Annotated in this window: 47 protein-coding genes and 1 riboswitch; of the genes, 37 read left to right on the top strand and 10 right to left on the bottom strand. The window is 64.9% G+C overall.

All coding sequences use genetic code 11. From position 1 onward, the window contains the following. Positions 1 to 163: 163 nt before the first annotated feature. From ACFY9W_RS20120 to ACFY9W_RS20110, 3 genes are all read right to left on the bottom strand, one after another. A complete protein-coding gene (locus ACFY9W_RS20120) occupies positions 164 to 1183 on the bottom strand; it encodes a branched-chain amino acid aminotransferase (protein ID WP_027916771.1) in 1020 nt (339 codons plus the stop codon). Between the two features lie 491 nt (positions 1184 to 1674). After that, a complete protein-coding gene (locus tag ACFY9W_RS20115; protein ID WP_391133623.1) occupies positions 1675 to 2034 on the bottom strand; it encodes a hypothetical protein in 360 nt (119 codons plus the stop codon). After that, positions 2031 to 2408 (bottom strand): glyoxalase superfamily protein, encoded by a 378-nt coding sequence (locus tag ACFY9W_RS20110; RefSeq protein ID WP_391133620.1) that lies wholly within the window; start codon positions 2406 to 2408, stop codon positions 2031 to 2033. Before ACFY9W_RS20110 ends, ACFY9W_RS20115 begins: the two co-directional genes overlap by 4 nt. Positions 2409 to 2509: 101 nt before the next feature. Next, a riboswitch (cobalamin riboswitch) is annotated at positions 2510 to 2724 on the top strand. Between the two features lie 99 nt (positions 2725 to 2823). Here ACFY9W_RS20110 and cobW point away from each other — a divergent pair. From cobW to ACFY9W_RS20090, 4 genes are all read left to right on the top strand, one after another. Next, positions 2824 to 3891 carry a cobalamin biosynthesis protein CobW gene (cobW, locus tag ACFY9W_RS20105; RefSeq protein WP_391133617.1) on the top strand — a complete coding sequence of 356 codons (1068 nt, stop codon included), beginning with the start codon at positions 2824 to 2826 and terminating at the stop codon, positions 3889 to 3891. Positions 3892 to 3894: 3 nt separating this feature from the next. After that, the gene (cobN, locus tag ACFY9W_RS20100) at positions 3895 to 7656 is read left to right on the top strand and encodes a cobaltochelatase subunit CobN (protein ID WP_391133614.1); all 3762 of its coding nucleotides are present in this window, start codon (positions 3895 to 3897) and stop codon (positions 7654 to 7656) included. A 1-nt stretch (position 7657) separates the two neighbouring features. Further along, positions 7658 to 8668 (top strand): AAA family ATPase, encoded by a 1011-nt coding sequence (locus tag ACFY9W_RS20095; protein WP_391133611.1) that lies wholly within the window; start codon positions 7658 to 7660, stop codon positions 8666 to 8668. A 101-nt stretch (positions 8669 to 8769) separates the two neighbouring features. Beyond that, entirely contained in the window at positions 8770 to 9336 is a 567-nt protein-coding gene (locus ACFY9W_RS20090) for a VWA domain-containing protein (protein ID WP_391133608.1), read from the top strand. 106 nt (positions 9337 to 9442) lie between these two features. Here the strand turns inward: ACFY9W_RS20090 and ACFY9W_RS20085 are convergent, their stop codons facing one another. Then, positions 9443 to 9709 carry a hypothetical protein gene (locus ACFY9W_RS20085; protein ID WP_013972506.1) on the bottom strand — a complete coding sequence of 89 codons (267 nt, stop codon included), beginning with the start codon at positions 9707 to 9709 and terminating at the stop codon, positions 9443 to 9445. Positions 9710 to 10051: 342 nt separating this feature from the next. On the opposite strand from ACFY9W_RS20085, the gene ACFY9W_RS20080 reads away from it, so the two are divergent. The 3 genes from ACFY9W_RS20080 to ACFY9W_RS20070 all read left to right on the top strand — a co-directional run bounded on the left by ACFY9W_RS20080 (position 10052) and on the right by ACFY9W_RS20070 (position 15801). Continuing rightward, positions 10052 to 11377 carry a sigma 54-interacting transcriptional regulator gene (locus tag ACFY9W_RS20080; RefSeq protein WP_391133605.1) on the top strand — a complete coding sequence of 442 codons (1326 nt, stop codon included), beginning with the start codon at positions 10052 to 10054 and terminating at the stop codon, positions 11375 to 11377. Positions 11378 to 11514: 137 nt separating this feature from the next. Beyond that, the gene (locus ACFY9W_RS20075; protein WP_391133602.1) at positions 11515 to 12657 is read left to right on the top strand and encodes a MexC family multidrug efflux RND transporter periplasmic adaptor subunit; all 1143 of its coding nucleotides are present in this window, start codon (positions 11515 to 11517) and stop codon (positions 12655 to 12657) included. 15 nt (positions 12658 to 12672) lie between these two features. Beyond that, positions 12673 to 15801, top strand: a complete 3129-nt coding sequence (locus ACFY9W_RS20070; protein WP_391133599.1) for a multidrug efflux RND transporter permease subunit — start codon at positions 12673 to 12675, stop codon at positions 15799 to 15801. Positions 15802 to 15848: 47 nt separating this feature from the next. Here ACFY9W_RS20070 and ACFY9W_RS20065 read toward each other — a convergent pair whose 3' ends face one another. From ACFY9W_RS20065 to ACFY9W_RS20055, 3 genes are all read right to left on the bottom strand, one after another. Continuing rightward, positions 15849 to 16412 (bottom strand): TetR/AcrR family transcriptional regulator, encoded by a 564-nt coding sequence (locus ACFY9W_RS20065; protein ID WP_391133596.1) that lies wholly within the window; start codon positions 16410 to 16412, stop codon positions 15849 to 15851. A 208-nt stretch (positions 16413 to 16620) separates the two neighbouring features. Further along, complete coding sequence (locus ACFY9W_RS20060) at positions 16621 to 18621, bottom strand: DUF3656 domain-containing protein (RefSeq protein ID WP_391133594.1); 2001 nt, start codon at positions 18619 to 18621, stop codon at positions 16621 to 16623. A gap of 205 nt (positions 18622 to 18826) precedes the next feature. Beyond that, positions 18827 to 19207: a Rid family hydrolase gene (locus ACFY9W_RS20055; RefSeq protein WP_391133590.1), complete on the bottom strand. Its 381-nt coding sequence runs from the start codon at positions 19205 to 19207 to the stop codon at positions 18827 to 18829. 137 nt (positions 19208 to 19344) lie between these two features. On the opposite strand from ACFY9W_RS20055, the gene ACFY9W_RS20050 reads away from it, so the two are divergent. Next, positions 19345 to 20037 (top strand): tRNA (adenine(22)-N(1))-methyltransferase TrmK, encoded by a 693-nt coding sequence (locus ACFY9W_RS20050; RefSeq protein WP_391133587.1) that lies wholly within the window; start codon positions 19345 to 19347, stop codon positions 20035 to 20037. 1 nt (position 20038) lies between these two features. Here ACFY9W_RS20050 and ACFY9W_RS20045 read toward each other — a convergent pair whose 3' ends face one another. Next, positions 20039 to 20305 (bottom strand): DUF2790 domain-containing protein, encoded by a 267-nt coding sequence (locus tag ACFY9W_RS20045; protein ID WP_391133584.1) that lies wholly within the window; start codon positions 20303 to 20305, stop codon positions 20039 to 20041. Between the two features lie 126 nt (positions 20306 to 20431). Between ACFY9W_RS20045 and ACFY9W_RS20040 the strand changes: the two genes are divergently transcribed. Continuing rightward, positions 20432 to 21364: a LysR substrate-binding domain-containing protein gene (locus ACFY9W_RS20040; protein ID WP_391133581.1), complete on the top strand. Its 933-nt coding sequence runs from the start codon at positions 20432 to 20434 to the stop codon at positions 21362 to 21364. A 229-nt stretch (positions 21365 to 21593) separates the two neighbouring features. Here ACFY9W_RS20040 and ACFY9W_RS20035 read toward each other — a convergent pair whose 3' ends face one another. Both ACFY9W_RS20035 and ACFY9W_RS20030 read right to left on the bottom strand, forming a co-directional pair. Further along, entirely contained in the window at positions 21594 to 22745 is a 1152-nt protein-coding gene (locus ACFY9W_RS20035) for an acyl-CoA dehydrogenase family protein (protein ID WP_056801144.1), read from the bottom strand. Positions 22746 to 22761: 16 nt separating this feature from the next. Further along, positions 22762 to 23832 carry a 3-hydroxyisobutyryl-CoA hydrolase gene (locus ACFY9W_RS20030; protein ID WP_391133578.1) on the bottom strand — a complete coding sequence of 357 codons (1071 nt, stop codon included), beginning with the start codon at positions 23830 to 23832 and terminating at the stop codon, positions 22762 to 22764. 255 nt (positions 23833 to 24087) lie between these two features. Between ACFY9W_RS20030 and mdcA the strand changes: the two genes are divergently transcribed. From mdcA to ACFY9W_RS19890, 28 genes are all read left to right on the top strand, one after another. Then, a complete protein-coding gene (gene mdcA / locus ACFY9W_RS20025; RefSeq protein ID WP_391133575.1) occupies positions 24088 to 25749 on the top strand; it encodes a malonate decarboxylase subunit alpha in 1662 nt (553 codons plus the stop codon). Positions 25750 to 25853: 104 nt separating this feature from the next. Beyond that, a complete protein-coding gene (locus ACFY9W_RS20020) occupies positions 25854 to 26705 on the top strand; it encodes a triphosphoribosyl-dephospho-CoA synthase (protein WP_391133572.1) in 852 nt (283 codons plus the stop codon). A gap of 1 nt (position 26706) precedes the next feature. Next, entirely contained in the window at positions 26707 to 27006 is a 300-nt protein-coding gene (locus ACFY9W_RS20015) for a malonate decarboxylase subunit delta (RefSeq protein WP_391133569.1), read from the top strand. Further along, on the top strand, positions 26999 to 27847 hold the full coding sequence (locus ACFY9W_RS20010; protein WP_391133566.1) for a biotin-independent malonate decarboxylase subunit beta: 849 nt from the start codon (positions 26999 to 27001) through the stop codon (positions 27845 to 27847). The genes ACFY9W_RS20015 and ACFY9W_RS20010 overlap by 8 nt, the downstream gene beginning before the upstream one ends. Beyond that, complete coding sequence (gene mdcE, locus ACFY9W_RS20005; RefSeq protein WP_391133563.1) at positions 27844 to 28635, top strand: biotin-independent malonate decarboxylase subunit gamma; 792 nt, start codon at positions 27844 to 27846, stop codon at positions 28633 to 28635. The genes ACFY9W_RS20010 and mdcE overlap by 4 nt, the downstream gene beginning before the upstream one ends. Position 28636: 1 nt before the next feature. Then, positions 28637 to 29251, top strand: coding sequence for a malonate decarboxylase holo-ACP synthase (locus ACFY9W_RS20000; protein ID WP_391133560.1), 615 nt, complete (start codon positions 28637 to 28639; stop codon positions 29249 to 29251). Continuing rightward, positions 29248 to 30168 (top strand): malonate decarboxylase subunit epsilon, encoded by a 921-nt coding sequence (gene mdcH, locus ACFY9W_RS19995; RefSeq protein ID WP_391133557.1) that lies wholly within the window; start codon positions 29248 to 29250, stop codon positions 30166 to 30168. Before ACFY9W_RS20000 ends, mdcH begins: the two co-directional genes overlap by 4 nt. Positions 30169 to 30354: 186 nt before the next feature. Then, positions 30355 to 30777, top strand: coding sequence for a malonate transporter subunit MadL (gene madL, locus ACFY9W_RS19990; protein WP_391133554.1), 423 nt, complete (start codon positions 30355 to 30357; stop codon positions 30775 to 30777). Positions 30778 to 30779: 2 nt separating this feature from the next. Continuing rightward, positions 30780 to 31544, top strand: a complete 765-nt coding sequence (gene madM, locus ACFY9W_RS19985) for a malonate transporter subunit MadM (RefSeq protein ID WP_105947567.1) — start codon at positions 30780 to 30782, stop codon at positions 31542 to 31544. A gap of 291 nt (positions 31545 to 31835) precedes the next feature. Further along, the gene (gene mnxG / locus ACFY9W_RS19980) at positions 31836 to 37688 is read left to right on the top strand and encodes a manganese-oxidizing multicopper oxidase MnxG (RefSeq protein WP_391133549.1); all 5853 of its coding nucleotides are present in this window, start codon (positions 31836 to 31838) and stop codon (positions 37686 to 37688) included. An 18-nt stretch (positions 37689 to 37706) separates the two neighbouring features. Continuing rightward, positions 37707 to 39686, top strand: coding sequence for a cytochrome D1 domain-containing protein (locus tag ACFY9W_RS19975; RefSeq protein ID WP_391133546.1), 1980 nt, complete (start codon positions 37707 to 37709; stop codon positions 39684 to 39686). After that, on the top strand, positions 39683 to 40339 hold the full coding sequence (locus ACFY9W_RS19970) for an SCO family protein (RefSeq protein ID WP_391133543.1): 657 nt from the start codon (positions 39683 to 39685) through the stop codon (positions 40337 to 40339). Before ACFY9W_RS19975 ends, ACFY9W_RS19970 begins: the two co-directional genes overlap by 4 nt. Next, positions 40336 to 41001 (top strand): SCO family protein, encoded by a 666-nt coding sequence (locus ACFY9W_RS19965; protein ID WP_391133540.1) that lies wholly within the window; start codon positions 40336 to 40338, stop codon positions 40999 to 41001. Before ACFY9W_RS19970 ends, ACFY9W_RS19965 begins: the two co-directional genes overlap by 4 nt. A gap of 182 nt (positions 41002 to 41183) precedes the next feature. After that, positions 41184 to 42674, top strand: a complete 1491-nt coding sequence (locus ACFY9W_RS19960) for an ABC transporter substrate-binding protein (RefSeq protein ID WP_391133537.1) — start codon at positions 41184 to 41186, stop codon at positions 42672 to 42674. Between the two features lie 12 nt (positions 42675 to 42686). Next, positions 42687 to 43328: a SurA N-terminal domain-containing protein gene (locus ACFY9W_RS19955; protein ID WP_391133534.1), complete on the top strand. Its 642-nt coding sequence runs from the start codon at positions 42687 to 42689 to the stop codon at positions 43326 to 43328. A 249-nt stretch (positions 43329 to 43577) separates the two neighbouring features. Continuing rightward, positions 43578 to 44111, top strand: coding sequence for a response regulator (locus ACFY9W_RS19950; RefSeq protein ID WP_391133531.1), 534 nt, complete (start codon positions 43578 to 43580; stop codon positions 44109 to 44111). Between the two features lie 183 nt (positions 44112 to 44294). Continuing rightward, positions 44295 to 45968: an ATPase, T2SS/T4P/T4SS family gene (locus ACFY9W_RS19945; protein ID WP_391133528.1), complete on the top strand. Its 1674-nt coding sequence runs from the start codon at positions 44295 to 44297 to the stop codon at positions 45966 to 45968. Beyond that, on the top strand, positions 45952 to 46731 hold the full coding sequence (locus ACFY9W_RS19940; protein ID WP_391133525.1) for a hypothetical protein: 780 nt from the start codon (positions 45952 to 45954) through the stop codon (positions 46729 to 46731). The genes ACFY9W_RS19945 and ACFY9W_RS19940 overlap by 17 nt, the downstream gene beginning before the upstream one ends. Before the next feature lies 1 nt (position 46732). Continuing rightward, positions 46733 to 47275 (top strand): PilN domain-containing protein, encoded by a 543-nt coding sequence (locus ACFY9W_RS19935; protein ID WP_391133522.1) that lies wholly within the window; start codon positions 46733 to 46735, stop codon positions 47273 to 47275. Then, entirely contained in the window at positions 47262 to 47822 is a 561-nt protein-coding gene (pilO, locus tag ACFY9W_RS19930) for a type 4a pilus biogenesis protein PilO (protein ID WP_391133519.1), read from the top strand. The genes ACFY9W_RS19935 and pilO overlap by 14 nt, the downstream gene beginning before the upstream one ends. Beyond that, positions 47822 to 48331, top strand: a complete 510-nt coding sequence (locus ACFY9W_RS19925) for a hypothetical protein (RefSeq protein WP_391133516.1) — start codon at positions 47822 to 47824, stop codon at positions 48329 to 48331. Before pilO ends, ACFY9W_RS19925 begins: the two co-directional genes overlap by 1 nt. After that, positions 48328 to 50193: a secretin N-terminal domain-containing protein gene (locus tag ACFY9W_RS19920; protein ID WP_391133513.1), complete on the top strand. Its 1866-nt coding sequence runs from the start codon at positions 48328 to 48330 to the stop codon at positions 50191 to 50193. Before ACFY9W_RS19925 ends, ACFY9W_RS19920 begins: the two co-directional genes overlap by 4 nt. Then, positions 50190 to 50669 carry a prepilin-type N-terminal cleavage/methylation domain-containing protein gene (locus ACFY9W_RS19915; protein WP_391133510.1) on the top strand — a complete coding sequence of 160 codons (480 nt, stop codon included), beginning with the start codon at positions 50190 to 50192 and terminating at the stop codon, positions 50667 to 50669. The genes ACFY9W_RS19920 and ACFY9W_RS19915 overlap by 4 nt, the downstream gene beginning before the upstream one ends. A 5-nt stretch (positions 50670 to 50674) precedes the next feature. Then, a complete protein-coding gene (locus tag ACFY9W_RS19910) occupies positions 50675 to 51049 on the top strand; it encodes a prepilin-type N-terminal cleavage/methylation domain-containing protein (protein ID WP_391133507.1) in 375 nt (124 codons plus the stop codon). After that, positions 51024 to 51551 carry a type II secretion system protein gene (locus ACFY9W_RS19905; RefSeq protein ID WP_391133504.1) on the top strand — a complete coding sequence of 176 codons (528 nt, stop codon included), beginning with the start codon at positions 51024 to 51026 and terminating at the stop codon, positions 51549 to 51551. Before ACFY9W_RS19910 ends, ACFY9W_RS19905 begins: the two co-directional genes overlap by 26 nt. Next, positions 51548 to 51943, top strand: a complete 396-nt coding sequence (gene csgE, locus ACFY9W_RS19900) for a curli production assembly/transport protein CsgE (protein WP_391133501.1) — start codon at positions 51548 to 51550, stop codon at positions 51941 to 51943. Before ACFY9W_RS19905 ends, csgE begins: the two co-directional genes overlap by 4 nt. Then, positions 51940 to 52353 (top strand): curli assembly protein CsgF, encoded by a 414-nt coding sequence (locus ACFY9W_RS19895; RefSeq protein WP_300021022.1) that lies wholly within the window; start codon positions 51940 to 51942, stop codon positions 52351 to 52353. The genes csgE and ACFY9W_RS19895 overlap by 4 nt, the downstream gene beginning before the upstream one ends. Positions 52354 to 52387: 34 nt before the next feature. Then, a complete protein-coding gene (locus tag ACFY9W_RS19890; protein WP_391133496.1) occupies positions 52388 to 53239 on the top strand; it encodes a CsgG/HfaB family protein in 852 nt (283 codons plus the stop codon). Positions 53240 to 53715 lie beyond the last annotated feature (476 nt).

Genomic DNA, 53715 nt, shown 5'->3' with positions numbered 1-53715 from the left:
TCTCTGGCAGGCTGATTCGTGCCTGGATGTTGCTGAGAGAGGCCGTGGGCTTTTCTACTGAAAATTTGCCTCCGGCCATAGAATCTCCCACAGGGCCGCGAATGTCAAAAAAAACGGGGCATGCCATTGCTGGCATGCCCCGCTTTCATTGCGCCAAGGCGCCTCAGGCGACCTTGACGATCCAGCCTGCCGGTGCTTCGACATCGCCGCTCTGGATACCGGTCAGCTCGTTATAGAGCTTCTGGGTAACCGGGCCGACCTTTTCCAGGTCGTGGAACACGTGCAGCTTGCCGTTGTACTCGATACCGCCGATCGGGGTGATCACCGCCGCGGTACCGCAAGCGCCTGCTTCAATGAAGCGGTCCAGCTTGTTGATTTCCACGTCGCCTTCGATCACGGTCAGGCCCAGGCGCGATTGCGCCAGTTCCATCAGCGACAGGCGGGTGATGCCTGGCAGTACCGAGGCCGATTTCGGGGTGACGAACTCGTTGTTGGCGGTAATGCCGAAGAAGTTGGCCGAGCCGACTTCTTCGATCTTGGTGTGGGTCAGCGGGTCGAGGTAGATGGCGTCGGCGAAGTTGGCTTTCTTCGCTTCAGCGCCCGGTTGCAGGCTGGCGGCGTAGTTGCCACCGACCTTGGCCGCGCCGGTGCCTTGTGGGGCGGCACGGTCGAAGCTGGAGATCTGGAAGTTGTGCGGCTTCATGCCGCCCTTGAAGTACGAGCCAACCGGGATGGCGAATACCGAGAAGATGAACTCGGGGGCGGTGCGCACGCCAATGTTGTCACCGGTGCCGATCACGAACGGGCGCAGGTAGAGGGCGCCTTTGCCGTGCGGTGGCACGAACTTTTCGTTGGCCTTGACCACTTGCTTGCACGCTTCGATGAACACATCGGTCGGCACCTGCGGCATCAGCAGGCGGGCGCAGCTGCGTGCCATGCGGGCAGCGTTCTGGTCCGGGCGGAACAGGTTGATCGAGCCGTCCTTGCAGCGGTAGGCCTTCAGGCCCTCGAAGCACTGCTGGCCATAGTGCAGGGCAGTGGAGCCTTCACTGATGTGCAGGACGTTGTCTTCGGTCAGGGTGCCCTTGTCCCACTCGCCATTGCGCCATACGGACAGGTAGCGTTTGTCGGTCTTGATGTAGTCGAAACCCAGCTTGTCCCAGTTAATGCTTTCGTTGCTCATGACACCCTCATTGTCTTGCAAGTGCCCGATCGCTCGGGCTGCTGTTATATGCGCACCACGCCACCATAATACATCCGTGGCAGATCGGGAACGGCCAGTCACGAATTGATAGCCTGCAATGCATTTCTTGCGTGTTCGGCGCAACATTTTCAGCGCCTGTAAGATCGAGCACCGCCCGTGCGGCGCTTCGCGGGGCACGCCCTGATGCCAGTCAGTCAAGCAATCTGGGGCCGCGTTGCGGCCCATCGCCGGCAAGCCAGCTCCCACAGGTACGGCGCATGGCTTGAGTTCAGTGCAATCGGTGTCGGAGCAACTGTCTTGCTTCAATTTCTAAAAGCTGGCGCGAATCCCTGTGGGAGCGGGCTTGCCCGCGAACACCGGCAAAGCCGGTGCCATCCACCGCGCAGGATCCTTCGCGGGCATGCCCGCTCCCACAGGGACCGCGCGGGCGGCGCTCGATCTCATGGGCGCAGCAAACTTTCGCCCTACGCTCAGCGCCCCTTCAAGCGTTTGGCCCAGTCCCCGCCGTGGCTCTGCTGGCAGGCTTCTTCACTGTCAAACCGCACATGCCACGCTGGATGGTCCAGCTGTATGCCAGCCTGCTCCAGCGCCAGCCCGGTCAGTGCCAGCATGCGCACCTTGGCGTCACCCGCCACGGCAGCCGCCTTGTCGGCTTCTTGCTCGAACACCCAGGTGATGCGCAGGCTGGCCGGAAAATCCTCAGGATCAAGCCGATGGGTCAGCCAACTGAAACCGACGATTTCCGCCTTGGCGGTTTCGCAGGCTTCGGTCAGGCATGCGACCAGCTCTCGCTCCAGCCTGGCCATTTCACGTTTGCCCATGGCCTTCAAGGGTTGGCCTCGTCATCGATCTGCTGGCAAAAGCGCAAGCGGTTGCCGAACGGGTCGTACACCTGCATCTGCAATCCCCAGTCCAGGCGCTCGGCCTCGGGCCGGGCATAGCCGTACTGTTTATCCTGCAGCTCACGTTCCAGCGCGCGCAGGTCGTCGATGCGGGCGAACACGGTGGAGCCGGGGCAGGCATCACCGTGGTGCTCGGAAAGGTGCAGTATCAGCCCGTCGCGATGAATCTGCACGTACAGGGGCAGGTCCGGGCTGAAGCGGTGCTCCCAGTCCAGGCTGAAACCGAGGAAATCAAGGTAGAACTCCTTGGCCTTGTCGACCGAGAAGATGCGCAATACCGGTATGGCAGGGGCGAGGTGCATGGGGGCGTCCGTGGCCGTGGGTGAGGGTGCCACTGTAGCGCAGTTGCGCGCCTAGTGGTCAGCCAGCCAACCGCAACGGTTGACCACCCGCCAGCCACTGCGTAGCCTTGCCACTTCGAGGTTCTTCGGCCAGGCCGAAGCTAAGACGGGAACGCGGTACAAGCCGCGGCTGCCCCCGCAACTGTAAGCACCGACAACGGATCGACACAGCCACTGCGCACGCGCGCGGGAAGGCGTCATCCCGCCACAGCCTGCTTTATAAAGGGCAAATGGAACGGTGCAAGCCAGGAGACCTGCCTCGCAACGTTTTCGACTTTCAACCGGGCGGGGTGATCCGGTGGCGAACAAGCCCGGCCGGCCTGGCCCGCGGCTGTCGTCCTGCATGCCCGCGCCATACTGCCAAGGGCAATGCGACATGAAAACACTGGCCAAGCTACCCGTCACCATCGTCACCGGCTTCCTCGGCTCGGGCAAGACCACCTTGCTGCGCCACATGCTCGACAACGCCCAGGGCCGCCGCATTGCGGTCATCGTCAACGAATTCGGCGAACTGGGTATCGACGGCGAAATCCTCAAGCAGTGCAGCATCGGTTGCACAGAAGAAGAGGCCAGTGGCCGCGTCTACGAGCTGGCCAATGGCTGCCTGTGCTGCACCGTGCAGGAAGAGTTCTTCCCGGTCATGCGTGAGTTGGTGGCACGCCGTGGCGACCTGGACCACATCCTGATCGAAACCAGCGGCCTGGCGCTGCCCAAGCCACTGGTGCAAGCCTTCCAGTGGCCGGAAATCCGCAACGCCTGCACCGTCGACGCAGTGATCACCGTGGTCGACAGCCCGGCCGTGGCCGCTGGCACCTTTGCCGCCTACCCGGACCAGGTCGATGCCCAGCGCAAGCTGGACCCTAACCTGGACCATGAATCGCCACTGCACGAACTGTTCGCCGACCAACTGGCCAGCGCCGACCTGGTGGTGCTGAACAAGGCCGACCTGATCGACGCCGAAGGCCTGGCCAAGGTCCGCGCCGAAGTGGCCGAGGAACTGCCGCCGGCCGTGAAGGTGATCGAAGCCAGCAGCGGCAAGCTGCCACTGGAAGTGCTGCTGGGCGTGGGCGCCGAATCCGAGGCGCATATCGATGGCCGCCGTACCCATCACGACTCGCACCACGACGGCGACGACCACGACGACCATGACCACGACGCCTTCGATTCCATCTCCATCGACCTGCCAGAGGCCGACGAAAGCCTGCTGCTCGACGCCCTGACGCAGCTGGTGGTGGAGTTCGGCGTGCTGCGCGCCAAAGGTTTCGCCGCCATCCCGGGCAAGCCGATGCGCCTGCTGGTACAAGGCGTGGGTACCCGTTTCGACAAGCACTTCGACCGCGCCTGGCGCGCCGACGAGCCGCGCCTTACCCGCCTGGTACTGATCGGCCAGGACCTGGATGCTGCCCAGCTGGAAGCGCGCCTGCGCCAGGCCCTGGGCGCCTGACCCATGCACCTGCTGCGGACCCAGCCCGGCGGCTTCGTGCCGGATGACAGCATTGCCGACCTCGGCCAGACACCCGCCGAGCTGGTGATTCTCTGCAGCGGCGATTCACACCTGGCATTGCTCGCCGACACTGCCGAGCAATTGCCCGAAGGCTACCCCAGCCTGCGCCTGGCCAACCCGATGCAGGTGCAGAACCACGCCTCGGTCGACTTGTATGTCGACCAGGTGCTGCGCCATGCCAAGGTCATCCTGGTGTCGCTGCACGGTGGCGTTGGCTACTGGCGCTATGGCGTCGAGCAACTGGTCGAGCTGGCCGCCCGTGGCGTGCAACTGATTCTGGTGCCGGGTGATGACCGCCCGGACCCGGAGCTGACCTGCCTGGGCAGCGTCACCGGCGAGCAGGCCGAGCGCCTCTGGCATTACTTGCGCCAGGGCGGCAAGGCCAACGCCATCAACCTGTTCAACTGCCTGGCCAACCAGTGGCTGGGCCGCGACTATGCCTGGGACGAGCCGCAACCGCTGCCGCGCACCGCCGTGTATCACCCGGCCAAGGGCAGTGCCGTGCTGGAAGACTGGTACCCGCACTGGCACCCCGAACACCCGGTGGCGCCGTTGCTGTTCTACCGCTCGCACTTGCAGGCGGCCAATACCGCGTTCATCGATGTGTTTTGCCAGCGGCTCCAGGCTGCCGGGCTGAACCCGCTGCCGATTGCCGTGGCCAGCCTCAAGGAAAGCGCTTGCCTGGAGCAGGTCGAAGCCTGGCTGGACGAGGTCGGTGCCGAGGTGCTGGTCAATACCACCGGTTTTGCCTTGTCCAGCCCCGAGCGGCCCAACCTGCGCCCGTTCCGTCGTGACATCCCTGTGCTACAGGCCATTTGCGCGCAAGACAACCAGCCCGGCTGGGAAGCCAGCGAGCAGGGGCTGGGGGCTCGCGACCTGGCGATGCACATTGCCTTGCCTGAACTGGACGGGCGCATCATCACCCGGCCCGTCAGTTTCAAGGACATGGCCTGGCGCAGCGAACGCAGCCAGTCTGATGTGGTGTGCTACCGCGCCCACCCCGAACGCATGGACTTCGTTGCCGAACTGGCCCGCCGCTGGGTCGAGCTGGCGCGCCTGCCCAATGCCCAGAAACGTGTGGCCCTGGTGCTGGCCAACTACCCGACCCGCGATGGCCGCATTGGCAATGGCGTCGGCCTGGACACGCCCGCTGCCGCCCTGAACATCCTCAAGGCGCTTCAGGCCGAGGGCTATCCGCTGGCGAGTCTGCCGGGCAGTGGCACGCAACTGATCCACCAGTTGCTTGGTGGCGTTACCAACGACCTCGACCACCTCGACCTGCGCCCCTGCGCCCAGAGCCTGAGCCTGGCGGACTATCAGGCCGCGTTCGAGCGCCTGCCGCAGGCCAACCGCCAGGCCGTGCTGGAACGCTGGGGGCCACCCGAGCAGGACCCGATGTACCGCGGCGGCAGGCTGATGGTTGCCGGCCTGCGCTATGGCCTGACCTTCGTCGGCATACAGCCGGCCCGGGGTTATCAGGTAGACCCCAGCGCGGTGTACCACGACCCGGACCTGGTGCCGCCGCACGGCTACCTGGCGTTTCACTTCTGGTTGCGCCATGCCTTTGCCGCCGATGCGGTGATCCATGTGGGCAAGCACGGCAACCTCGAATGGCTGCCCGGCAAGGGTGTCGGCCTGTCGGCACAGTGCTGGCCGGACGCTTTGCTCGGCCCGCTGCCGAACATCTACCCGTTCATCGTCAACGACCCGGGCGAGGGCGCTCAGGCCAAGCGTCGCACCCAGGCAGTGATCATCGACCACCTGATGCCGCCCCTGACCCGCGCCGAAACCTATGGCCCGCTGCGTCACCTGGAACAGCTGGCCGACGAGTTCTACGAGGCGCAGATGCTCGACCCGCGGCGAGCCCGGGAGTTGCAACGCGACATCCTGGAGCTGGTCAAGGCCAACCACATCGACCGTGAACTGCAACTGGAAGGCCAACTGGACGATGCTGCCGTGTGGCTGCCGCGCCTGGACACCTACCTGTGCGACCTGAAGGAATCACAGATTCGCGACGGCCTGCACGTGTTCGGCCAGTCGCCTGAAGGCCGCTTGCGCCTGGATACCTTGCTGGCGCTGCTGCGGGTCGAGCGTGGCGACGGGCGCGGCGGCAATGCCAGCCTGCTGCGGGCCTTGGCCAAGGCGCTGGTGCCAGGTTTCGACCCGCTCGATTGTGAACTGGGGCAGCCGTGGCAGGGTGCATGCCCAGAGCAGTTGCAGGCCATGAGCAGCGACCCCTGGCGCACCTGTGGGGATACCCGTGAGCGCCTTGAGCTACTGGCGCTGCACGTGATCGGGCAGGCGCTGGAAGGCAACGCACAGCTACCTGCGCTGAGCGAATGGCAGCCGGTGCACGATGTGGTCAAGGCCTTGCGCGACGTGGTCGCTCCCAACCTAGACGCCTGCGGCACGGCCGAAATGAACGGCTTGCTGGCAGCGCTGGCCGGCCGCTTCGTACCGGCCGGCCCCAGCGGTGCGCCCAGCCGTGGGCGCCTCGACGTGCTGCCCACCGGGCGCAACTTCTATACCGTGGACGTGCGCAACCTGCCCACCACCACGGCGTGGCGCCTGGGCTTTGCCTCGGCCAACCTGATCCTCGAACGCCACCTGCAGGACCACGGCGACCACCTGCGCCAGCTCGGCCTGTCGGTGTGGGGCACGGCGACCATGCGCACCGGCGGCGACGACATCGCTCAGGCCATGGCGCTAATGGGCGTGCGGCCGGTGTGGGCCACCGGCAGCCAGCGCGTCGACGACTTTGAAATCCTGCCGCTGAGCCTGCTCGACCGCCCGCGGGTGGACGTGACCTTGCGTGTTTCCGGCTTTTTCCGCGACGCCTTCGGCAACCTTATCCGGCTGTTCGATGCAGCCGTGCAGGCAGTCGCAGCACTGGACGAACCCGACGACCTCAACCCCCTGGCCGCACGGGTACGCAGCGAACGTGCGGCGCTGCAAACCCAGGGTGTGGACGCCGAGCAGGCCGCGCGCCAAGCTGGCTGGCGGGTGTTCGGTGCCAAGCCCGGTGCTTACGGTGCCGGGGTACAGAATGCCATCGACGGGCGCCTGTGGCACAGCCGCGACGACCTGGCCGAGGTCTACCTCAACCATGGTGGTTACGCCTACGGCGCCAGTGACGAAGGCACCCCGGCCCGCGCACAGTTCGCCCAGCGCCTGGCCAAGGTGCAGGCGGTGCTGCAGAACCAGGACAACCACGAGCACGACCTGCTCGACTCCAATGACTACTACCAGTTCCAGGGCGGCATGCTGGCCGCGTCGGAAACCTTGTCCGGTGCAGCAGTGGCCAGTTACCACGGCGACCACAGCCAGGCCGACCGGCCACGCATCCGCACCCTCAAGGAGGAGCTGAACCGGGTGATCCGCGCCCGTGCGCTCAACCCCAAGTGGATCGACGGGGTCAAGCGCCATGGCTACAAGGGTGCTTTCGAGATGGCGGCGACGGTCGACAACCTGTTCGCCTTCGACGCCACCACGCACCTGATCGACGACCATCATTACCAGGGGCTGGCCGATGCCTATGTGCTCGACCCGGCTACCCGCGACTTCATGCGCGAGCACAACCCCGAGGCCCTGCGCGACCTTACCGAGCGCCTGCTGGAGGCCCAGCAGCGTGGCCTGTGGCAGGCGCCGGGCGACTACCGCGAGGCCCTTGAGGCACAACTGCTCGACGGCGAGGAACAGGCTTGAAATGAGTGAACCCGTACAATTCCCGCTGGCCGCAGTGGTCGGTGCCGACGACCTGAAACTGGCGCTATGCCTGACGGCCATCGACCCCAGGATCGGCGGCGTGCTGATCGAAGGGCCACGCGGCATGGCCAAGAGCACCCTGGCCCGTGGCCTGGCGGATCTGCTGGGTGAGGGCCCTTTCGTCACCTTGCCACTGGGCGCCAGTGAAGAGCGGCTGGTCGGCACCCTGGACCTGGATGCCGCGCTGGGGCAGGGCCAGGCACAGTTCTCACCTGGCGTGCTGGCCCAGGCCGACGGGGGCGTGTTGTATGTGGATGAGGTCAACCTGCTGCCCGATACCTTGGTCGACCTGTTGCTCGACGTGGCGGCCAGTGGCACCAACCGCATCGAACGCGATGGCATCTCGCATCGGCACAGCGCCCGCTTCGTGCTGATCGGCACCATGAACCCGGAAGAGGGCGAACTGCGCCCGCAGTTGCTTGACCGGTTTGGCCTGAACGTGGCCCTCGAAGGCCTGCCCGAGCCTGAAGCCCGCCAGCAGATCATACGCCGTCGGCTGGCCTTCGACAGCGACCCGCAAGCCTTCTGCGCGCAATGGGCTGCGGCCCAGGCGCAATTGCGCGAACGCTGCCAGGCGGCGCGCCATGCCTTGAATGGCATTGCCCTGGATGATCAGGCGCTGGCCTGGATCACCGAGCGCTGCTACGCCGCGGGTGTCGACGGCCTGCGCGCCGACCTGGTCTGGCTGCGGGCCGCGCGCGCCCATTGCGCCTGGCGCGGTGGTGCGGCCATCGAGGAAGCCGATGTCGATGCCGTGGCCGAGTTTGCCTTGCGCCATCGCCGGCGCGTCATGCCCCAGGCCAACCCGCCGTCGGCACCGCAACAGCCCGAACAGCAGGGTGCAAGCAACCCCGGCGAACAGGGCGGGCAGGGTGACTGGGGGGCATTGCCGGCACAGCCAGTCGCCAGCGGCGCGCGGCGTGAGGTGCCGAACTGGGCAAAAAAGCCCTGAGCATTCGCCAGCCACCTGCCAAAGGGGCGGATGCCAGACCAGGCGCGGGCAAGCAGGCCGGGGCCAGCCGTGGCCGGGCGCGCAGTGCAGCGGCCGGGCGAGTGGCCTGGCTGCCGACATTGCTCAAAGGGCGGCCACGCCTGCGCCAGGACTTATGCTGGCAACTGCGCCAGGCCAAACCCGCAGAGCTGTGGCTGGTGATTGTCGATGCTTCGGCCTCGACCCGTCGCCACCAGGCGCTGGCGCAGACCAAAGGGCTGCTGGCGGCCCTGTTCGACCAGGCCTATCGCCAGCGCGCCCGGCTGGCCCTGCTGACCGCCAGCGGGCGCACGCCACAATGGCAGCGCCACGGCCTGAAGGCCTCGGCGGCCCTGCAGCCCTGGCTGCAAGCCCTGGGGGCAGGTGGCGGTACGCCGCTGATCGCAGCACTGGAACAGGCACGGCACTGGCTGCAGGCACGCCAGCGTGCCCACCCGGATGAAGCGGTGCGTTGCCTGGTGTTTACCGATGGTCGCCTGCAGCATTGCAACGCCGTACAGCCCATGCCCTGCGCAACGTTATTGGTGGATATGGAACTGGCGCCCGTTCGCCTTGGGCGCGCACAGCGCCTGGCTGAGCAATTGCAGGCCGATTACCAGCACTTGCAGCAATTCAAAGTCCTGGACTGAATCGTATTGGCGCGACACTATGTCGCAATATAAAAAGTTGCCAGGGCAGCAACTTTGCATTCGAACAAGTGCGTGGCGTTGCACGCACTTGGTTTGCCGGGTGCTATTACTTCGGCATCGACCATGGTTGCAGGTCGTAACCTTTTTCGCACAGTTCGGCGCGCACTTCCTCAATCAGGCTGGCCCATTGGGCAGGGTCGGAATAGATACGCGAAGACACCTGCTTGCTGCCGATGCGGGTGCTGGTCCGGTCGATCACTGCCAGGCTCAGCTCACCAGTACCGTTGGGTGCATCCCAGGCTACGCACTGGAAAGGTTCGAAGGCGTGGTCGGCAATCAGCAGTGCTTCGTTGACACGGAGCGGGGCATTCATGGTTCGGTCTCTCTATGGTCCCAAACATCGAAGTTAAGTCCGCGTTGCTTCAAAGTCGCCTCATTCATCGCGAAGTGCAGCGCGGGGTTATGTGTACTGATGCTCGTTGTCCGGGGGCAAGTCACACATTAGGTGTAAAATTTTTTGTCAGGGTCGAATCCGTTGTTGTCTGCGCCGCCATGTGATGTCGATAAAACGCGAAAATTCCCGTGGCCCTTTGTAAAAAAATGCGTCGGCAGACAGACGGTACTGGGAACTGTCAACTTCGTTGCTACTGTTTAACAGGCGCCACAACTTGCTGTTTTACTTCATAAAACCAAAAACTGGCGCCAAGGATCGGTCATGCTACAGCTTGCCGCGCAACGCCGTCTGCTCATCGTCGACCCCTGCGACGACTGCCACCGTTTGTTGCCTGGCCTGCGAAACGCAGGTTGGGATGTAGACAGCTGCATGCTCGGCGCGGCGCTGGATCATCCTTGTGATGTGGGCTTGTTGCGCTTGCAGGCTTCGCACCTGAGGCAACCGGATGCGGTCAAGGACATGATCAAGCGCAGTAACACCGAATGGATCGCCGTGCTCAGCGCCGAACAGTTAAGGATGCCGGCATTCGGCGATTTCGTCTGTGAATGGTTCTTCGATTTCCACACCTTGCCGTTCGATGTCTCCCGTGTGCAGGTTACCCTGGGCCGGGCCTTCGGCATGGCGCGCCTGCGTGGCAAAGGGGCCGCCAAGGTGGATGAATCCACCCACGAACTGCTGGGCGAAAGCCGCCCCATTCGAGAGCTGCGCAAACTGCTGGGCAAGCTGGCGCCCACCGAGTCGCCCGTGCTGATCCGTGGTGAAAGCGGTACCGGCAAGGAACTGGTGGCCCGTACCCTGCACCGGCAGTCGCAACGCAGCGAGCAGCCGTTCATCGCCATCAACTGCGGCGCCATTCCCGAACACCTTATCCAGTCGGAACTGTTCGGCCATGAGAAAGGCGCCTTTACCGGGGCCCACCAACGCAAGACCGGGCGCATCGAGGCGGCCCATGGCGGCACCCTGTTTCTTGATGAAATCGGTGATCTGCCACTGGAGTTGCAAGCCAACCTGCTGCGCTTCTTGCAGGAGAAGCATATCGAGCGGGTGGGCGGCAGCCAGCCGATCCCGGTGGATGCACGCGTGCTGGCCGCGACCCATGTGGACCTGGAAAGGGCCATCGAGCAGGGGCGTTTTCGTGAAGACCTGTATTACCGCTTGAATGTGTTGCAAGTGGTGACCGCGCCGCTGCGTGACCGGCATGGTGACTTGTCGATGCTGGCCAGCCATTTTGCCCATTTCTACAGCCTGGAAACCGGGCGTCGGCCACGTTCGTTCAGCGACCATGCCCTGGCGGCCATGGGCAGGCATGACTGGCCGGGCAACGTGCGTGAACTGGCCAACCGCGTACGACGCGGCCTGGTGCTGGCCGAAGGCCGACAGATCGAGGCGCAGGACCTGGGCCTGCTGACGATTGACCAGGGGCAACAGCCGCTGGGTACGCTGGAAGAATACAAGCAACGGGCCGAGCGCCAGGCGTTGTGCGACGTGCTCAACCGGCACAGCGATAACATGAGCGTGGCGGCCAAGGTGCTGGGGATATCGCGGCCAACCTTTTACCGGTTGCTGCACAAGCACCAGATCCGCTGACCTGCGCGGTCCTGCAGGGATCGAGCAGGCTTCAGGCTTCACAATTATTAACAAAGTATCAAATGAGACAAAATTGACTCATTTTGCGCTCATGCCTATCATCCGGGCCGTTTTTCCATTTAAAGCCCGGGTGAATCATGAGCAACTTGCGTGCAATAGGAATGGCCAGTTGCCTGGCGGTGGCAGCCGTCCTGGCCGGCTGCGGCGAAGCTGAAGCGCCGCCGACCGAGGCGCAGAACGCCTTTCCAGTCCAGACCGTAACGGTCGCCAGCGAACCCCTGACCCTGGCGGCAACCCTGCCCGGCCGGGTCGAACCCATGCGCGTGGCCGAGGTGCGTGCCCGGGTGGCAGGCATCGTCCTGCACAAGGGGTTTGAAGAGGGCGCCGACGTCAAGGCCGGCGACGTGCTGTTCCAGATCGACCCGGCACCGTTCAAGGCTGCACTGGCCCGCGCCGAAGCCGACCTGGCCCGGGCCCAGTCGGTGGTGTTCGAAGCCCAGGCGCGGGTGCAGCGCTACCAGCCGTTGGTGAAGATACAGGCCGTCAGCCAGCAGGATTTCGACACTGCCAGCGCCAACCTGCGCAGTGGCCAGGCCGCCGTGCGTTCGGCCCAGGCTGATGTCGAGACTGCACGCCTGAACCTGGGCTACGCCACGGTCAAGGCGCCGATTTCCGGGCGTATTGGCCGGGCGCTGGTCACCGAAGGTGCGCTGGTGGGGCAGGGCGACGCCACGCTGATGGCGCGCGTGCAGCAACTGGACCCGATCTACGTCGATTTCACCCAGTCCGCCGCCGACGCCCTGCGCCTGCGCCAGGCGCTGAAGGACGGTGCACTGGCCGCCGGCGACCAGCAGGCCCTGACGGCCCGGGTAGAAGGCACTGACTACGAGCGCCAGGGCGCGCTGATGTTCACGGATATCGCGGTGGACCGCGGCACCGGCCAGGTCACCCTTCGCGGTCGCTTCGACAATGCTGATGGCATCTTGCTGCCGGGCATGTATGTGCGCGTGCGCACCCCCCAAGGCACCGACAACCAGGCCATCCTGGTACCGCAGCGCGCCATTCAGCGCGGCAGCGACGGCGAGGCCCGGGTAATGCTGGTGGGCATCGGCGGGGTTGCCGAGGCGCGCAGTGTGCGCACAGGTGTCATGCACGGCGCCCGCTGGCAGGTCACCGAAGGCCTGCGGCCAGGTGACCAGGTGATCGTCGGCAGCCCTGCCGGCCTGGCCCCGGGCATGCCGGTAACACCGGCCCCGGCGCAACAAGCCGCCGTGCGTTAAGGCGAGGGTAACGCAATGTCCAAGTTCTTCATCAAACGGCCGAATTTTGCCTGGGTCGTGGCGCTGTTCATTTCCCTGGCCGGGCTGCTGGTAATCCCCACCCTGCCGGTGGCCCAGTACCCCAACGTGGCGCCACCCCAGATCACTATCACCGCCACCTACCCGGGCGCTTCGGCCAAGGTACTGGTGGACTCGGTCACCAGCATCATCGAGGAGTCGCTCAACGGCGCCAAGAACCTGCTGTACTTCGAGTCCACCAACAACTCCAACGGCATGGCCGAAGTGGTGGTCACCTTCGAGCCGGGGACCGACCCGGAGCTGGCCCAGGTCGATGTGCAAAACCGCCTTAAAAAGGCCGAGGCACGCATGCCGCAGGCGGTGATCACCCAGGGTATCCAGGTTGAGCAGACCAGCGCCGGCTTCTTGCTGATCTACGCCCTCAGTTACAAGGAAGGCGCTGGCAACGCCGATACCACGGCGTTGGGCGACTACGCGGCGCGCAACATCAACAACGAACTGCGCCGGGTACCGGGCGTGGGCAAGTTGCAGTTTTTCTCGTCGGAAGCGGCCATGCGCGTCTGGGTCGACCCGCAGAAGCTGGTGGGCTACGGGCTGTCGATCGATGACGTGAGCAACGCCATTCGCGGGCAGAACGTGCAGGTGCCTGCCGGCAGCTTCGGCAGCGCGCCGGGCAGTAGCCAGCAGGAGCTGACCGCCACCCTGGCCGTGCAAGGCACCCTGGACGACCCACAGGCGTTTGGCCGTGTGGTGCTGCGTGCCAACCCGGACGGTTCGTTGGTGCGCCTGGCCGACGTCGCCCGCCTGGAAGTGGGCATGGAAAGCTACAACTTTGCTTCGCGCCTGAACGGCAAGCCCGCCGTGGCCGGCGCGGTGCAGCTGGCGCCGGGCGCCAATGCGTTGAAAACCGCCGAGCTGGTCAAGGATCGCCTGGCCGAGCTGAGCGCGTTCTTCCCCGAGGGGGTCGAATACTCGGTGCCGTATGACACCTCGCGCTTTGTCGACGTGGCCATTGAAAAGGTCATTCACACCCTGCTCGAAGCCATGGTCCTGGTGTTTCTGGTGATGTTCCTGTTCCTGCAGAACATCCGCTACACCTTGATCCCGTCCATCGTGGTGCCCGTGTGCCTGCTGGGTACGTTGATGGTGATGAAGCTGCTGGGCTTCTCGGTGAACATGATGACCATGTTCGGCATGGTGCTGGCCATCGGCATTCTGGTGGACGACGCCATCGTGGTGGTGGAGAACGTCGAACGGATCATGGCCGAGGAGGGGCTGTCGCCAGTCGATGCCACCGTCAAAGCCATGGGCCAGGTGTCGGGTGCGATCATCGGCATCACCCTGGTGCTGTCGGCGGTGTTCATGCCGCTGGCGTTCATGTCTGGCTCGGTGGGGGTGATCTACCAGCAGTTCTCGCTGTCGTTGGCGGTGTCGATCCTGTTCTCGGGCTTTCTGGCGCTCACCTTCACCCCGGCCCTGTGCGCTACGCTGCTCAAGCCGGTGGCCCCCGGGCACCATGAGAAGCGCGGTTTCTTCGGCGCCTTCAACCGTGGCTTCGCCCGGCTGACCGAGCGCTATTCGGTAATGAACACAACCCTGGTTCGGCGTGCCGGCCGCTACATGCTGGTATACGTCGGCATCCTGGCGATGCTCGGCTACTTCTACCTGCGTTTGCCGGAATCCTTCGTGCCGGTTGAAGACCAAGGCTACGCGATTGTCGACGTGCAGTTGCCGCCGGGGGCCAGCCGTGTGCGCACCGACGCGACCGGGCAGGCCCTGGAGCAGTTCCTGATGTCGCGTGAAGCACTGGCATCGGCGTTCATGGTCAGCGGCTTCAGCTTCTCGGGCATGGGCGAGAACGCCGCGCTGGCGTTCCCTACCTACAAAGACTGGTCGGTCCGTGGCGCCGGGCAATCGGTGGATGCCGAAACCCAGGCGATCAATGCGCAGTTTGCCGGTTACGGCGATGGCACGATCATGGCGGTCAACCCGCCACCGATCGATGGCCTGGGCAACGCCGGTGGTTTTGCCCTGCGCCTGCTCGACCGTGGCGGCCTGGGCCGTGAAGCGTTGCTGGCGGCCCGTGACAAGATCCTTGGCGAGGCCAACGGCAACCCGGTCATCTTGTACGCAATGATGGAAGGCCTGGCCGAGGCGCCGCAACTGCGCGTCGATATCGACCGGGAAAAGGCCCGCGCCCTGGGTGTGGCCTTCGAGACCATCAACGGCACCTTGGCCACAGCGTTTGGCTCGGCAGTCATCAATGATTTCACCAACGCCGGCCGGCAACAGCGGGTGGTGGTGCAGGCCGAACAGGGCGAGCGGATGACGCCAGAAAGCGTATTGCGCCTGTACGCCCCGAATGCCGATGGCCAGCAAGTGCCGTTCAGCAGCTTTGTCACCACCCGTTGGGAAGAGGGGCCGGTGCAGATCGTGCGTTACAACGGCTACCCGTCAATCCGCATTTCCGGGGATGCCGCACCGGGCTACAGCACCGGCCAAGCCATGGCCGAAATGGAGCGGCTGGTCAGCGAGTTGCCGCCGGGTATCGGCTATGCCTGGACTGGCCTGTCCTACCAGGAAAAGGTCTCCAGCGGCCAGGCCAGCAGCCTGTTCGCCCTGGCCATTGTGGTGGTGTTCCTGCTGCTGGTGGCGCTGTACGAAAGCTGGGCGATCCCGCTGACGGTGATGCTCATCGTACCGATCGGTGCGCTGGGGGCGGTGCTGGCGGTGATGGTTACCGGCATGCCCAACGATGTGTATTTCAAAGTTGGCCTGATCACCATCATCGGCCTGGCAGCGAAGAACGCCATCCTGATCGTCGAGTTCGCCAAGGAACTGTGGGAGAAGGGCTACAGCCTGCGTGACGCCGCCATCGAGGCTGCGCGCCTGCGCTTCCGGCCCATTGTGATGACCTCGATGGCCTTCATTCTTGGCGTGGTGCCGCTGGCTGTCGCCAGCGGTGCCGGTGCCGCCAGCCAGCGGGCGATTGGTACCGGGGTAATCGGCGGCATGCTTAGTGCCACCCTGCTGGGTGTGGTGTTCGTGCCAATCTGCTTTGTCTGGGTGCTGTCGCTGCTCAAGCGCAAACCGGCGCCGCAGGCCCAAGCTCCTTTGGTTGGATGATCCAGCCGTTTCGGCCCCTGGGACCCGTGCCCAGGGGCCTTTTTTTGTCAGGACCCTGGCCGGGCCTGTGCGCCTTGCAAGAACAGTTGCTCCAGCGCCAGCGCCGAATTGGCACTGGCCGCGCGGCCGCGCCGCTCGGCGTCGACCATGCCGTAGATCTGGGTGATGAACATTTCGGTGAATACGGCAGCGCTGATATCGATACGTAACACACCCATCTGCTGCGCCCGAAGGAAGAACGCATCCATCGCCTGGGTGTAGGCCAGCCAGCGGCGGTCTTCGCTGTCGCCCAGCAAGGTGTCGGGGCGGTACTGGAACATCAGGAACACCAGCATCTCGCGGTGCTTGAGGTGCTCGGCAATCAGGTGGCGCACTGCGGCCAGGGGCTCGGCCGTATCCAGGGCGGCATTGTCGATTACCTGGTTGAGCACCTGCTCGCCATGGTTCTCGAGCATGGCGACCAGGCTGTCGCGGGTGCCGCAGAAACGGTGCAGGGTGGCTTTGCTGACGCCAGCGGTTTCGGCCAGCTCCTTGAGGGTGGCGCGGGGGTGGACCACGATGGCGTGGGCCAGGGCCTTGAGCAGGCGTTCGTCGTGGGAAGTGGGGTGCATCGGCATGCCTCGCGTGAATCGCATGGCAATTATTGTGCAGGAACTGAGAGGGTGATCAAGTGCCGAAGTCTCATTTGAGACTTTTTTGTGTCTTGAATGGCCTCTTCGCGGGCATGCCCGCTCCCACAGGTGCTGCACAGCCATGGAGGCTGTGGATATTCCCTGTGGGAGCGGGCGAGCCCGCGAAAGGGCCCTTACAGGCTAACGATCAATGCATCCCCCGCGGAATGGTCTTCAGCAGGTCTTCCGGGCTGATATGCCCCACAACCTGGGCCACCGCGCTGCCTGGGGTCGGCAGGTCGATGATATGGCTCTTCATCTTACCTACCACATGCATTTCGCAGGGTTTGCAGTCGAATTTCAGGGTCAGCACTTCGTCACCCTGAATCAGCTGCATCGGTGCCACCTTGGTGCGCACGCCGGTTACGCCCTTGGCCTGCTTGGGGCACAGGTTGAAGGAGAAGCGCAGGCAGTGCTTGGTGATCATCACCGGCACTTCGCCGTGCTCTTCATGGGCCTCGTAGGCCGCGTCGATCAGTTGCACGCCATGACGGTGGTAGAAATCGCGGGCCTTCTGGTTGTACACGTTGGCCAGGAACGACAGGTGCGACTCGGGGTACACGGGCGGCGGCGTGGTCTCGGCCTTGCGCCCGCCACGCGGGTGCGCCTTGATACGCGCCTCGGTCAGCGCCTCGATGGCTTCACGGCGCAGCGCCTTGAGCTGCGAGTTGGGGATGAAGTACGCCTGCGGGGCATCCAGCTGGATGCTGTCGGCGTGGTACATCGTGGTGCCCAGCTGGCCGAGCAGGTCGTGCAACTGGTCCAGTGCCTGCTGCGGCTTGTTGGCTGCGCCGAACGGGCCATCCAGGGCCACCTGCACGCATACGCCTTCTTCACTGCTCAGCGTCAGCATCAGGCGCTGTTCGCGCAGCACGGCATGCCACTCCACGCCAACCCGGCGCTCGGACGAGGTGCGTTGCAAGGCCTGCTGCCAGTTGTGGTCGAGGTTACGCGACAGCGGGTGGTTGGGCCGCAGTTTGTGCAGGCCCTCGGGCATTTCGTTGGGCTCGACGCGGTAGCGGTAGCGCTTGTTGCCATCTTCCTCGAACTCGCCACGCGGTTCGGCGATGTTGGCGCGGAAGCCCACCACTTCACGCTTGACCAGTACATTGAGGCCGTCGCCGTTGGTCAGCGGGACATCGGTAACCACCTGCATGTCACGCTTGCCGACCTTTTCCACCACGCCCACGGGCAGGCCGGTGAAGGTTGGCGAGTCGAAGGCACCGATATCGACCTTGCGGTCGGTAACGAAGTAGTCGGTGCTGCCGCGGTGGAAGGTTTTGTCCGGGTCGGGCAGGAAGAAGTGCTCGGTACGGCCGCTGGATGCACGGGCATAGGCCGGGCGGCCTTCGAGGATGGCGTCGAGCTCTTTGCGGTAGTGGGCGGTGATGTTCTTCACGTAGCCCATGTCCTTGTAGCGGCCCTCGATCTTGAACGAGCGCACGCCGGCATCGACCAGGTCGGCCAGGTTGGCGGTCTGGTTGTTGTCCTTCATCGACAGCAGGTGCTTCTCGAACGCGACCACGCGGCCCTGGTCATCTTTCAGGGTGTAGGGCAGGCGGCAGGCCTGCGAGCAATCGCCCCGGTTGGCGCTGCGGCCGGTTTGCGCGTGGGAGATGTTGCACTGGCCGGAGAAGGCCACGCACAGCGCACCGTGGATGAAGAACTCGATGGCAGCGTCGGTTTCGCTGGCGATGGCGCGGATTTGCTGCAGGTTCAGCTCACGGGCCAGTACCAGTTGCGAGAAGCCGGCCTGGTCAAGGAACTTGGCCCGCTCCAGGGTACGGATATCGGTCTGGGTGCTGGCGTGCAGCTCGATCGGCGGGATATCCAGCTCCATCACCCCCAGGTCCTGCACGATCAGCGCGTCGACACCGGCGTCGTACAGCTGATGGATCAGCTTGCGCGCAGGCTCCAGCTCGTTGTCGTGCAGGATGGTGTTGATGGTGGTGAACACGCGTGCGTGATAGTGACGGGCGAACTCGACCAGTTCGGCGATATCGCTGACTTCGTTGCAGGCGTTATGGCGTGCGCCAAAGCTTGGGCCGCCGATGTAGATGGCGTCAGCGCCGTGCAGGATCGCTTCACGGGCGATGGCCACGTCACGGGCAGGGCTGAGCAGTTCCAGGTGATTCTTTGGAAGGGACATGTCGTTATATTTTCGGGCTGTCACGGTTTAGGCGGGCATTGTAGCGGTGAAACGGGCTGGCGGCATCATCGGGGTGCCGGGAGGTGTATTGCCTGGACGGGCCTCATCGCCGGCAAGCCAGCTCCCACAGGTACAGCGCAGCTTTCAAGGCCTGCGCTGTACCTGTGGGAGCTGGCTTGCCGGCGATGAGGCCTTGGCAGGTCAATCAGCGCTTGGCAGCCATCGCCGTCACTTCGACGCGCATGCCTTCGAACGCCAGGGAGGCCACACCCACGGCCGCCCGCACCGGCCAAGGCTTGCTGAAGAAGCGCTGGTACACCTCGTTGAACGCGGCGCGGTCGGCCATGTCGGTCAGGTAGATGGTCAGGTGCAGCACGCGGTCCATGCCGCTGCCGGCCTTTTCCAGCGCCACTTTCAGTGCCTGCAGGGTGCATTCGCTTTGCGCGACGATATCGCCCAGTTCCAGGCTGCCATCGGCGTGGGTCGGGATCTGCGTGGTAACCAGCACGCCGTTGTACTCGGCGACGTCGGACGAAATCGACTCGGCGTCCGGGTCGGGGGTGTAGATGATGTCTGCTTGTGCCATGGTGTGTTTTGCCTTGCAACGGAAGGAAAGCGGCAAGCCTACGCGAGCAGGGCGGGCGGGTCGAGGGCGCCCCGGTGTTTGAAATGCGCGGCGTTCGCCGTCAGAATCGCGCCCCATTGCAAAGCCGGGGGCACACTTTGAACGAACAGACTTTGTCCAGACGCCTGGAGCGCGTGGCTGCACATGTGCCGCAGGGCGCGCGCCTGGCTGACATCGGCTCGGACCATGGCTTTCTGCCAGTGGCGTTGATGCTGCGTGGCGTGATCGAGGCCGGGGTGGCAGGCGAGGTGGCGCAGACGCCGTTCGCTTCGGCTCAGCGCACGGTGGTGAGGAACGGCCTGGAGGCCGACATCACCGTGCGCCTGGCCGATGGCCTGGCTGCGGTCGAGCCGCAAGACCGTATCTCGGTGGTCAGCATCTGCGGCATGGGTGGCGAAACCATGTGCGAGATCCTGGAGGCCGGCAAGCAGCGCTTGCCTGGTGTTACGCGCCTGGTGCTGCAGCCCAATGGCGCTGAGTGCGAGCTGCGCCATTGGCTGGCGGGTAATGGCTACCAGATCGTCAGCGAAGAACTGCTGCGGGAAAACCGCTTCGACTACGAAATCATCGTCGCCGAGCCGGGCGGGGCAGCGTACACCGCTGAACAGCTGTACTTCGGCCCGGTGCTGATGCAGGAAAAAAGCGAGGCGTTTCTGGTGAAGTGGCGGCGCATGCTGAAGCAGAAGCAGCAAACCCTGGCCAACTTCGAACGTGCCCGCGATGCGGTGCCTCAGGTGAAGATTGACGCCTTCAACCAGCAGGTGGCATGGATCACCCAGGTGCTGGCGTGACTCACTGCTGCGAGCAGTTGCCCATTTCGCGGTAGTCTACTTCGCGTTTCTGGCCCTGGTGGTCCACATACACCATGTGCGCGGTGCCCACCTGGCAATCGGCGGCGTTGCTGGCCGGGGTGATCGAGATCACTTTGGCCACATCCAGCGGCATGCCGTACTCATAGTTGGCGCTGCTGCTGACCGGTTGGCTGTTACCTGCATCGGCAAAGGCGCCGAACGAGGCGAGGGCAGCGGCAACGGCAATGACAGCGATCGAACGTTTCATGGCAGGCTCCTTTTCTTCAATGTATGACTCATGATGTATTCATTGGTCATTCACAATAAATGGGCTAGTCCGTGATAGATTCCTGCCTGTAACGCAAGAATAAGACTGAACAAGGAGCACACCTTCATGGACATGCTGCATGCCATGCGTACCTTTGCCCGTGTGGTGGAATGTGGCAGCTTCGCTGCAGCCGCCAATGCCCTGGACATCTCCGCGGCGCAGGTTTCGCGCATAGTCGCGGAACTGGAAAACCAGCTCCAGACACGCCTGCTGCACCGCACCACGCGGCGCCTGCGCATGAGCGAGGCAGGCGAGCGGTTTCTCGAACGGGCGCGGCAGATCATGCTGCTGACCGAAGAGGCAGTCGGCGAAGCCCGTGGCGCGCACCTGACCCCGCGTGGCCACCTGCGTTTGCATTGCCCGCACGGGCTGGGGCTGTTACTGATGCCGCTGGTGGCCGGCTATAACGCGCTGTTTCCGGACGTGGTGATCGAACTGACCCTGTCGCAGCGCAACCCCGACCCGCTGGCCGAAGGGCATGACGTAGTGATCACCGTGGACGGTGCGCTGCCGGATTCGCAGCTGATCGCGGTGCCGCTGGGCAACATTTTCAGCATCCCCTGCGCGGCCCCCGCTTACCTGGAAACCCATGGTGTACCCGAGCGGCCTGAAGACTTGCACAGCCACCGCTGCCTGCGCATGGCCTACCCGATGTATGAAGGTGACTGGGTATTCCCGCAAGGGGTTGACCAGTGTGTGATCGCGCCGAACGACAGCTTCTCCACCAACGTTGCCGACGCCATGCTGGTGGCCAGCGAGCTGGGCATGGGCATCGGCCTGCTGCCGTTCTACACCGCCAGCCAGGCGATCGAACAGGGGCGCTTGTGCCGGCTGCTGGCACCGTACCGCCTGCGCGAAAGTGCGCTGTATGCGATGTATCCGTCACGGCACTACCTGGATGCCAAGGTGCGTACCTGGATCGACTACCTGAAGGAGCAACTGCCAGCGTTGTTCGAGGGGCATGCGAGGGTGGTGGATGACCCGCGGTATTGGCGCTGAAAGACGGATCTGCGTTGTTGTGGGAGCAACTGTCTTATTCAAAATCTTCAAGCTCGCACAATCTCTGTGGGAGCGGGCGTGTCGAGGCGTCGAACCGCCGCGAAGCAGGCAACGCGGTGGATGGCACCGGCTTTGCCGGTGTTCGCGGGCACGCCCGCTCCCACAGGGATTCGCGCCAGCTTTTAGAAATTGAGCAAGACAGTTGCTCCCACAGACTGCGGCCGCCTTACTACAGCGGGTAGTGCTTCAACTCCCGCGCAATCAGCATGCGCTGGATCTCGCTCGACCCTTCGTAAATCTGGGTGATTCGCGCATCACGGTAGTAGCGCTCCACCGGGTAATCCTCCAGGTAGCCATACCCGCCATGCACCTGGATCGCCATCGAGCACACCCGCTCGGCCATTTCCGAGGCGAACAGCTTGGCCTGTGACGCCTCCGACAGGCACGGCTTGCCGGCGCTGCGCAGGCGGGCGGCATGCAGGATCAGCAAGCGTGCGGCGTTCACCTGCACCTGCATGTCGGCCAGCAGGTTGGCGATGCTCTGGTGCTCGTTGATCGGCTTGCCGAACTGCACGCGGTCACGCGAGTACACCAGTGCCGCCTCGAACGCAGCGCGGGCGATGCCCAGCGCCTGGGCGGCGATGCCGATACGGCCACCTTCAAGGTTGGACAGGGCAATGGCCAGGCCCTTGCCACGCTCGCCCAGGATGTTGGCAGCGGGGATGCGGCAGTTATCGAAGGTGACTGCGCAGGTATCGGAGGCGCGAATGCCCATCTTGTGTTCGCTGCGGTCTACCTTGAACCCCGGGTTGTCGGTGGGCACGAGAAACGCCGACAAACCCTTCTTGCCCAGCTCTGGGTCGGTCACCGCGAAGACGATGGCCAGGCCGGCGCGACGGGCATTGCTGACGAACTGTTTGGCACCATTGATGACCCACTGGCCATCGACCAGCTCGGCGCGGGTGCGCAGGTTGTGCGCTTCGGAGCCGGCCTGTGGCTCGGTCAGGCAAAAGCAGCCGATCACCTCGCCGCTGGCCAGGCGCGGCAGCCATTGCTGTTGCTGCTCGGCAGTACCGTAGGCCAGCAGCGGGCCGCAGCCTACCGAGTTGTGGATGCTCATCATCGCCCCGGTGGCGCCGCAGCCGGCAGCGATTTCTTCCACGGCCAGGGCGTAGGCGACGTAGTCGGTGTAGCTGCCGCCGAAGTCCTCAGGCACCACCATGCCCAGCAGGCCCAGTTCGCCCATCTTGCGCACTACGCCATCATCAATCCAGCCGGCCTTTTCCCAGGCTTGTGCATGCGGGGCGATTTCGCCACGGGCAAAGTCCCGGGCCATGTCGCGGATCATGATCTGTTCTTCGCTCAGTTCCAGGTCTTGCATCGGTGTACTCCCGGGCTCACAGGCCTTCGAAGAATTGGTCAACCCGCTGCTGCTGCAGCGCGGCCAGGGTCGGCGGGTTCCAGCGGGGCTGCTTGTCCTTGTCGATGATCAGGGCGCGCACGCCTTCGATGATATCGCCGTGCCGGAACCACTGGCGGTCCAGGTGCAGCTCCATGGCAAAGCAGTCCTCCAGGCCCAGGTGGCGGCCACGGCGCAGCATCTCCAGCGTAACCGCCATGGCCAGGGGCGAGCGGCTTTCCAGCTGGTCGGCAGTGGCGACGGCCCAGGCATGGCTGTCGCCGATGCTCACCGCACGCAGCTGCTCGACGATGGCTTGCACGGTTGGCAGGGCGAAGAAGTGGTCGATGACCGGGCGCAGTTTTTCCAGCGGCGCATCGTCCAGCACCTGCGTGCCCAGCTTGGCCAGCAGGTTCTGCAGGTCTTTAAGCGGGTTGTCGCCAAAGCTCAGTTGGTCCAGGCCTTGGTCAAGGGCGGCGAGTTGGCCGCTGGCCAGGTACCAGTCGGCCAGGCCGCAGTACAGCGCGTCGGCCGCCTGGATCTGGGCGCCGCTGACACCGAGGTAGCTGCCCAGCTCGCCGGGGATGCGCGACAGGAAGTAGCTGCCGCCAACATCGGGGAAGTAGCCAATGCCGACCTCGGGCATGCCCAGCCGGCTGCGCTCGGTGACCACACGCAGGTCGCAGCCCTGGGCCAGGCCCATGCCGCCCCCCAGGGTAAAGCCGTCCATCAGCACCAGCACCGGTTTGCGGTAGCGGTGGATGACCAGGTCGAGGGCGTATTCCTCGACAAAGAAGGTTTCATGCAGCGTGTCGCCGGCTTTGAAGCTGTCGTGCAGCGAGCGGATATCGCCCCCGGCACAGAAGCCTTTGGGGCCCTCGCCGCGCAGTACCACGGCGCGCACGTGTGGGTCTTCGGCCCACTGGTCGAGGTGCTGGCGCAGGCTGCGGACCATGTCCAGGGTCAGTGCATTGAGGCCGGCGGGGCGGTTGAGTATCAGGTGGCCGACCTGGTTGCGAACCTCGGCCAGTACGTGCTCGGTCGCCGAGGCTTGAGCGTGCGCAGTCATTGCGTTCTCCCTGCTTTGTTATTGATTTTCCAAGTGAAGTCTGGAGTTCGCTGGAGGATCGCAGGATCCTGTCATGCGAATTTGCCTTGCACAATTGACAATTATGCAGGGGCATCGTGCATTTTTGCCGTGAGCCGGCCTGTGGGCTGGCACATTCATTAACCTTACCGTAATGAACGCGCCGCTAGCTTGATTGATCCGCCACGCGGCGCAGCCCTAAGGTGACCTCCACGACAGCGAACCTGTGGAGCCACCATGACAATAACTCAGAATCCACCGCCGCAATGGTCGCGACGGCGCGCAGAAAAGCAGCGCCGTCTCGACCGGGTCCGTCACCTCGCCGACGGCGTGGTGCTGCCCACCGAACGTATCGTCGAAGCCCTCGAACTGCTGCTGGCCCCCGGCGACCGGGTGGTGCTGGAAGGCAACAACCAGAAGCAGGCCGACTTCCTCTCGCGCTCGTTGGCCAAGGTCGACCCCGGGCGTTTGCACGACCTGCACATGATCATGCCCAGCGTCAGCCGCGCCGAGCACCTGGATTTGTTCGAGCGCGGCATTGCCCGCAAGCTCGACTTTTCCTTTGCCGGCCCGCAGAGCCTGCGCATCGGCCAGTTGCTGGAAGATGGCCTGCTCGAAGTCGGGGCCATCCACACCTACATCGAGCTTTACTCCCGGCTGCTGGTCGACCTGATTCCCAACGTCACCCTGGTGGCCGGCTTCATGGCCGACCGCGACGGCAACCTGTACACCGGCCCCAGTACCGAAGACACCCCGGCACTGGTTGAGCCGGCGGCGTTCAGTGACGGCATCGTCATTGCCCAGGTAAACCAGCTGGTGGACCGTGTAGATGACCTGCCACGGGTCGACATTCCGGCGTCCTGGGTCGATTTCGTGGTGGTCGCCGACCAGCCCTTCTACATAGAACCGTTGTTCACCCGCGACCCGCGCCATATCAAGCCGGTGCATGTACTGATGGCAATGATGGCCATTCGCGGTATCTACGAAAAACACCAGGTGCAGTCGCTGAACCATGGCATTGGCTTCAACACCGCCGCCATCGAACTGATCCTGCCCACCTACGGCGAGTCCCTGGGCCTGAAAGGCAAGATCTGCCGCAACTGGACGCTGAACCCGCACCCCACGCTGATCCCGGCCATCGAGACCGGCTGGGTGCAAAGCGTGCACTGCTTCGGCACCGAGTTGGGCATGGAGGACTACATCGCCCAGCGCCCGGACGTGTTCTTTACCGGGCGCGATGGCTCGCTGCGCTCCAACCGCATGATGTGCCAGCTGGCGGGGCAATATGCGGTCGACCTGTTCATCGGTGCCACGTTGCAAGTGGATGGCGATGGCCATTCTTCCACCGTTACCCGCGGCCGCCTGGCGGGCTTTGGCGGTGCGCCGAACATGGGCCACGACCCGCGTGGCCGGCGCCACGCAACCCCGGCCTGGCTCGACATGACCGTGCCGCAGACCCTGCTGGAGCGTGGGCGCAAGCTGGTGGTGCAAATGGTCGAGACCTACCAGGAAGGCGGCAAGCCCACTTTCGTGGAAACCCTCGATGCCGTGCAAGTGGCCAAAAAAGCGGGCATGCCGCTGGCGCCGGTGATGATCTACGGCGACGACGTCACCCACCTGTTGACCGAAGAGGGCATTGCCTACCTGTACAAGGCCCGCAGCCTGGAAGAACGCCAGCAGATGATCGCCGCCGTGGCCGGGGTTACCGCCATCGGCCTGCGCCATGACCCGAAAGACACCCTGCGCATGCGCCAACAGGGCCTGATCGCCTTGCCCGAAGACCTCGGCATCCGCCGCACTGACGCCAGCCGCGAGCTGCTGGCAGCGCGCAGCATCGCTGACCTGGTCGAGTGGTCCGGCGGCCTCTACAACCCGCCTGCACGGTTCAGGAGCTGGTGATGAGCGCACTCGACTTGCAACCGCATCGGCTTCTTCGCGGGCACGCCCGCTCCCACAGTGGCATTGCCGAACTTGATACGGGTGCTATCCCTGTGGGAGCGGGCATGCCCGCGAAGAGGCCAGCCCAGACAACCCAGATCCAACTGCCAGACCATTTGGCCGACCTGGCCGTAGAAGCCCTGATAGACGAAGCCGACCTGTCCCCCAAACCCGGCCTGGTCGACCGCCGCAGCAACGGCGCCCACCACGACATGTCGCTGTCCCTGATGCACGCTTCGGCGCTGTCACTGTGGCCCTGCCTGCGGCAAATGGCCGAAGCCGCGCAAACCTTCGGCGAAATCAGCCAACCCCTGCGTGCCTCACTCGGCCAACTCGGCCGCGAAGGCGAAGCCGCCATGCTCGCCACCACGGGCGGGGTAAACACCCACCGCGGCGCAATCTGGGCACTGGGCCTGCTGGTAGCGGCCACAGCCCTTGAGACCCAGGCCGACGCCAGCACCCTGGCCGCCCGCGCCGGGCGCATCGCCGTGCTGGACGACCCGGCCATGGCCCCGCAAGACAGCCACGGCCAGCAGGTGCGCCGCCGCTACGGCACAAGCGGCGCCCGCGAACAGGCGCAACAAGGCTTCCCCGCCGTCATCGGGCACGGCTTGCCACAACTGCAACGCAGCCGTGCCGCCGGTGCCAGCGAGCAGCACGCCCGGCTCGATGCACTGTTGGCGATCATGGCCGTGCTCAGCGACACCTGCGTGCTCTGGCGCAGCGGCCCAGCCGGCCTGGCCAGCGTGCAGCAAGGTGCGCTGGCCGTGCTGGCCGAAGGCGGTAGCGCCACCCTGGCCGGGCGCCGCCAACTGCGCCAGCTGGACCAGCACCTGCTGCACCTGAACGCCTCACCGGGCGGCGCCGCCGACTTGCTGGCCGCCTGCCTGTACCTCGACAAAGCCGGGAGCCTGTGACATGGAAACCCTGAATTTTCAATTCCCCGCCACCGAACCGGGCCGTGGCCGCACGCTGGTGGGCTGCGTCAGCTCTGGCGACCTGGAAGTGCTGATCGAGCCCGGTACTGCCGGCAGCCTGCATATCCAGGTGGTGACCTCGGTCAACGGCAGCGGTGCGCGCTGGGCACAGCTGTTCCAGCGCCTGTTCGAGGGCCGCGCCTGGCCGGCTGTGAACATCGACATCCATGACTTCGGCGCTACCCCGGGCGTGGTACGCCTGCGCCTTGAGCAAGGCTTCGAGGAGATAGCCCATGACTGACACCGCACGCTTGCTGCGCAGCCGCAGCTTTGTCGAACTGGGCGCCCGCCAACGGGCGCGTGCCTTGCTCGATCCGGGTACTTTCCGTGAACTGCTGGGCCCGTTCGATCGGCTGATGTCGCCGTGGCTGCCGCGCCAGGGCATCGTGCCCCAGTCCGATGATGGCGTGGTGATCGCCAAGGGCCTGCTGAATGGGCGCAACGCCGTGCTCGCCGCCATTGAAGGCGGTTTTCAGGGCGGCAGCATGGGCGAGGTGGGCGGTGCCAAGATCGCCGGCGCCCTGGAACTGGCCATTGAAGACAACCGCAACGGCATTCCCACGTGTGCGGTGTTGCTGCTGGAAACCGGTGGGGTGCGTTTGCAGGAGGCCAACCTGGGCCTGGCGGCGATTGCCGAGATCCAGGCAGCCATTGTCGAACTGCGTACCTTGCAACCCGTGGTTGGCCTGATCGCAGGCTCGGTCGGTTGCTTTGGTGGCATGTCCATCGCCGCAGGGCTGTGCAGCCACTTGCTGGTCACCCGTGAAGCGCGCCTGGGCCTCAACGGGCCACAAGTGATCGAACAGGAAGCGGGTATTGCCGAGTACGACGCCAAGGACCGCCCCTTTATCTGGAGCCTGAGCGGTGGCGAACAGCGCCATGCCAGCGGGCTGGTCGATGGCTATGTGGCCGACGACATCGATGCCCTGCGCGAACGCCTGGTGCAACTGCTCGACACGCCTTCGACGGAGCGCGCCAGCCAGCACGCCTGGTACCTCGAACGCCTGGCCCGGCTGGGGGCTGACTGCCCGCAACTGGATGCTGCCGCCGTGCGTAACCTTTACCAAGGAGAAGCCAAATGAACCGTGCCTTGAACTGGCTGCCGGGCCTGGCAGGCGGGCAAGCCTTGCCGGGCTACCCCGCATCGTTGCAGGTGATTGACGGCGAACTGGACAACCGCCTGGCGCGTTTCATCGCCGTGGTGCCTGATGTGCACAACCCATTCCCCCGCGCCCGCTCGGGCGAGGTCGGCCTGCTGGAAGGTTGGGGGCTGGCAAAGGCCGTGAGCGAGGCGGTGGAGGCTGATCGCAATGGGCAGAAGCGTGCGATTGTCGCGGTCATCGACGTGCCAAGCCAGGCCTATGGTCGTCGCGAGGAAGCGTTGGGCATTCACCAGGCATTGGCCGGTGCCGTGCAGGCGTATGCCCAGGCGCGGTTGGCCGGGCACCCGGTGATCGGCTTGCTGGTCGGCAAGGCCATGTCCGGTGCCTTCCTGGCGCATGGTTACCAGGCCCAGCGCCTGATCGCCCTGGACGATGCCGGGGTAATGGTGCACGCCATGGGCAAAGCGGCAGCAGCGCGGATCACCCTGCGCAGCGTCGAGCAACTGGAAGCGCTGGCTGCCGAGGTTCCACCCATGGCCTACGACCTCAACAGCTATGCCTCGCTTGGCTTGTTGTGGCGCCGCCTGACGGTGGAAAGCGCCGAGGCCCCGAGCGCTGCCGACATCGCGCAAGTGCGTGCTTGCCTGGCCGAGGCAGTGCACGACATAGGCAACTCGACTGACCTGTCGTCACGGCTGGCGGGGGAGAACCGCAGTGCCTCGCGCCAGGTACGTGAGCAGTTGCGCCGCCAGTGGCAGGGCGCTTGAGATGAACGCGCCAAGGCCGCACGACCTGCTGTGGGGGATGCCCGTGTCGGGCTTGCCCATGGACGCGCCGCAGTGGGCGCAGGCGGTTGTGGCAAGCGGTCAGCCGGTGGTGGTGCGGCGTGCCGCTTGTGACGACGGATGGGTGGCGGTAGGGCTGCGTGGCCAGGGCCGGGCTCAACGGTTGGGCGCGTTGATGCGCCTGGCTGATATCAAGCGTCAACAAAGCCCAGAAGCACTGCGCGTGGCGGTACAAAGCCCATGGCCCGCGTTGCAGGCTCTGGCCTCGGTCACCCCGGTTTTGCAGGCCAGCGGCCTGGCCTGGGGGCCGACGGGCGGGGTGGGCTATCAACTTGCGACCGGCATTGAAGTGGTCCATGCCGACAGTGACCTTGACCTGGTGTTGCGCGCACCACAACCGCTGGCCCGCGCCCAGGCGCGAGAGCTGCTGGATATCCTCGACTGCGCGCCGTGCCGTATCGATGTGCAACTGGAAACCCCGGCGGGTGCTGTTGCCCTGCGCGAGTGGGCTGGTTACGCCCGCCGCGTACTGCTCAAATCGCCCCATGGTCCGCGGCTGGTCAGCGCCCCTTGGGCGGTGATGGAAGGCGCCGCATGAGCAGCCTGTTCGCCTTCCCCGGCCAGGGGGCCCAGCAGGCGGGCATGCTGCACTGCCTGCCTGAAGGTTGCGGGCAACTGCTGGAAGAGGCCAGTGATGTGCTCGGCCAACCGGCGCTGACGCTGGACAGCCAGCAAGCCTTGCAATCTACCCGCGCCGTGCAGCTGTGCCTGCTGCTGAGCGGCGTGGCCTGGGCGCGCTGGCTGATGCAGCGCAGCCCTGCACCGGATTATGTAGCGGGGCTATCAATTGGTGCTTATCCCGCTGCAGTGGTGGCGGGTGCGTTGGACTTTGCCGATGCCGTGCGCCTGGTCGCCCTGCGTGGCGAGCTGATGCAGCGTGCCTGGCCGCAAGGCTATGGCATGACCGCACTCAGCGGGCTGGACCTGGCCAGTGTCGAGCGTTTGCTGAACGAGGCGGGTGGTGAGGTGTATGTCGCCAACCTCAACAGTGAAAACCAGATTGTCATTGCTGGTAGCGATGTGGCGATGGCTGCGGTCGCGGCCAGGGCGCGCAGCCTGGGCCGAGGTGTAGCGCGGCGGCTGGCGGTCAGTGTGCCATCGCATTGCCGGTTACTCGATGGCCCGGCAGCGGAGTTGGCCAGTGCGTTCGCCACGGTCGGGCTGCAACGGCCCCGTATCACTTACCTCAGTGGCAGTAGCGCGCGGCCGATCTTCGACCCGCAGCGCCTGCGTGACGACCTGGCTGGCAACATGGCGCGGGTAGTGGATTGGCGTGCTACGTTGCGCAACGCCTTTGAGCGCGGCGTGCGCCTGCACCTGGAAATGCCGCCGGGCAGCGTGCTCAGCGGGCTGGCCCGGCCCGTGTTCGAGCAGGGCAGGGTGGTGGCAGTGGAAGGCACCCGTTGGGACACCCTGGATGCGCTGCTGCGCCAGGAGGTGGCCCAGACCCGATGATTGCAGCCGGCTGGCGCGGTCCCTGTGGGAGCGGGCATGCCCGCGATCACGGGCGAAGCCCGTGCCGTACACCGAGGTGCCTGTTTCGCGGGCGCGCCCGCTCCCACAAAGACTGCAAACCCTGCACAAGTGTGTGTTTACAAGAACAACAACAAGCAACTTCGACACTACCTGAGGACAACAACAATGATCATCTATGGTGTGGCACTGCTGGCGGTATGCACGCTTGCCGGCGTCATCGTCGGCGACTTCCTGGGCGTGCTGCTGGGCGTCAAATCCAATGTGGGCGGGGTTGGCATCGCCATGATCCTGCTGATCTGCGCACGGCTGTACATGCACCGCAACGGCGGCATGAGCAAGGAGTGCGAGTTTGGTGTGGGCTTCTGGGGCGCGATGTACATCCCGGTCGTGGTGGCCATGGCGGCCCAGCAAAACGTGGTCACCGCCCTGCACGGCGGGCCAGTAGCGCTGCTGGCGGCAGTAGGTGCGGTGTTGGTGTGCGGGGCGACCATCGCCCTGATCAGCCGCAGCCATCGCGGCGAGCCTTTGCCTGCGCTTGAACCCACCCCCGAAACCAGCACGCACGTTGCCCCGGCAGGAGGTCGTTGAACATGTGGCCGATCATTGACAATGCCCTGGAACATAACGGCCTGATCACTGCCTTTGCAGTGGTGGGCGCCATCATGTGGTTGTCGGTTGTGCTGTCGAAATACCTCACGTTCGGCCGGGTGCACGGCTCGGCCATCGCCATCGTCATCGGCCTGGTGCTGGCCTGGGTAGGCGGCACCGTGACGGGCGGGCAGAAAGGCCTGGCCGACATGGCGCTGTTCTCCGGCATCGGCTTGATGGGTGGGGCCATGCTGCGGGACTTCGCCATTGTTGCCACGGCCTTTGAGGTGCAGGCCACCGAAGCGCGCAAAGCCGGCATGATTGGCGCGGTGGCGCTGTTGCTGGGCACGGTGTTGCCGTTCATTGTCGGCGCGGCGGTGGCCTATGCCTTCGGCTACCGCGATGCGGTGAGCATGACCACCATTGGCGCGGGCGCGGTGACGTATATCGTCGGGCCGGTGACCGGGGCGGCGCTGGGTGCCAGTTCGGATGTGATGGCCCTGTCGATTGCCACCGGGCTGATCAAGGCGATCCTGGTGATGGTGTTCACCCCGGTGTCGGCGCGCTTGCTGGCACTGGACAACCCGCGTTCGGCGATGGTGTTCGGTGGCTTGGCGGGCACGGTATCGGGCGTGACAGCAGGGCTGGCGGCGACGGATCGGCGGCTGGTGCCGTATGGCGCGTTGACGGCCACCTTCCATACCGGGTTGGGGTGCTTGATGGGGCCTTCGATTCTGTATTTCTGCGTACGGGGGTTGGTTGGCTAAAGGGAATCTGAAAGGAAATTCCACCCTGTGGGAGCGGGCTTGCACCGCGAAGCAGGCGACGCGGTGTATGGCACCGGCTTCGCCGGTGTTCGCGGCCACGGCCGCTCCCACATGGACTGCGTCACCTTCAAGTAAAGCAACCCGTTGCCCCCAAATCGGGGAAAAACGCCGGGTGATCCTCCCCAATCTGTTTCGGTTGCCTACGTAACCAGCTGAAAAAACAGAATATTTACTCCTGGCACACACCTTGCTCCATACCTCCGCAGAGTTCCCGTGTCCCGGAGGTGCAGCATGTCTACGCCACGCAAAGGCCCCCTTCTGTCATCACTCGTTCTGGCCCTGCTCGGCTGGGAAACGACCAGCGAGGCGGCCGTGCAGTGCCAGCGCACCTTGGTCGCCAATGTGGTGGCGCTGGACCAGCCATTGATGTTCAACCGCCTTGGCGCGCAAAACGCCAACGGCATGATGTTCGCCCTGCGTGAAGACGTGGTGGACGACAAGCAAGTCCCCCTCAGCAAGGGCGGGGCCGCTGTGCCGGGCAAGGTCACCCTGCGCCCGGACAAGCGCCCACGGCCAATCGTGCTGCGGGTTGCTGCCGGTGACTGCCTCACGGTCAACCTGACCAACCTGCTGGCCTACCAGGCCAACCCCAACAAGCACGGTATCGACCACGAAGAAAACGAGGTCGAAGGCGAGGAGGAGGGCCCGGAAACCGAGGTCGAAAACGAAGGGGGTGAAGATTTCGTTGCCGATGAGCAGGTCAATGACCGGCATGTCGGCTTCCAGGTGAACGGCATGCAGGCGGTCAACAGCATTGGCGACATCGCCGCCAACACCGGCCGCAACGGCAACTTCCTGGTGTCGCCGGGCAACACCCGCAGCTACACCTTGTACGCCGAGCGCGAGGGGGCCTTTGCGGCCACCAGCCAAGGCGCCACCTTTGGCGGCCAGGGTGGGGCGGGTAACGTTGCCAACGGCCTGTTCGGCCAGGTGGTGGTTGTCCCCAAAGGTGGGCGAACCTACCGCAATACCCTGACCGAAGAAGAAATGCGCCTGGCCACCACCGGCCGCACCGCCACCGGCCAACCGGTGATCGACTACCAGGCCCGCTACCCGCAGGCCGAACCGTGGGTTACCGAGGGCAAGGCCGGCAAGCCGATCATTGCCATGGTCGACGGCAATGAAATTCTCAACAGTGAAACCGACGCCATCGTCATGGGGCCGAACCCCGACGGCAGCTTCCCGCGCTCGACCTACCCGCTGGAAAGCGTCAACAAACGCAACCCGGCACTGCCCAACCGCCTGGAGGCGTTCCGCGACTTCGCCTCGCAGTTCGCCGATGAAGTGGCTGCCACCCAGGCCTTCCCAGGTTACTGGGCGGACCCGGTGATGGGCCACGTGCTGGAGCCGACCCGCGATTCGTTCATGATCAACTACGGCTCTGGCGGCATGGGCGCTGAAGTGGTCGCCAACCGCCTGGGCGTGGGGCCGATGCATGACTGCCTGTCGTGCGCCTACGAGGAGTTCTTCCTCAGTGCCCATACCGTGGGCGATATAGGCACCCTCGTGGACGTGCCAGCCAACGTCGGCCTGGAGAACATTCGCCCAGGCGAAACCCCGCCAGCCAGCGCTGTGGGCGTCAAGGCCAACATGGCCCTGTACCCGGCAGAGCCCGCCAACGTGCACCACAGCTACATTGGCGACTTCACCAAGTTCCGCAACACCCACAATGGCCATGAGCAGCACATCTTCCACCTGCATGGTCACCAGTGGCTGTTCAACCCCAACGACGACAACTCCGACTACATCGACGCCCAAGGCATCGGCCCGGGTATCGGCTACACCTACGAAATCGCCAACGGCGGTTCGGGTAACCGCAACCGCGTGGCGGGCGATGCCATTTACCACTGCCACTTCTACCCGCACTTCGCCCAAGGCATGTGGGCCATGTGGCGGGTACATGACGTGTTCGAGGAAGGCACCCGGCTTGAAGTGAGCGGGCAGGGCGCCAATGGCTTCCACAGCACGCCGTTCGCCCTGCGCAGCGGCAAGCCGGCCGTTGGCGCCCGGGCATTGCCTGATGGCGAGATTGTTGCCGGTACGCCGATCCCCGCCATTGTGCCGCTGCCTGGCAAGGCCATGGCGCCGATGCCGGGCAAGGTGGTGGTGGTACCCAAACTGTCCGAAGAACTCGTTGCCGCCAATGACGATGATGACGAGGAAGAGGACGACGATCACGCCAACGAAGCCCCTGCGCGCAAGGCAGTCGGTTCGCTGGCGCTGGTGGACCGTACCGATGCCAACCGCAACGCCGATGGCACCTTGAAAAACCCAGGCTACCCGTTCTGGATCGGCGGCATGGAAAGCAGTGTGGGTAACCGCCCGCCAACCCCGCCACTGGACATGCTCGACCCGGCACTGGCCCAGCAGTTGAAAGCCAGCGGCAAGGCCTTGTGGGCCAACCTCGACCCCAACCAGGTCGATGGCTGGGATGGCGGCCTGGGCCGGCATGCGCTGGACGGTGTGTCTGCCGGCGGCGAAGCGGTGACCACCACCACCAAGCTGGACTTCTCCAAGGTGGTGCACAAGGCCAAACCCATCTACCTGCCTGAAGAAGGCACCGATGTCGAGCAGGCCGCCATGCAGTTCCATGCCAAGGCCGAGCACGCCAGCTACGCCCTGATCCCTGGCAGCCAGCCGGTGGCCAAGGCATTCCGTACCAACGGTGCGTTGCCCACTGCCGGCGCGCCATTCTACGAACCTTGCATGGACGACCGCGGCAAGCGCCTGACGCAAACCTCGGGGGTGGGCGAGTTCGTGAGCGGCGAGAGCCTTACCGGCATGAACTTCCGGGGTTCGTCTACCTTCACCGCCGACCGCCCGCGTATCTACAAAGGCGCCAACATCCAGTTTGACGCGGTGTACAACAAGGTCGGCTACCACTTCCCGCAGGCGCGCATTCTGGCGCTGTGGGAAGACGCCTGGCCGGTGATCACCAAGCAGCGCCCGCCAGAGCCGCTGGTGATGCGCATGAACACCTTCGATTGCACCATGTACACCCACACCAACCTGATCCCGTCGTACTACGAAATGGACGACTACCAGGTGCGTACCCCCACCGACGTGATCGGCCAGCACATTCACCTGCCCAAGTGGGACCTGACCGCCGCTGACGGCTCGGCCAACGGCTGGAACTACGAAGACGGCATTCTCTCGCCCGGCAGCGTGGTGGAGCGCGTGCATGCCATTCGTGCCTACAACGGCTGCACCGAAGGCGACAGCCGCGACGGCACTGCCGCCTGCCCGAAAGCCAAGCAGCACCCGTACTTCGGCCGCTTTGGCCGGGCGGACTGGCTGGGCGCACGCACGGCCATGCAGCGCTGGTTTGCCGACCCGCTGGTGAACGTGAACAACGTCGACCGTGGCCTGGGCACCATCTTTACCCACGACCACCTCGGCCCATCGACCCACCAGCAACTCGGGCTGTATGCCACCGTGCTGGCCGAACCTGCCGGCTCCACCTGGTACCATGCCGAAACCGGCGAACAGCTGTACAACCCGGCTACACGCCAGGACGGCGGGCCGACTTCGTGGCAAGCGGTGATCAAGACTGGCGACCACGATGGCGATGGCAAGAACGACAGCTACCGTGAGTTCTTCCTGGAGTACAGCGACTTCCAGCATGCCTATGAAGCCGGTGTGTACGTGGGCGCAGGCCCGGACGGTGTGCCCAATGGCCAGTCCTACCCGGCAACGGCCGACAGCTTCCGCTACGCCATCAACCCGCCGGTACGGCAGAAGGCATCCAACCTGCTGGAATCGGTAGTCGAGTCGCGCGGTGGCCTGGCCCCTGGCTGCCCAAGCCGGCCTTGCCCGCAGGCGATTTCGGTGGATGACCCTGGCATGTTTGTCGTCAACTACCGCAACGAGCCGCTGGCCCTGCGCGTGTTCGACCCGAACAAGGTCGGCCCCGATGGCAAGCGCGGCATGCAGGCGGACGGCCTGGCCGGCGACCTCAGCTATGCCCTGCAAAGCCGCACCGACCGTGCGATCCCGGCCATGAACATGGCGCCGTCGGCGATCACCTCGGCCGTTGGCCCAACCGGTGGCACCACGCTGTTCCCGCCGCACATCAACAAGGCCGGCAGCGAGCCGGGCGACCCGTTCACGCCCATGCTGCGCACCTACTCTGGCGACAACGTGCGCCTGCGCCTGCATGCCGGTGGCCACGAAGAGGAACACAACGTCACCCTGCACGGTGTGAAGTGGCTGCAGAACGGCTCGGGCTTCGGCAACAGCTCCAACTCGGGCTGGAGGGCCTCGCAGATGATCGGTATTTCCGAGCAGATGGGCTTCATGGCACCGGTGTCGATGATTTCCAGTTCGGCCGCTACCAATGGGGATTACCTGTACTCCATGGACGCGGCGCTGGAAGGCTACTGGAACGGTATCTGGGGGGTGATGCGCAACTACACCGCACAACGCGCCGACCTGTTCCCGCTGCCGAACAACACCCAGCCGGTGGCCATGCGCAATACCGTGAACTTCGACGGTATCTGCCCGAAAACCACGGCCAACCCCAACGGCATCGGTACCCGCACCACGGTCAAGCGCAGCTACGAGATTGTCGCGGCGCTGGCCAACGACATCCTGGAGAACCGCAACGGTGTCAGCATCAACGACCCGGCCGGCGCGGGCCAGCATGTTGGCGGGCCACTGAAGGCCAATGGCGGCACCCTGGTGTTCAACAGCCGCAAGACCAGCATCCCGCAGGTCACGGTGGTGGACGAAGAAGACGGCACAACCTTCACCGTGGGCGGCCACAGCGCGCCACTGCATGACCCGACCGCTGTGTTGTATGTACGCAAGGCCGACCTGGACACCACCACGGGCAAGCTCAAGGCCGGTGTACCGGTGGAGCCGCTGGTGCTGCGCGCCAACGCCGGGGACTGCATCAGCATCACCCTGGAAAACCGCCTGCCACAGGTCATGCCAGACCTGCCAAGTACTGCAGTGATGCAGAACGTGGTCAAGCGTGACCGCTTCGACAGCGAAGGTTCCACCGCCTTCAACAACAACCTGATGCGCCCGTCCAGCCATGTGGGCCTGCATGCCCAGTTGCTGGCCTACGACATCACCAAGTCCGACGGCGCCAACGTGGGCGCCAACCCGGTGCAAACCGTGCCACCCCGGGTGGGCAACAGCGGTGCCTACCCAAGCCGGGTGTACCAGTACTACGCCGGGCACCTGGAACGTGAGGGCAAACCGGTGCTGCAACTGGGCCGCACAGTGGACAACATCAACACCACTGCCATCGAGTTCGGTGGCCTGAACCTGGCGCCGTCGGACTTCATCAAGCAGCCGCAGAAAGGCCTGGTGGGTGCCATGAGCATCCTGCCGCAAACCGCGACCTGGACCGAGGACACCGCCAGCCGGGCCCAGGCCACGGTCAAGGTCACCGGCCAGCCCGACTACCGCGACCTGGTCACGGTGTGGCAGCGCTCGATGAACATGCGCTGGGCTGATGGGCGCCCGGTCGAAGGCATCGCCACCGAAGGCAACGGCGTGCCCGGGGACCCGAAAGACAACGGCAACATGGCCATGAACTACAAGACCGAACCGCTGTGGCTGCGCTTTGGCCTGGCGCCGGATGCACCCTTTGGCCATGCCGATGGCTTCGGCTTTGCCGATGTGCCGAACGCACACATGGCGTACAGCAACGCCCTGGTCGGCGGCGACCCGCAAACCCCGGTGCTGTATGCCAAGCCCGGCCAGCCAGTGCGCAGCCATGTATTGATGCCCAGCGGTGGCAGCCGCGGCATCACCTACCAGCTGGACGGGCACCTGTGGCCGCTGCACAACTACCAGGCCGAGAAGAGCGACGCGGATGGCTACCCGATGAGCCTGCCTGGCATTGGTTCGGTGCGCTTCGGCTACAACCCGATGGCCATGTACATCGGGGCCCAGGAAAGCGTGCTGCCCGCGGCGCACTTCAGCTTCATGCTGCCAAGTGCCGGCGGTGCCAACGCGGTGGCGGGTGACTACCTGTTCCGCGACTACGCCGCCTACGGCAACCTTTCGGGGCTGTGGGGGATTCTGCGGGTGACCAACGAAGCGCCGCCGGCAACGGCCCCGGCGCAGTGATAGAAGGGGAGCGCGAGCATGAACAAAAAGACTCGCCCTGCTTACTTGGGGGTAGTGCTGGGAGTGGCGCTGATCGGCCTGGGCGTGGCGTATGAAAAGCTCTGGTGCGACCCGCGTGAGCTATTGCAGGAAGAAACGGCCGATGTGCAGGGCCCGCACCGGCTCAGCCGCGACGGCGTGACCGTGGAGTTCGAGGCCCGGCCGCTGGCCGGGGGCGAGCTGAAAGAAGGCGGTTTTGCCAACATCCGCTTCAAGCTCAGCGACCAGACCAGTGGCCAGCCGCTGTCAGGCATGGCGCCGGGGGCATGGATCGACCCGGCGCAGTCGGCCCCGGTGGGCGACCGCGACCAAAGCTGCAAGGCGCGGGTGGCGCTGTTTCTCAAGAGCAGCATCGGCGCCCGGCCCCTGCTCGACCTGAACAGCTACTTCCTGTTGATGCTGAACAACGACGCCAGCCTGACAGTGATCGACCCGACGGTCTCGGTGGGGGGCGTGACCAGTACCCTGGCCCGCATCGACCTGCCGGGGCGGCCCATGGACTGGGTGGCCACCAGCGACGACAAGCAGGTGTTCGTGTCGATCCCCGAGCGCGGCAAGGTGGCGGTAATCGATACCGAAACCTTCACCCGCGTGGCCGACCTGAACGCCGGCGACCAGCCGCTGCGGGTAGCCTTGCAACCGGACCAGCACCGGCTGTGGGTGGGTAACAACAGCAGTGACCCGGCCAAGGGTGGGGTGACGGTGATCGATGTGCCAGGGCGCACCACCCTGAAAAGCTTCAACACCGGCACCGGGCACCACGAAATAGCCTTCAGCGCCGACTCGCGTTTTGCCTTCGTCAGCAACCGCGACAGCGGCACCCTCAGCGTCATCGACATCCCGGAAATGCGCCTGGCCAAGACCCTTCAGGTTGGCCCACACCCGCTGTCGGTCAGCTACTCGGCGTTGTCCCAGGCCGTGTATGTGGTCGATGGTGAGGAAGGCAGCGTGCGGGTGTTCGACGCCCGCAGCCACCAACTGCGCCATACGGTCAAGGCCGAACAGGGCCTGGGGCCGATGCGCTTCAGCAGTGATGGCCGCTACGGCATCGTGCTCAACACCCTTGAGAGCCAGGCCCTGGTCATCGACGCCAGTACCGACAAACTGATCCATCAGATTCCGGTAGCGGCCGAACCGTACCAGCTGACCTTCACCAAGGGTTATGCCTATGTGCGCGGCCTGGCTTCCCCGAAAGTGACCATGATCAACCTGTCCAGCCTGGGCGAGGGCCGCTCACCCATCGTGCAGGGTTTTGAAGCCGGCCCGGCCGCACCGCGCCAGGCCGGTGACCTGCCGCTGGCGCAGGGGTTGTCGGTGTCGCGCGATGACAACTCGGTGTTCGTGGTCAACCCGGTGGACAACACTACCTACTTCTACGCCGAGGGCATGAACGCGCCGATGTCCGGCTATAACAACCGTGGGCACCAGGCCCGTGCCGTCATCGTCGTCGACCGCAGCCTGCGCGAAGTAGCGCCCGGGGTGTACGGCTCGACGGTGAAGCTGCCCGCCGCCGGCAAGTTCGACGTGGCTTTCCTGCTCAACCAGCCGCAGATCATCCACTGCTTCAGCACCGATGTGGCCGAGTCACCCAATGCCGGCAAGCGCAAGGGCGCGCATGCCGAGTTCATCGGGCTTGACCAGCCGATGCCCCAGCACGGCGCCATTACCGCACGGGTACGCATCGTCGGCGACGACGGTCAGCCTCGGTTGGGCCTTAACGATTTGAGCCTGCGTTACTTTTTGGCGCCGTCGTCGATGCCGCGCAACCTGCAACTGCAAGAAGTGGGCGAGGGTGTCTATCAGGCAGCCCTGACACTGCCTGAAGCGGGCGCCTGGTACCTGCATGTGCAGTCGCCCTCGCTGGGGCGCAAGTTTGCCGAAGAGAACTACACCAGCCTGCGTGTCCTGCCGGCCGCAGCGACCAACGCTTCCCAGACTGACGTGAGGAATGTGCGATGAACACCAGGCATGCTTTCACACTGTTGGCCCTGAGCCTGGCACTGGCCAGCAACCTGGCCCACGCCCACGCCGGTCACGATCACAAAGGCCACGCCGAGCAGCCCCCGGCGGCAAGCCAGGAAAAGACCAGCGTGCGTTTTGCCGACGTTTCACTGCTGAACCAGGACGGCATGCCGGTGCGGCTGGAGCCAGACCTGGTAGGTGACCACCTGGTGGTCATGGGTTTCATTTACACCAGTTGCACCACGGTGTGCCCGGTGGTGTCGTCGATCATGGGCAAGGTCCAGCAACAGCTGGGTGGCCGGGTAGGCGAGGAAATCCACATGGTGTCGATCAGCGTCGACCCGCAGCGTGACGACGCCAAGCGCCTTCAGGCATACGCCAAAGCCTTCCAGAAGGGGCCGGGCTGGAGCTGGCTGACCGGCACCCCGTACGCCATCACCGAAACCCTCAAGGGCCTTGGCAGCTTCAGCGCCGACCTCAGCCAGCATCCGCCGCTGATCCTGGTGGGCGACGGGCGCAGCGGGCACTGGACACGCTACTACGGCTTTACCGACCCGGCGGTACTGATCGAAGAAATCAACCGCCTCAGCGCCCGACGGGTGCATGCCAAGAGCACGGCCATTGCCGACCATCATGAGGTGCAACCATGAGCACTGTAATTTCCCGCCGCGCCGGCATGCGCCCTTTCGACTGGCTGGTACTGGGCGGCTGCCTGTGGATTCTCGCCTCGGTGGCGTTCGCCCACGAAGGCCATGCACCGCAAGCGCCAGCGCCACAGCCGGCACCGCAGGCGATGACCAGTGGCGGCGGCACCCGCGACGCCCAGGCCTGGTTCACCGACACCGTACTGAAGGACCAGAACGGCCGCGAGCTGCGCTTCTACAGCGACGTGCTCAAAGACAAGGTGGTGATGCTCAACGTGATCTTCACCCACTGCACCGACGCCTGCCCGCTGATTACCCGCAAGCTGCGCGAAGTGCGCGAGGCCATGGGGCCGCAGCTGGCCAGCCAGGTGACGTTCGTGTCGATCAGCAGCGACCCGCTTAACGATACCCCGCAGGCGCTCAAGGCGTTTGCACAGAAGCAAGGGGTGGACGGGCCGAACTGGCTGTTCCTGACCGGTGACAAGGCCAACGTCGACCTGGTGCTCGGCCGGATCGGCCAGTTCCTGCCCAGCCCTGAGCAGCACTCCACGCAGCTCATTGCCGGTGATGTGGCTGGCAAGCGCTGGAGCAAGATCCGCCCCGATGCGCCAGCCGTGGCCATTGCCCAGCGCATGCAGCTGCTGACCCAGCCTTTGGCTGGCCGGTGAGTATCATGAGCACTTGGGTGGCCTTGTGCTGGTGCTGCTGGCCTCGTCGCCGGCAAGCCAGCTCCCACAGAGAATGCACCGCCCGTAAATGCAGCGCTATCCCTGTGGGAGCTGGCTTGCCGGCGATGAGGCCAGAACAGGCTAAAGCAGGTATCAGCACAATACTGGTCCTGTTGATTGGCATGGTACTTGGCACTTCGGCGCTTGCGCTGGACCTCACCGACCACGAGCAAGCCGGCAAACGCCTCTATCGCGAGGGCGTCTCCAGCAGTGACGCCCAGCTGCTGGCCCGTGTCGGTGCCAGCAGCATGAGCGTGCCCGCCAGCGTACTGCCCTGCGCGAGCTGCCACGGCAACGATGGCCGTGGCCGTGCCGAAGGTGGCGTGCGCCCACCCAGCCTCGACTGGCAACGCCTGGCACTCGGCCCAGGCCCGCGCGAAACCAATGGCCGCCACTACCCGGCGTACACCGACGCCAGCCTGGCACGCGCTATCCAGCATGGCGTGGACCCGGCCGGCAACCGCCTGGACCCGGCCATGCCACGTTTCGAATTGACCCTGGCCGACCAGCGTAACCTCACGGCCTATCTCAAACGCCTGGCGCAGGAGCTCGACCCAGGTGTGGAGGAGGGCGTGCTGCGCTTGGGCACCTTGCTGCCGGCATCCGGCCCGCTGGCCGAAGCGGGGCAGGTGGTGCGTGCGGTGCTGGAGGACGGCGTGGCGCAACTCAACCAGCAAGGTGGCATTCACGGGCGGCGCCTGGAACTGGTGGTGCTTGACCCTGGTTTGGACCCCGCCAGCGCCGAACACGCCTTGCAACGGTTGCTGGAGCAGGAGCGCGTGTTCGCCCTGATCTCGCCCCTGGCGCCGATGCTCGACGCGCGCCTGGCAACCTTGCTGGCACCGCAGAATGTACCCCTGATCGGCAGTACCCCGCGCAGCGGCGGCAGCTCACAGATATTCGACCCGCTGCCCGGCTTGCCCGTGCAGTTGCTCAGCCTGGCAGGCCATGCCCGTACAGCGCTGGGCCTGGCCTCAGGCGACCTGCGCGTGGTGTATGCCGGCAGCGAGCAGGCAGCGTTGGCCCAGCAGGTGCGCGAACGGTTGCAGCAACAGGGCTGGGCGCCACCTGCCGTCCAGGCCTTCGACGGCCAGGCCGTGGACGGGCAGGGCATCGTCTTCCTTGGCCGCGCCCAGGCCTTCGCCGAGCTGGCCGCGAGCTTGCAGGCAGCTGGCCGCCAGCCCTACCTGTTCGCGGCCTCAAGCCAAGTGGCCGGCGCCGTGGCGCGCCTGCCCGTGCAGTGGTCGCAGCGGGTGTTCCTGGCCTACCCCTATGTGCCTGAAGACTGGACCGAGCAGGGCCTGGCGGCCCTTGCCGGGCTACAGCAGCGCCAGGGCCTTGACCCCCGCCAGGCATCGTTGCAGGTCAATACCCTGTGCGCTTTGCGCCTGCTGAGTGAAGCGCTGAAGCAGATCGGCCGGGACGCCAGCCGCGAGCAGCTGATTGCCGCGCTGGAAGGCCTGCACGATGTAACGACCGGCCTGACCCCGGCGCTGGGCTTCGGCCCCGGTCGCCGGCAGGGCATGGCCGGTGCCCATGTGGTGGCGGTGGCGCTGCCCGGGCCCCGCTTCACTTCGGTCACCCCATACCGGCCGGTGCCGGATACCCCTTGAACGGAGGCTGCCATGCGTAGCGTATTGCTGTGCCTGTTGCTGGTGCTGGCCGAGGCGAGCTGGGCCGATGTGCCGGCAGCGCGGGTGAATGGCGTGGAAATCAGTGTGACGCGCCTGGAGCGCTATTTCAGTGAATACCTGAGCGCCCAGGGGCGCGCGGTAACCAGCATCCGCAACCCAGGTTTGTACAAGCGCCTGCGCGACCAGGCCCTGGACGAGCTGATCGACAAAGAGTTGCTCTGGCAGGAGGCCAGGCGCCAGGGCATCGCCATCAGCGATGAGCAGGTGCGGGCGCATGTGGGCGAGGTCGAAACCGCGTTTGGCAGCCCGGCAATTTTCGAACGGCGGCTGGCGGAGGCGGGCTTTGATAGGGCACAGTACACTGAATACACCCGGCAAGACATGGCGGCCCAGCAGGTGTATGCCCAGCTCAGCGCAGTCGACACGCCGAGCCAGGCTGAGGTGGAGGCATTTTATGATGCCAACCAGCAAAGACTGCAAGGAGCGCAGAACCAAAGTGATAACCCTTCGGTCATACGTGAGCAGGGCCTGGTCTTGGCCAGGGCAGCGCTCATCACCACACGAGAAGCAGATGCGCGCCGTTCCGTGCGCCAACGTTTGCGTGACGCCGCTAACGTGGAGGTTGCTGACTGAGGCCCCTGATGGCGTTTCCCCCAAAGCTGGGGAATTAAGGTTTGGCCATGTGCCATCATTTTCCCCGCTTGTGGGGAACAGGGTGGGTGCGCCTGGCCGCCGCGATTCGGGAGTTGGCATGCGCGTTAGTAAAATCAATAACTTACAGCGGTGCAACATGACTATTCACGCCTGGCACGAAGCCTGCTCAAGCCTGTACAAGGGCGCACTTCGCAGACCGGGTAACCGGGCAGTACTTGGGAGTCGACCTTGGTGAACAGAGTATTGGTAGTCGATGACGAACAGACCCTTGCGCAGAACCTGCAGGCGTATTTGCAGGCGCAAGGCCTGGATGTTCATGTTGCCCACGACGGTGCCAGTGGTATCGAACAGGCTGCAAGCCTGGCACCGCAAGTGATCGTGCTGGATTACCGCTTGCCCGACATGGAGGGTTTTCAGGTTCTGGAGGCCGTACGCAAGAACAGGCAGTGCCATTTCGTGCTGATTACCGCCCACCCCACTGTTGAAGTGCGTGAGCGGGCCGCCGAACTCGGTGTGAGTCATGTCCTGTTCAAGCCGTTCCCGCTGGCGGAACTGGCACGTGCGATCTTCGACCTGATGGGCATCGAGCGCCGGCGCAGGGCCACGGACAACCCGGCTGAAGGGTTCGTCGAACGACGCCAGAACAGGAACGAATCGTTCCCCCTGCAGTTGTACGATGGAAGCTGGGTGTTGGCTGACCGCCGCCGTAATGGCGCCAAGCCCCCGGGGCCCGACGACGAACAACTGCTCACAGGGGAATAGCGGCGCCCGCACCCCTGGCCGAGCCAGCCTGCGATGCGCCCCTGAGCGGAGTCGCAGGCCATGCCAGAAGCATTCGATGCAACCCGGGATCTGCAACAGCCTGCACCGGCCTCTTCGCGGGCATGCCCGCTCCCACAGGATACGCGTGATCTTCAGGTTTGCAGTGAACCTGTGGGAGCGGGCATGCCCGCGAAGAACCCAGCACCACTTTCAGCCTACCCCCGCGACCTGTTGGCTCAGGCCCGACTGCAAGCCAGTGACGAGCGCGTGCTCACCTGCCTGGAACGCCTGGCCTGCGACACCCCCGACACCTTCACCCGCCGCCTGGGCCTGACCCTGCACTACCCGGTGCTGGACAGCCACAGCCTGCTGGCCAGCACCCCGCGCTTCGACAAGGTGACCCTGGCCCAATGCCTTAAACGCGAATTCGTGCTGATCGAGCAGGGCGGCCAACTGCTGGGCGTGTTCGCCGACCCGTTCGACCACGCCCGCCTGGCGTGGATCGACGATGTGCTGCAAGGCGCGCCGTTGTACCTGGCCCACGCCGCCGAGCTGGCCACCTTCCTGGCCCGCCACGAAGAAAGCTTCCACGCCGTCGATGCCCTTGACCACGACGCCGAGGCCAGCAGCGAAGGCGACCCGCTGCAACGCCTGTCGCTGGCCAGCATCAGCGAAGACCAGAGCCGCGTGGTCAAACTGGTCAACTCCACCCTGTACGACGCCCTCAAGCTGCATGCCAGCGACATCCACCTGGGCATGACCGGCCAGGGCCTGACCATCAAGTACCGCATCGACGGTGTGCTGAACGGTGCCGGCAAGGCCAGCGGCAGCGCCTTTGCCGACCAGGTAATCTCGCGCATCAAGGTCATGGCCGAGCTGGACATCGGCGAAAAACGCGTGCCCCAGGATGGCCGCTTCAAGGTGGCCGTGGGCGACCGCCAGATCGACTTCCGCGTATCGATCATGCCCAGCATCTTTGGCGAAGACGCCGTGCTGCGGGTGCTCGACAAGCAGGACTTGTCCGACCGGGTCAGCGGCGTGCAGTTGCAAGCGCTTGGCTTTGCCGACGAGACCCTGCGCGCGCTGCGCCGGCTGGCCGCCGAACCCTACGGCATGATCCTGGTCACCGGCCCCACCGGCAGCGGCAAGACCACCACCCTGTACGCCATGATCAGCGAGATCAACCACGGCGTGGACAAGATCATCACCATCGAAGACCCGGTCGAATACCAACTGCCCGGCGTGCTGCAGATCCCGGTGAACGAGAAGAAAGGCCTGACCTTTGCCCGTGGCCTGCGCTCAATCCTGCGCCACGACCCGGACAAGATTCTGGTCGGTGAGATCCGCGACCCGGACACTGCCCAGATCGCCGTGCAATCGGCGCTCACTGGCCACCTGGTGTTCACCACCATCCACGCCAACAACGTGTTCGATGTAATCGGCCGCTTCAGCCAGATGCAGGTCGACCCCTACAGCTTCGTTTCAGCGCTCAACGCGGTGCTGGCCCAGCGCCTGATCCGCCTGGCCTGCCCGCATTGCGCCACGCCCTGCGAGCACGACGACGACACCCTGTACGGCTCGGGCCTTACCCGTGAAGGCGTGGCCGGCTGGAAGTTTGTGCGCGTGCAGGGCTGCGGCCAGTGCCGTGGCAGCGGCTACCGCGGCCGCAGCGCCATCGCAGAGCTGCTGCACCTGGACGACGACCTGCGGCAAATGATTGTCGAGCGTCGCCCCCTGTCGCAAATCAAGACACACGCCTGCCAGCGTGGCCTGCGCCTGCTGCGCGCTTCGGCCCTGGACCTGGTCCGTGATGGCCGCACCACCCTTGAGGAGATCAACCGTGTCACATTCATCTGATCGTTTCTGTGCCGTACTCGGCGCCGAGGGTGTCGGCTTGGGTTGCTGGCACAAACACCAGCACCGGTGGCTGGGCAGCCGCGAGTTCAGCTGCGATGCCGCCCAACCGGTGTGGGCAGCCGCTGTGGACGCGCTCGCCGCGCTGCTGGCCGAGCATGCCGTGCGTGGCGCCCAGTTGCGGGTGCTGCTGTCGGCCCGCTACAGCCGCTTCTGCCTGGTGCCCTGGAGCGACGCAATCGGCAGCCCGCGTGAGCTGGACGCCTATGCCCGGGCCTGTTTCGAAAACCTCTACGGGCAGCCGCTGGACGACTGGCGCATCGTGCTGTCGCCCGAGCCTGCCGGCGCCCCCCGCATCGCCACGGCGCTGCCCGAAGCCCTGCTGCAACGGTTGCAGGGGCTGGGCCGGGAAAGCCGCCTGAGCCTGCGTTCGGTACAGCCGTACCTGATGGCTGCCTACAACCGTTGCTCGCCACAGCTGGAGCAGGGCGACTTCCTGTTCGTGCTGGCCGAACCACGCCGCAGCGTACTGCTGCTGGCGGCTGGCGGTGCCTGGCAGCAAGTGCTGGCGCAAGGCTGCGCCGACAGCGACCAGGCCCTGCAAGCGTTGATCGAGCGCACCTGCGAGCTGTACGGCGAGCAGATGCCCCGGGTGTACCTGCATGCCCCAGGCCGGGGCGACGTGCCGCAACTGGCGGCGGTGCAGCTGTGCCAGCCGGCCAGCGAAGCCGACCCGCTGTGCGCCATGTGGCGGGCGGTGGCCTGACATGCGCCGCCTCGAACTGGAATTCCAACCCCGGCGCAGCGGCCCGCTGGCCTGGTCGCTGCTGGCCCTGGGCAGCGCCTTGATCGCCGGCCTGGTGCTGCTGCAGCAAACCTTGCAGAGCGAGCAGGTGGACCTTGAAGCCAGCGTGCACAGCCTGGAGTTGCAACTGGGCCGCCGCCCGGCCACCGCCGCACCTTTGAGTAGTGCCGCCAGCCGCGAACAGGCCGAGCGCCTGGCGCAGATGCGCAGCGTATCCCAGCAACTGCAACGCCCTTGGCAGCAGCTGTTCGCCATGCTCGAAGCCATGCCACAGGACGATGTCGCGCTGCTTGGCCTGACCCCGGATGCGCGCAAGGGCCAGGTGCGCATCAGCGCTGAAGCACGCAGCCTGGAAGCGATGCTGCAGTACCACCAGCGCCTGGAAGCCAGCGATGAGCTCAGCGATGTGTCGCTGCTCAACCATGAAGTGATGGCCGCACAGCCTGAGCACCCGGTGCGCTTCACCCTTACCGCCACCTGGGAGACCGGCCATGCGCGCCCTTGAGCTGAACAGCCTGATTCTTCAGGAACGCCTGCGCCGCGTCGGCCCGGTCGGCCTGGCGGCGGTCGCGGTGGTTTTGCTGGCCGTGGGCGTGGCAGCTGCTGGCGTGCTGCCGCAGTGGCAGAACGTGCGCGAGCTGCGTGCCACCGAAGCGGACGCCAGTGTGCAGGTCGGGCGGGTCAAGCGTGGCGAGTTGAAGATCGCCACCAAGCCCGAGCAACAGGCGCTCGACAGCCTGCGCCAGCAACTACCGGGGCAACCCCAGGCCAGCGAGCTGATCGAACGCCTGTACCACCTGGCCAGTGCCGAGCACATCAGCCTGGCCCGTGGCGAGTACGCCCTGGGCATCGATCCCAAGACCCAACTGGCGCGTTACCAGATCGTGCTGCCAGTGCGCGGCAGCTACCCGCAGATTCGCGGCTTCCTCAAAGGGCTGCTGAAACAACTGCCGACCCTGGTGCTGGAAGACCTCGAACTGCAACGCAAACGTATCGGCGACAGCGAGCTGAATGCCCGCCTGCGCATGACCCTTTACCTGTCGAGGTCGTGATGAACACACAACGTGCAGTCATCTGGGCCGGCTTCCTCGGTTTGAGCGCGGCGTTGGCGTGGGCACCGGGGCACTGGTTCGGCCAGGAAGACGGCGTCGCGGCCTTCGCGGGCTCGCCCGCTCCCACAGGTTCGGCGGCGCCCACAAATCCTGTGGGAGCGGGCGAGCCCGCGAAAGGGCCGGAACAGGCTTCCCGCGATCTGTTCCCAACCCAGCGGTGGACCAAACCCCAGGCCCTGGCCACCGTCACCGAACAACCCGTGGTCGCCGCGCCGGTCGTGGCCGCCGCCCCGACTGCCCCTGAGCTGCCGTTCCAGTTCATCGGCCGCATGGGCAACAACGACGACCTGCAGATCTTTCTGCAGAGCGGCGAAAAACTCTACGTCGTGCGTCAGGGCGACATCATCGAAGACACCTATCGCCTCGATCGGGTATCGGCCGAAGAGCTGCGCCTGGTCTACCTGCCTTTGCATCAGTTGCAGACTTTGTCTGTAGGGAGCGCACCATGAAACCGTCCAAGCTATGCAAACCTGCCCCGTTCCTGCTGGTGGCGCTGTGTGTGGCCATTGCCGGTTGCGGTTCCACTGCCGTGCGCAAGGACAGCGACCAGCTGATGAAGGAAGGCCAGTACGAAGCCGGTATCGCCCGCCTGGAAGAAGCCCTGCGCGATGACCCGCGCGACACCGAGCTGAACATCGCCCTGGCGCACAGCCGCCAGGCGGCGGTCGAGGCGCTGCTGGGCCAGGCCGATGCCGACCGCATCCGCCATGACTTTGCCAATGCCCGCATGGGCTATGGCCGGGTGCTGACGCTGGAGCCGAACAACCGCCGCGCCCAGGAAGGTATCCGCCAGCTGGAGCTGATCCGTACGCTGGACGAGCGTGTGGCTCTTGGCCAGGCCGCACTGCGCCAGGGCGACCTGTTCGGTGCCGAGCGCTACATGCGCGAAGTGCTGCGCCTGGACCCACAGAACCAGAAGGGCATGGCCCTGCGCAGCGACATCGAGAACGTGCAGGCGCGCACTGCCCAGCCGTACCCACAGTTGCGCAGCAAGCTGGAGCGGCCGGTTACCCTGGAGTTTCGCGATGCCAACCTGAAGACCATCTTCGAGGTGCTGTCGCAGGTGGCGGGTATCAACTTCATCTTCGACAAGGACATGCGCCCGGACATGAAGGCCACCATCTTCGTGCGTGAAGTGCGCATCGAAGACGCCGTGGCGCTGTTGCTGGAGCAGAACCAGCTGCGCCAGAAGATCGTCAACGACAACACCCTGATGGTGTACCCCGACTCGCCGCAAAAGACCAAGGACTACCAGGAACTGGTCATGCGCACGTTCTACCTGACCAGCATCGATGCCAACACCGCGCTGAACATGGTCAAGACCATGCTCAAGACCCGCGACGTGTTCGTCGACGAGCGCCTCAACACCCTGACCATGCGCGACACCCCGGATGCCGTGCGCATGGCCGAGAAGCTGTTGCAGTCGCAGGACCAGTCCAACCCCGAGGTCGTGCTGGAAGTGGAGGTGATGGAAGTGGCCACCTCGCGCATCCTCGACCTTGGTTTGCAATGGCCCAACACCTTCGGCGTGCTCAGCAACGACGGCAAGCCGGTGAGCGTGCTCGACCAGCTGCGCGGCATCGACTCTAGCCGCATCAGTATCTCGCCAGCGCCGCAGGCCAAGATCAATGCCCAGGACAAGGACATCAACACCCTGGCCAGCCCGGTGATCCGCGTCAGCAACCGTGAGCAGGCGCGCATCCACATCGGCCAACGGGTACCGATTATCAGCGCAACCTCGGTGCCGTCTACCCAAGGCCCGGTGATTACCGAAAGCGTCACCTACCTGGACGTCGGTTTGAAACTTGAAGTGCAGCCCACCGTGCACCTGAACAACGAAGTGGCGATAAAGGTGGCCCTTGAGGTCAGTAACGCCACCCCGCTGGAGGCCACCCGCCAGGGCACCATCCCGGTCCAGGTCGACACCCGCAACGCCCAGACCAGCCTGCGCCTGCACGACGGCGAAACCCAGGTGCTGGCCGGCCTGGTGCGCAACGACCACAACGCCAGCGGCAACAAGATCCCCGGCCTTGGCGACATTCCCGGCCTGGGGCGGCTGTTCGGCAGCAACAAGGACGACATGAGCAAGAGCGAGCTGGTGCTGGCGATTACCCCGCGCATCGTGCGCAACCTGCCGTACCAGAGCCCGTCGGATATGGAGTTTTCCACCGGCACCGAGTCGGCCATGCAGGTACGCCAGATGGCACCGTTGCCGCCCACGGACGTACCCGGCAATGCGCCGACCACCGACGCGCCCGTGGTGGAAAGCCAGATGGCGGCCACCCCGGTAACTGTGAGCCCGCGGCCATGAAAGCGCAGCGCCGCATGCAGGGCTTCAGCCTGATCGAGGTGGTGCTGACCCTGGCACTGCTCGGGCTGCTGGCCAGCATGGCCGCGCCGCTGACCGAAACCGTGGTGCGCCGCGGCAAGGAGCAACAGCTGCGCGAGGCGCTGTACCAGATTCGCGACGCCATCGACGCCTACAAGCGGGCGTTCGATGCCGGCTACATCGAGAAGCGCCTGGACGCCAGCGGTTACCCGCCAAACCTGCAGGTGCTGGTGGAGGGCGTGCGCGATGTGCGCAGTGCCAAGGGCGCCAAGTTCTACTTCCTGCGGCGCATCCCACACGACCCGCTGGTGGCGGCCAAGGGTGAAGACGAAGGCGGCTGGGGCCTGCGCGCCTACGACAGCAGCCCCGACAACCCGCGCCAGGGCGAAGACGTGTTCGATGTTTATTCCAAGGCCCGTGGCAAAGGCCTGAACAACATCCCCTACGGGCAATGGTGACAGCCATGAAACGCAGCAAAGGCTTCACCCTGATCGAACTGCTGGTGGTCATGGCGATTATCGCCACGCTGTTGACCATCGCCATGCCGCGCTACTTCAACAGCCTGGAAAGTTCCCGCGAAGCCACCCTGCGCCAGAGCCTGTCGGTGCTGCGCGAGGCGCTGGACCACTACTACGGTGACACCGGTCACTACCCGGATTCGCTGGAGCAACTGGTGGATCAGCGCTACCTGCGCAACACCCCGGTCGACCCGATCACCGAGCGCAGCGATGCCTGGCAGCTGGTGCCGCCCCCTGAAGGCGTGGCCGGCGGCGTGGCCGATATCAAGAGCGGTGCCACAGGGAGGGCGCGTGATGGCAGCCTCTTCGCTGAATGGTAAGGCCAGCGCTGGCTTCACCTACCTGGGCGTGCTGCTGCTGATTGCGGTCAGCAGCGTGGCCCTGGCCGCCACCGGCACGATCTGGGCCAGCGCCGCCCAGCGTGACCGCGAGCGCCAGTTGCTGTGGGTGGGCGGCCAGTACGCCCAGGCCCTGCGCAGCTACTACCGCGCCTCGCCGGGCCTGGCCCAGTACCCACAGGACCTGGCTGACCTGCTGCAGGACAACCGCTTCCCGCAGGCCAAGCGGCACATTCGCAGGCTGTACCCCGACCCGATTACCAACAGCGACGAGTGGGGCTTGCTGCGTTCCATCGACGGCCGCATCACCGGCGTACACAGCCGCTCGGACGCCACCCCGTTCAAGCGCAGTGGGTTCAGTACCGAGTGGAGTGGTTTCGAAGGGCTGGAACATTACAGCGACTGGCAGTTCGTCGCCGAGCAGGCCTTTACCGAAGGTGCCGACGGCGTGCAGACCCACAGCGGCCCGGGAGATACGCCATGAACAGCCTGGCTGCGCTGTGCCTGGGCCTGCTGCTGGTGCTGGCCACGTCGGTCAAGGCCGGGGACGAGGATGAGATGCAGGGGTTCATCGTCGACAACACCATCTCGCACATCGGCCACGACTTTTACTACTACTTCGCCGACCGCCTGCGTGCCACCAGCCGCCTGGACTTCAACCTGGTGGTGCGCGAACGCCCGGACGCCCGCTGGGGCAGCCTGGTCACTGTGGAGTTCGAACGCGAAGTGATGTACCGCCGCTTCCTGCCACCGAACACCACCGAGCTCAAAGACGAGGCCATTGCAGCCGCCGACCTGGTCAAGCAGCAAATCATTCAACGCAAGCTGCAACGCCTGCTACAGGACACCACCGACTTGGAGAGGGACGAGCTATGAACCACCGTATTTCACGTTGCATTGCCGCCTGCCTGCTGGCCAGCGCCTGTGCTGCCCAAGCCACGGAGCTGGTGTACACCCCGGTCAACCCGGCCTTTGGCGGCAACCCGTTGAACGGCACCTGGCTGTTGAACAATGCCCAGGCGCAAAACGATTACGACGACCCCGACCTCAAGGACCGTGCCTCGGCCTTTACCGGCACCACCGCCCTGGAGCGCTTCAGCAACCAGCTGGAGTCGCGGATGTTGTCGCAGTTGCTGGACAACATCAGTAACGGCAGCACCGGCAGCATGGCGACCGATGCGTTTCTCATCGACGTCATCGACGATTCCGGGGCCTTGAGCATCAAGGTCACCGATCGCGCCACAGGAGAAATTTCGATCATTGAGGTCAGCGGCCTGAACCCCTGAGAGGGAAGGGCTTTTATGTTGGGGAGAGAACACCATGAAACGTCTGCTGAGCACATTGCTGATCGTCACCGCCCTGGGCCTGCAAACGGGTTGCAGCCTGCGCGAACCCATGTCGGCTGAACAGGACTCGGAAACCCCGACCCTGACACCCCGGGCCTCCACCTATTACGACCTGATCAACATGCCACGGCCCAAAGGCCGGCTGATGGCCGTGGTGTACGGCTTCCGCGACCAGACCGGGCAATACAAGCCCACCCCGGCCAGCTCGTTCTCCACCAGCGTCACCCAGGGCGCGGCCAGCATGTTGATGGACGCCCTGAGCGCCAGTGGCTGGTTCGTGGTACTGGAGCGTGAAGGGCTGCAGAACCTGCTGACCGAGCGCAAGATCATCCGTGCTTCGCAGAAAAAGCCTGATGTGGCGGAGAACATCATGGGCGAACTGCCACCGCTGCAGGCCGCCAACCTGATGCTGGAGGGCGGCATCATCGCCTACGACACCAACGTGCGCAGCGGCGGCGAGGGGGCTCGTTACCTGGGAATCGACATCTCCCGCGAGTACCGGGTCGACCAGGTAACCGTTAACCTGCGCGCGGTGGACGTGCGCACCGGGCAGGTACTGGCCAACGTGATGACCAGCAAGACCATCTACTCGGTCGGGCGCAGTGCCGGAGTGTTCAAGTTCATCGAGTTCAAGAAGCTGCTTGAGGCTGAGGTGGGGTACACCACCAATGAGCCGGCGCAGCTGTGCGTGCTGTCGGCGATCGAAGCGGCAGTGGGGCATTTGCTGGCGCAGGGGATTGAGCGGCGGTTGTGGCAGGTTGCGGGGGATGCAGGGGATGGCAAGGCGACGGTGGACAAGTACCTGAGTCAGAATCAGCAGCCTTGATCGACCTTGAGGGCCTCTTCGCGGGCTTGCCCGCTCCCACAGGTATGGCGTCGCTCTTGAGGGCACACCGTACCTGTGGGAGCGGGCAAGCCCGCGAAGAGGCCGGATCTGGCAACAGAATTGTTGCTGAAGGCCCACCAGCCTTGAAAGCTTTCCCTAGGGTCGGTAGGCTTCCTCCGCTGCTGTAAATCCAGCAGCCGGGTTTGGTAGCCCGCGATCAATCAAGGCGCACAAGCGCCCGCTCTGCGATACAGTTGGCGCTTTTTTGTGCCCGGCTGTTTCGTTTTATGGCGGCTGTGCGTAGGGCGCCTCCGTGCGCGCCGGTTTCCTTGATTCCCGGTCTACCAACCTGCGTACAGCCGTCACCCTGGTGCATTTTTCCACGCTGCTGAAAGGCGCATTTGCGACCAACCTCAAGGCGCTGGAGCTGGCCAAAGGGACCTGCCGTGATCTGTTGTTGAGTAATGACCATGGGC

Origin of the sequence: Pseudomonas sp. NPDC008258, assembly GCF_042956345.1 — a bacterium.
In the GTDB taxonomy this organism is placed as follows: Bacteria; Pseudomonadota; Gammaproteobacteria; order Pseudomonadales; family Pseudomonadaceae; genus Aquipseudomonas.
Note: the sequence above shows the minus strand (reverse complement) of the source record. Positions and strands in the feature narration are given on the sequence as shown.

What these genes read in the sequence shown, in the direction of transcription:
- ACFY9W_RS20120 (WP_027916771.1), bottom strand. Translation starts at nt 1,183, where the DNA reads ATGAGCAACGAAAGCATTAACTGGGACAAGCTGGGTTTCGACTACATC.
- ACFY9W_RS20110 (WP_391133620.1), bottom strand. Translation starts at nt 2,408, where the DNA reads ATGCACCTCGCCCCTGCCATACCGGTATTGCGCATCTTCTCGGTCGAC.
- cobW (WP_391133617.1), top strand. Translation starts at nt 2,824, where the DNA reads ATGAAAACACTGGCCAAGCTACCCGTCACCATCGTCACCGGCTTCCTC.
- cobN (WP_391133614.1), top strand. Translation starts at nt 3,895, where the DNA reads ATGCACCTGCTGCGGACCCAGCCCGGCGGCTTCGTGCCGGATGACAGC.
- ACFY9W_RS20095 (WP_391133611.1), top strand. Translation starts at nt 7,658, where the DNA reads ATGAGTGAACCCGTACAATTCCCGCTGGCCGCAGTGGTCGGTGCCGAC.
- ACFY9W_RS20085 (WP_013972506.1), bottom strand. Translation starts at nt 9,709, where the DNA reads ATGAATGCCCCGCTCCGTGTCAACGAAGCACTGCTGATTGCCGACCAC.
- ACFY9W_RS20080 (WP_391133605.1), top strand. Translation starts at nt 10,052, where the DNA reads ATGCTACAGCTTGCCGCGCAACGCCGTCTGCTCATCGTCGACCCCTGC.
- ACFY9W_RS20075 (WP_391133602.1), top strand. Translation starts at nt 11,515, where the DNA reads ATGAGCAACTTGCGTGCAATAGGAATGGCCAGTTGCCTGGCGGTGGCA.
- ACFY9W_RS20070 (WP_391133599.1), top strand. Translation starts at nt 12,673, where the DNA reads ATGTCCAAGTTCTTCATCAAACGGCCGAATTTTGCCTGGGTCGTGGCG.
- ACFY9W_RS20065 (WP_391133596.1), bottom strand. Translation starts at nt 16,412, where the DNA reads ATGCACCCCACTTCCCACGACGAACGCCTGCTCAAGGCCCTGGCCCAC.
- ACFY9W_RS20060 (WP_391133594.1), bottom strand. Translation starts at nt 18,621, where the DNA reads ATGTCCCTTCCAAAGAATCACCTGGAACTGCTCAGCCCTGCCCGTGAC.
- ACFY9W_RS20055 (WP_391133590.1), bottom strand. Translation starts at nt 19,207, where the DNA reads ATGGCACAAGCAGACATCATCTACACCCCCGACCCGGACGCCGAGTCG.
- ACFY9W_RS20045 (WP_391133584.1), bottom strand. Translation starts at nt 20,305, where the DNA reads ATGAAACGTTCGATCGCTGTCATTGCCGTTGCCGCTGCCCTCGCCTCG.
- ACFY9W_RS20040 (WP_391133581.1), top strand. Translation starts at nt 20,432, where the DNA reads ATGGACATGCTGCATGCCATGCGTACCTTTGCCCGTGTGGTGGAATGT.
- ACFY9W_RS20035 (WP_056801144.1), bottom strand. Translation starts at nt 22,745, where the DNA reads ATGCAAGACCTGGAACTGAGCGAAGAACAGATCATGATCCGCGACATG.
- ACFY9W_RS20030 (WP_391133578.1), bottom strand. Translation starts at nt 23,832, where the DNA reads ATGACTGCGCACGCTCAAGCCTCGGCGACCGAGCACGTACTGGCCGAG.
- mdcA (WP_391133575.1), top strand. Translation starts at nt 24,088, where the DNA reads ATGACAATAACTCAGAATCCACCGCCGCAATGGTCGCGACGGCGCGCA.
- ACFY9W_RS20020 (WP_391133572.1), top strand. Translation starts at nt 25,854, where the DNA reads ATGCCCGCGAAGAGGCCAGCCCAGACAACCCAGATCCAACTGCCAGAC.
- ACFY9W_RS20015 (WP_391133569.1), top strand. Translation starts at nt 26,707, where the DNA reads ATGGAAACCCTGAATTTTCAATTCCCCGCCACCGAACCGGGCCGTGGC.
- ACFY9W_RS20010 (WP_391133566.1), top strand. Translation starts at nt 26,999, where the DNA reads ATGACTGACACCGCACGCTTGCTGCGCAGCCGCAGCTTTGTCGAACTG.
- mdcE (WP_391133563.1), top strand. Translation starts at nt 27,844, where the DNA reads ATGAACCGTGCCTTGAACTGGCTGCCGGGCCTGGCAGGCGGGCAAGCC.
- ACFY9W_RS20000 (WP_391133560.1), top strand. Translation starts at nt 28,637, where the DNA reads ATGAACGCGCCAAGGCCGCACGACCTGCTGTGGGGGATGCCCGTGTCG.
- mdcH (WP_391133557.1), top strand. Translation starts at nt 29,248, where the DNA reads ATGAGCAGCCTGTTCGCCTTCCCCGGCCAGGGGGCCCAGCAGGCGGGC.
- madL (WP_391133554.1), top strand. Translation starts at nt 30,355, where the DNA reads ATGATCATCTATGGTGTGGCACTGCTGGCGGTATGCACGCTTGCCGGC.
- madM (WP_105947567.1), top strand. Translation starts at nt 30,780, where the DNA reads ATGTGGCCGATCATTGACAATGCCCTGGAACATAACGGCCTGATCACT.
- mnxG (WP_391133549.1), top strand. Translation starts at nt 31,836, where the DNA reads ATGTCTACGCCACGCAAAGGCCCCCTTCTGTCATCACTCGTTCTGGCC.
- ACFY9W_RS19975 (WP_391133546.1), top strand. Translation starts at nt 37,707, where the DNA reads ATGAACAAAAAGACTCGCCCTGCTTACTTGGGGGTAGTGCTGGGAGTG.
- ACFY9W_RS19970 (WP_391133543.1), top strand. Translation starts at nt 39,683, where the DNA reads ATGAACACCAGGCATGCTTTCACACTGTTGGCCCTGAGCCTGGCACTG.
- ACFY9W_RS19965 (WP_391133540.1), top strand. Translation starts at nt 40,336, where the DNA reads ATGAGCACTGTAATTTCCCGCCGCGCCGGCATGCGCCCTTTCGACTGG.
- ACFY9W_RS19960 (WP_391133537.1), top strand. Translation starts at nt 41,184, where the DNA reads ATGGTACTTGGCACTTCGGCGCTTGCGCTGGACCTCACCGACCACGAG.
- ACFY9W_RS19955 (WP_391133534.1), top strand. Translation starts at nt 42,687, where the DNA reads ATGCGTAGCGTATTGCTGTGCCTGTTGCTGGTGCTGGCCGAGGCGAGC.
- ACFY9W_RS19945 (WP_391133528.1), top strand. Translation starts at nt 44,295, where the DNA reads ATGCCCGCGAAGAACCCAGCACCACTTTCAGCCTACCCCCGCGACCTG.
- ACFY9W_RS19935 (WP_391133522.1), top strand. Translation starts at nt 46,733, where the DNA reads ATGCGCCGCCTCGAACTGGAATTCCAACCCCGGCGCAGCGGCCCGCTG.
- pilO (WP_391133519.1), top strand. Translation starts at nt 47,262, where the DNA reads ATGCGCGCCCTTGAGCTGAACAGCCTGATTCTTCAGGAACGCCTGCGC.
- ACFY9W_RS19925 (WP_391133516.1), top strand. Translation starts at nt 47,822, where the DNA reads ATGAACACACAACGTGCAGTCATCTGGGCCGGCTTCCTCGGTTTGAGC.
- ACFY9W_RS19920 (WP_391133513.1), top strand. Translation starts at nt 48,328, where the DNA reads ATGAAACCGTCCAAGCTATGCAAACCTGCCCCGTTCCTGCTGGTGGCG.
- ACFY9W_RS19915 (WP_391133510.1), top strand. Translation starts at nt 50,190, where the DNA reads ATGAAAGCGCAGCGCCGCATGCAGGGCTTCAGCCTGATCGAGGTGGTG.
- ACFY9W_RS19910 (WP_391133507.1), top strand. Translation starts at nt 50,675, where the DNA reads ATGAAACGCAGCAAAGGCTTCACCCTGATCGAACTGCTGGTGGTCATG.
- ACFY9W_RS19905 (WP_391133504.1), top strand. Translation starts at nt 51,024, where the DNA reads ATGGCAGCCTCTTCGCTGAATGGTAAGGCCAGCGCTGGCTTCACCTAC.
- csgE (WP_391133501.1), top strand. Translation starts at nt 51,548, where the DNA reads ATGAACAGCCTGGCTGCGCTGTGCCTGGGCCTGCTGCTGGTGCTGGCC.
- ACFY9W_RS19895 (WP_300021022.1), top strand. Translation starts at nt 51,940, where the DNA reads ATGAACCACCGTATTTCACGTTGCATTGCCGCCTGCCTGCTGGCCAGC.
- ACFY9W_RS19890 (WP_391133496.1), top strand. Translation starts at nt 52,388, where the DNA reads ATGAAACGTCTGCTGAGCACATTGCTGATCGTCACCGCCCTGGGCCTG.